Source organism: Testudinibacter crocodili (genome assembly GCF_006228025.1).
Taxonomy (GTDB): domain Bacteria; phylum Pseudomonadota; class Gammaproteobacteria; order Enterobacterales; family Pasteurellaceae; genus Chelonobacter.
This window is the reverse complement of sequence record NZ_VDHF01000004.1, coordinates 1-57671: the sequence shown is the minus strand read 5'-3', so window position 1 is coordinate 57671 and position 57671 is coordinate 1. Positions and strand designations below refer to the sequence as shown.

Below are 57671 nucleotides of genomic sequence, written 5' to 3'. Positions count from 1 at the left end.
TACGCGAAGATCCGGTGCCGACCACATCACCGACATACGCCAGCGGAAAGCCTTTTTGTTTTAACTTTTCAATCTGTTTGATTGGGCCGATAACCCCGGCTTCGTCAGGCTGAATGCCCTCACGTTCATTTTTTAACATCGACAGCGCATGCAACGGAATATCCGGACGTGACCAAGCATCTTGCGCCGGTGACAGATCATCGGTGTTGGTTTCGCCAGTCACTTTAAACACGGTCACGGTGATTTTTTCGGCTAATTTCGGGCGTGAAAGATACCATTCGGCGTCCGCCCAAGAGTGCAAAACTTGTTTGGCGTAATCATTGCCTGCATTGGCTTTTTCCACCACATCATGGAAATTATCAAACATCAGCAAGGTGGAAGAAAGTGCGGTCGCCGCCAACGGCGCCAGTTTTTGATTATCCAGCGCTTTCAGCAACGGCTCGATATTGTAGCCGCCTTGCATAGTACCAAGCAACTCGACCGCTCTTTGCGCCGAAATCAGCGGTGAACTAACATCACCACTCACCAATGCTGATAGAAATGAAGCCTTAACATACGCCGCTTCGTCTACTCCCGCCGGCACCCTGTTTTCAAATAAATCGACTAAAAAAGCCTCTTCCCCTGCCACTGGTTTTTTCAGCAGCTCCACCAACTGCGCAGTCTGTTCTGCATCTAGCGGCTTGGCAACCACACCTTGCTGTAAGCGTTGTTCAACATGGGCTCGATAATCGGCTAAGAAATCTGACATCATTACACCTCGTCATTATGATAGTGAGTAAGTAGAGTAAGTTATGGCTCAACAACAGATCTTCGCTAAATCTATTGTTATTAAATTGTTACATATTACACCCTCTATAGTGCGACGCTACCACTTTATTTAAATTATTTGGGCTAGATCAAGGATTTTTTGCGATTTAAATCATAAAAGTGCGGTTTGCCCTCTATTTTACGATGATTCGTGCAATTTCAGCTCACTAAAAACACAAAAGCGAACCACTTGGCTCGCTTTTAGTCAGCTCATTGTGCGAGATATTTCACTAGCGCTGCAACAGATAAGTCCTTAATAAACTGAAATCATTTGCCATTTCATCAGACAACAACGGCAGTTTGTTGTGTTTGTCCAACGCTTGCGGCAACGGCAGCTCTAATCCAAGAATACGATCGACGCTCTCTTTAAATTTCGCCGGGTGGGCGGTGCAAAGGAAGATGCCGGTTTCGCCCGCTTGCAAATCTGCACTCAAGGTATCGTAAGCAATCGCACCGTGCGGTTCACACAAATAACCCTTGGCTTGCATTGCCTGAAGTGCGGTTTCAGTTGCCGTATCACTGCGAGAATCGCTGTGTAACTCGCTTAAAGACCAACCGTTACGCTTAAAGATCTCCTCCACTCGTGGCCAGTTGTTCGGGCGGCTCACATCCATCGCATTGGATAAAGTCGCTACGGTGGCGTTCGGCTGCCATTGCCCGCTGCTTAAGTAGCGTGGTACGGTGTCGTTGGCATTGGTCGAGGCGATAAAGCGCTTAATCGGCAAGCCTAACCATTTGGCGATCAAGCCTGCGGTTAAGTTGCCAAAATTACCACTCGGCACTGAAACCACCACATTATTACGCTGCGCTTGAGGCAACTGCGCCACCGCTTCAAAGTAGTAGCAGACTTGCGCCAGTAAGCGGCTGATATTGATCGAATTTGCCGAATTTAAACCAATCGCATCACGCAGTTCTTGATCGTCAAAGGCGTGTTTCACCAACGCCTGACAGTCGTCAAAATCGCCATTAATCGCTACGGTGCGGATGTTGCCCCCCAAAGTACAGAACAATTTTTCTTGTAGCGGGCTGATTTTGCCTTTCGGATATAAAATCACCACGTCGATATTATCTAAACCGTAAAACGCATGCGCTACCGCTGCACCGGTGTCACCGGAAGTGGCGGTTAAGATCGTGATTTTGCCTTCGCCACGGATTGCCGCCAAGGTGCGTGCCATAAAACGCCCACCGAAATCTTTAAAGGCAAGTGTTGGTCCGTGGAACAGTTCCAACGCATAAATATTGTCTTCCACCTTGACCAACGGTGCAGGGAATGTGAACGCGTCGCTGATAATTTGGTTCAATACCGCACTTGGTAACTCTTCGCCGATCAGTGCCGATAAAATCGCTTGGCTGCGTTCGACAAGCGGCAGCTCCAGCAAGGCTTCAACATTGTCCAACTGTGGAATCACTTCCGGGAAAAACAACCCTTGGTTTTTACCCAATCCTTGACGCACTGCCTGGGCAAAATTCACTTGCTGTTCTGGGTGTTTGATGTTGTATAAATTCATTAAAAATCCTTTAATTGTGATTTGTTATTCACTGATTAAACCTAGCCAACGTAGGAGCGAATTATATATCCGCCCGCACCGCACTTTATGTTTTTTCTTTATTAATAAATGCTTATACCGCACTTCGTAAACGGGCGGATATGCCATCCGCCCCTACTCTATTTATAAATTCCGCTCGTGTATAAGTCATAGAATAACATCAGTCTAACAGCCTTGCCCCTTGATTATCAACCTGACAAACGTGAACGAAGCCCTCGTTATTCTGCAAATAGTTGTTTTCTAAATAGGTTGCCACTTTACTCGCAGTCGCCAAATCTGGGGCGATCGCAAAAATCGTCGGGCCGGAGCCGGAAATGCCGGTAGCCAAAGCACCCAGATCACGGCAGCCCTGTTTCACATTATCATAATTCGGCAGCAACTGCTCACGATACGGCTCGGCAATCACATCTTTCATCATCAACGCCGCTAAATTGGCTTGTTGGGTATGGCAAGCGTGCACAAAACTGCCCAGATAACGACCATGATCGATCACATCTTGGCGGCTGTAGCTTTTCGGTAAAATCGCACGGGCTTCGGCAGTGGAGACTTCAATTCCCGGATATGCTAGCACCCAATACCATTGATCGAAAAACGGCAAAGTTTGGCTGATATTGCCCAAAGATTGTACCATCAGTTGCACGCCGCCCAAAAAGCACGGCGCCACGTTGTCATAGTGAATCGAGCCGGAAATCCGCCCTTCCAGTTCGCCCATCATCTCCAACAGTTCCATTTTGGAAAACGGCTCTTGATGGAATTTATTCAACGCCACCAACGCCGCCACGATCGAACAGGCGCTCGATCCTAAGCCTGAGCCGATCGGCATATTTTTTTCTAGCGTTAAACGCAGTGACCGCACTTTGCTGTTGCGTAGTTTTAACCGTTCGCTAAACAATACATAAGCTTGATAAACAATGTTTTTTTGCGGCTCCTTCGGCAGCTTGCGCACAAAATAACCGGCACTTTCTAACTCGAACCCCTGCGGAATGGTTTCAATCTGCACCACATCCCCCAGCAGCGAACCGTCAATCGGTGAAATCGCTGCACCTAAGGTATCAAAACCGACGCTGATATTGGCACTGGACGCCGGAGCGTAAACTCTTAACAACTCTGACATTAATTGCCCCCTCCATTTTGCAATGTGCGCAAAATATCGGCGAAAATTCCGGCAGCGGTCACATCATTGCCGGCGCCATAACCACGCAATAACAGCGGAATCGGATTGTAATAACGAGTATAAAACGCCAAGGCATTTTCCCCGTTTTTCACTTTATACAATGGATTATCACCATCGACTGCCACAATCGAAACCTTGCATTTGCTATTTTCCAGTTGTCCGACATAGCGCAACACCTGCCCGTTGGCTTTGGCGGCAGCAACACGTTCAGCAAACTCAGCGTCCAGTTGCGGCAGCTCAGCCATAAAGTCCGCTACATTTTTGCCGTCGGCAAAACCCTGCGGCAACACACCTTCCACTTCAACGTCTTTCAGTTCCAACATCAAGCCGTTTTCACGGGCAATAATCAACAACTTGCGTGCTACATCACTGCCCGACAAATCATCACGTGGATCTGGCTCGGTAAAACCTTTTTCTTTGGCAAGTGCGGTGGCTTGCGACAGGCTCAATCCCTCTTCCAGCTTGCCAAAAATAAATGACAATGAACCGGACAGAATCCCGTCAAATTGCAGCACTTCGTCGCCCGCTGCCAACAGTTTTTGCAGATTATCAATCACCGGCAATCCGGCACCGACATTGGTGTCATACATAAATTTGCGCTGATTTTGCGCGGCCACCGCTCTTAAGCGCAGGTAGTAATCCACATCGGAAGTGTTGGCTTTTTTATTTGGTGTCACTACATGGAAACCGGCACTCAGGAAATGAATGTATTGATCTGCAATCTGTTGATTTGAGGTACAATCCACCAACACCGGATTGACAATATTGTTATCTTGCACAAATTTTACCAAACGCTCGACCGAATATTCACCATCGACCCGCGCCAGTTGTTCGCGCCAATTGTTCAGATCTAGCGGCTGCTCACTCAACAGCAGTTGTTTGGAGTTCGCCAGCGCGTAAACCCGAATGGCAATATTCTTTTTTTCCAGATAATCGGTCTGGCGTTGGATTTGATCCACCAACTCGCCACCCACACCGCCGGTGCCGACCACGAACACATCGACTACTTGATGATGGGTGAACAACGCGCGGTGGGTAGCTTTCACCGCCTGCACCGATTTATTTTGCGGTACCACAGTTGAGATTGAACGTTCGGATGATCCCTGCGCAATCGCTACAATATTGATATTAGAACGGGCAAGTGCGGTAAAGAAACGGGCGGCAATGCCTTTTGCGGTTTTCATACCGTCGCCAACCACGGAAACAATCGATAAATTGTCGCTGATCTCCAACGGCTCTAATTGTTTATGCTCTAATTCATAAGCGAACTCTTGTTGTAATGCTTGCTTAGCGATCGCGACCGATTTGCTTAATACACAAAAACTGATGCTGTATTCAGACGAAGATTGAGTAATCAAAATTACCGAAATACCGGCTTTCGACATGGTGGAAAACACCCGCGCAGCCATACCAACCATGCCCTGCATGCCCGGACCGGAAATATTGAACATACTGACATTATCCAGATTGGTAATCCCTTTGACCTGCAAGCTGTCCGATTTAACGTCATTATTGATGTAAGTACCCGGCGCATCCGGATTGGCGGTATTTTTAATCACGCAAGGAATGCTGCAACGCACCAGCGGGCCGATAGTGCGCGGATGGATCACTTTCGCACCGAAATAAGAAAGCTCCATCGCTTCTTGATAAGAAAGGCTGTCCAACAAACGGGCATCACTGACCAGACGTGGATCGCAGGTATAAACTCCGTCCACATCAGTCCAAATCTCACAATAATCCGCATCCAGACACGCTGCCAACACTGCCGCCGAATAATCCGAGCCGTTACGTCCCAGTAATACTAATTCGCCTTGTTCATTACCGGCGGTGAAACCTGCCATTAATACGATATTTTGTTTCGGGATAGACGCGGCATCCACGCGCGGTTTGGATTTGCTGATACTGACCGACGATTCCAAATAAGTGCCTTTCGCCACCAGTTTTTCCACCGGATCGATCTGGCTGACCGAATAGCCTTTTGCCTCAAACCAGGCTTTCATCATCGCAATCGACAGTTTTTCGCCACGGCACAAAATGGTGGCATTCACGCTGTCAGGACAACGTTTGTTGCGCTGAATATCGCTTAATACCTGTTTCAGTTGGGTAAATTCGTTATCAATAATTTGCAGAAGGGTGATTTTGTCGAGTTTGGGATTGGCTTGGTGTAAGCCATCGATAATGCGGTAGAAAATGTGAAGGGCGTCGTTAAAATCCTGTTCAAAATTTTCTCCGGCGACTGCCTTTTCGACCAACGCCACCAGATAATTGGTGATTTTCGCCGGTGCCGACAACACGCCAGCTGCCTGATCCTTCAAATGCGCTTGTTCAATCAACCCGGCAGCCTGTAAAAAGCGTTCCGGATTCGCCAGCGACGTTCCTCCAAATTTAAGCACTCGCATAATCTTCTCCTGATTTTTCTAATATGTTGATTTTAAATACTTTTCTTAAATACTAAAAAACCCGCACTGGTCGGTGCGGGTTACTTTGATTTTGTTATACAACACTAACCCGCCACGGACTTACGCATGGTAATCATAATGGTGGTGATAATGGCTGTGTTGTTTTGCATAATTTGGTTAATTTTTAAAAATTTTTGATGAGATAGAAATACAGAATTTCGTTCGGGTTGTCAATTAAAAATTATAAACAAAGATCAACAGCCCCTAAAATAGCGTTTATATTTCTAAAAGTAAATCTGCCGGAATACCTAATCCATAATGCAATTTTTTAATCATGGTTAAACTCAGGCGGCGTTTACCACTTAACACTTCCGACACTTTTGATGGTGACCCCAAATACGCCACCATATCTTTGGCATTGAGGTCATTTTGTTCCATTTTAAACTTAATAATATCAAGTGCGGTCACATCATTCGTCGGAAAAGGATAATGCTTAGCTTCATAAGCCTCGAGCAGCAACGCCAGCGCATTCAGCTCCAAATCCTGTTCACTTTCGACTTCCGGTTCTAAATCCATTAACTCGGAAAGTCTTACCAACGCTTCGCGATAATCCTGTTCATCAGCAATTAATTTGATACTTTTCATCTTCGCTCCTAAAAATTCTGCTTACTATACTCCGCGTGTGTACCAATCCATTCGATTTTTACAATTCCATTAAGATACCGCACTTTCACCACAAGCCGGTAATGGTTACCTTTAATATTAAAAATAACACGATTATTCGGCAAGAAATCACTGTTACGATAAGCATTTTTGATCTCTTGTGGGGTTTTCCAAGCCGCTTGTTTTACCTGCTGCAACCACGTTTTTATCGCTTTTTCACTGTTGGCATGTTTCTTGCAAAATGACAGCAATAGCTCTGTTCCAACCACAATCATTGATGCTCCTTAAGAGTAAAACCAGCATAACATATTTCCCATTTTGGGAATATTATTTTCTACTTTTATATTTTTGTCAGTTACCACTGATTTTCTCTTCGCTTCTGATCGCAAAATCAATATTCATTCTGCCAACCACTCTTACTTAGACAGCCTCACCATTCCACGCTAGAATAACCGCACTTTTCGTTCACTTAACTAAAATTATCAATGTCCATTCAACAAAATCTGGCTGAGATTCATCAGCAAATCACTCACGATTGTCAACAAGCTGACCGCACGTTGGGATCGGTAAAACTGTTGGCGGTTAGCAAAACCAAACCATTTTCTGCAATTGCTGAAGCAGTTGCTGCCGGGCAAACTGCGTTTGGTGAAAATTATGTTCAGGAAGGCGTGGAAAAAATCCAGTATTTTCAATCACAACGAGTTCAGTTGGAGTGGCATTTTATCGGGCCATTGCAATCGAATAAAAGCCGTTTGGTGGCAGAACATTTCGATTGGATTGAAACCGTCGATCGGCTGAAAATTGCTGAACGCCTCAGTCAGCAACGTCCGACCGCACTTGCGCCGTTAAATGTGCTGATTCAAATCAATATCAGCGACGAAACCACTAAATCCGGCATTATGCCACACAACTTACTGCCGCTTGCAACACAAATTGCTGCGCTGCCGAATTTGCGCCTGCGTGGTCTGATGGCAATCCCGCAAGATAGTGACGATCTAAGCGTGCAGCAACAGGCTTTCAGCCGCATGCAACAGCTATTTCAGCAACTGCAACTTGCCCTGCCTGAACAGCAAATTGACACGCTATCATTAGGCATGAGCGGTGATATGGCGATGGCGATCAAGTGCGGTTCCACCCAAGTGCGGATCGGCACAGCGATTTTCGGCGCAAGAAGCTAACTCTCTGCGCCAAATCAATGCTATACTTTGCCCCTTTTTTCAAATAATACATGGGGTCTGTTTATGTTTGGCTACGATCCAACGATTATCACTTTTACCATTTATATCATCGGTATGCTGCTGATTGGGGTGCTGGCATACCGCTACACCAGCAACTTATCCGACTACATTCTCGGCGGCCGTAGTCTAGGCGGTTTTGTCACCGGTATGTCAGCCGGCGCATCGGATATGTCCGGCTGGTTGTTAATGGGGCTGCCCGGCGCGGTGTATGCTGCCGGATTGGTGGAGGCTTGGATTGCGATCGGTTTAACCATCGGCGCTTATTTAAATTGGTATTTCGTTGCCGGGCGCTTGCGGGTGTTTACCGAAAGCCACGATAATGCGTTGACGTTGCCGGAGTATTTTCAAGCCCGTTTCAGCTCAAAACAGGGCAATGGCAGCCACAAAATGTTAAAAATCATTGCTGCCAGCATCATCCTGTTTTTCTTCACGATTTATTGTTCCTCAGGCGTGGTCGCCGGAGCACGCTTGTTTGAAAATCTGTTCGGCACACCTTACCAAACCGCACTTTGGTACGGCGCTCTCGCCACGATTATCTACACCTTTATTGGCGGCTTTTTAGCGGTCAGCTGGACTGACACCGTGCAGGCAACCTTAATGGTCTTGGCTCTGATTATCACGCCAGTGATGGTGCTGTTTGCGATTGGTGGCATCGACGACTTTTCACGGGTATTGGAAGCAGCAGGCAATGATCTCGGCAAAAATTTCACCGATATGTGGACCGGCACATCGCTGATCGGTCTATTAAGTTTATCCGCTTGGGGCTTGGGCTATTTCGGACAACCACACATTCTGGCACGTTTTATGGCGGCAGAAAATGTGCGTTCTCTCACCAGCGCACGACGCATCGGTATCTCATGGATGATTTTCTGCTTGTTAGGCGCTGTCGGAGTTGGTTTTTTCGGGATTGCCTATTTCTACGCCCATCCAGACTTGGCAACAGCGGTCAACAACAATCGGGAACAAATCTTTATCGAACTGGCACGCCATCTGTTTAATCCGTGGATTGCCGGGGTGCTGCTGTCCGCAATTTTAGCTGCCGTGATGAGCACCTTAAGCTGCCAGCTGTTGATATCCTCCAGTGCGATCACCGAGGATTTTTACCGTGGCTTTATTCGCCCCAAAGCCAGTGACAAAGAGCTGGTGTGGTTAGGACGCTTGATGGTGTTGGTCATTGCGGTGATTGCGATTGCAATCGCCCAGAATCCGGAAAGTCAGGTGCTGAAACTGGTGGAACATGCCTGGGCAGGCTTCGGCTGCTCGTTTGGGCCACTGGTGCTGTTTTCGCTCTTTTGGCAACGCACTAACGCCAACGGTGCAATGGCGGGAATGATGACCGGGGCATTGGTGGTCAGTTTCTGGAATAAACTCATTCCAGACAGCGGAATTTATGAAATGATCCCCGGTTTCATCCTGTCTTCACTAGCTATCGTGCTGGTTTCACTGCTGACTAAACAGCCGCAAAGCGATATTCTGGAAAATTATCAGACTGCCGATCGCCAATATAAAGCGAATCTTTAACGGCAATTTGAACGAGAAAATACCGCACTTTGACTTTACGCCAGTGCGGTATTTTACCACTGCGTTTTAATCAAGCGTTCAGCCGCTGCAAAAGTGCGGTATACAGATTAACCCCGGTCAGCAGTTGCTGTTCATCAAAATCGAATTCAGCTTGGTGATGTCCGGCGGTGCGGTCGGCGCCAACAATAAAATAAATCGCTTTGCCGCCGTGTTGCTGCACCCGTCGTCCGAGAATAGTCGCGTCTTCACTGCCGTTAAAGCTGTAAGTCGGGGCAACTTCCGCCACGCCGGTCTGTTTTTGCGCCAGCTCGCTGATTAATTCAACCAATTCAGCATCATTGTCCAAATCCACCGCTTCGCCCATAATTTCAGTTTCATAGTCCAGATCAAAACTGACGGCAATGCCTTTGGCGATTTGCAACACTTGATCCACCATATATTGATTGATCTCGGCATTTTCACCGCGTACCTCCAACTGCACTTCCGCAGTGGTCGGAATCACATTACGCCCTTCGCCCGCTTTCAGCACCCCGACATTGATTCGCGTCATGCCATCGCCATGACGCGAAATGCCGTGCAGTTGTGTCACCGCATGCGCCGCCGCCAGCAAGGCATTGCGTCCCAAGTGCGGTGCCGCACCGGCATGTGCCGGTTTGCCTTGATAGCGAATATCAATTTTGGTGGTGCAAAGAAATTTTTTCGGATTGGCAATAATCGTGCCGGAATCGGCACAGAAGCTGAGGTGAGAAGCCGCAAAATAATCGGCGTCATCGATAATACCGCTGGCGGCAATCGCCGCCGCACCACGCACACCCTCTTCTGCCGGTTGAAACACCAGTTTGATTTTTCCGTTTAATTGCGCTTGGTTATCAGCAATCCATTGCGCCACCCCCAAGCCGATCGCCATGTGTCCGTCATGCCCACAGGCGTGCATAAAACCATCGTTTTGCGAACGAAAGCCCAATTTATTCGGCAAATGCGCTTCAAGTGCGGTTTCCTGCACATTGACACAATCAATATCAAAACGCAACGCCACCGTGTTGCCCGCTCTGCCTGAATCAAAAATCGCGACGCAGCCGGTATAACCGTCCATTTTATCCAACCAGTTTTGATCGGCACCGCGTGCAATCGCTTGTTTCAAACCAACATCGACAATCGCTTGCTGCCGTCCACGTACAAATTCAGGATTGATAATTTGCTTGCCCAACCGCACTTCAAAGCCCATATCAGACAAGTATTGTGCCAATTTAGCGGTAGTCAAAAATTCACACCAACCGGTTTCCGGAAATTGGTGGAACTCGCGTCGCCATGCAATTAATTGTTGTGGATTCATAGTCATCTTTCCTCCTATTACAACATAAACAGCGCCAAGAATAGTACCGCCAGCACCATGCCTGGGGCAGTACGTTTAATCATATCCACCGGATTGGCCATCGCCAAACCGGCACACACAATGGTTACTCCGGCAATCGGCGAAGCCGTGCGACCGATAGCGCCGGCGATGGCAGCTGCCATGCCTAAATTGACATGGGTATAACCCAGCTCAACCGCATGCGGTGTCACCGCCGTATTGAAAGCGATTGCCGCCGCATCGCCAGAACCGGTGATGATGCCCATCAAAAACGGCCCAATGGTCGCCCCCCAACGCACGAATTCATTCGAAGATTTCAAAAATTCAATTGCCGAGTCAATCGCCCCAGTCGATTTCAGCCCAGCGACAAACACACTGGCGGCAATGATAATTCCCAACACGTTGGCATAGGAATTACCCATGCCGTTGAAAAATTCATTGGTGATTTTCACCGGCGAAGCACGAGTGACCATGATCGCATAAATCGCCCCGATCAACATCGCCTCCGGCACCGTCATTTTGGTCCATGCCAGCCAAGAGATTTGTTGCAATTCAGTGCCACCGATCACCAACAACACCACCGGAATCAACGGCGCCAGCGCATACAAAAAATTCACCTTGCTGAAATGTTGCTCTGCGTTTTGGTTTTCTGCCAAATATTCATCACGGAATTTTTTGTGATAATCGCCCAAAGCCACGGCTAAAATCGTCAATACCACCGCACCGATTGCGCCAGCAATAATCGTGTAAGGCGCATGGCTCAGGTTCACTTGAGTCACCGTCAAACCCGACATTTCACTGATCATCGCCGAGTGAGAAGAACCGGGACTCATCATCGAACCGAACGTTCCTGCCAAAATTGCCGCACCGGCAGTTGCCGGACGAACGCCGGCGGATTTCAGTACCGGTATCAAGGTTGCACCCACCGCCGCCGCACAACCTGCCGCCGACGGAATGGCGATATTAATAAAAAAAGTCAGAATTGTAGCAATCGGAATCAGGAAAAACTTCAAACCGCTCAGCGGTTTGGTTAGCAAATGTACCAAATGCATGTCGCATTCGGTATATTTCATCACATAGGCAAAGCCCATACTGGAACAGATCGCCATAATCAACCCGGCGCTGGTCATGCTTTTGGCAAACGCCTCCAACGCCCCCATTGGATTCAGGGTGAGTACCGCCATCACTAAACCGACACCCAGCAACACCGTGCGGGTTTCATACTTTTTAATCAGCAGATAAACGGTCACGACAATGCCTAATAGTGCAATGCCCATCTTTAATTCATTCATTGATAACCTCCGGATAACTGAATTTATTCATAATTGAAAGTGGAATTGACCGAAATGGTTTCCAGATCCATTTTTCCGCTGAAACGCAGAATATCATCAAAGCCTAATGCGGTTGCTTTATGGTCACGAATTTGTAACGCCGTTCCCTCCGGCATGGCATATACTACTGCCTGCGGGTTGACCAGCAAAAACTCATTTAACCGCTCTTCGCGACTTTCGCCGTTATGCCCCTGCATTTTGCCGGAGATAAAGTGCGGGTTAATCTGTGCCGGAAACAGGTTCAAAGCTTCAAATGACGGCGGATACACAATCGGCATATCGTTGGTGGTCATAATCGACGCCCCAGCAACATTCGCCCCAGCGCTCCAGCCGAAATACGGCGTACCACACTTGACTTTCGTGCGAATCGGTTCTAATAAAGCATGCTGATATAGTTGATTTAACAAACAAAAGGTATTACCGCCGCCAATCGCAATCGCATCGGCTTGTTCAATAATTTCAGTTGGATCTTGGGATTGATGGACGGAAAGGATATTCATTTCCAACGATTGGAGTGCCTGCTGCACCACTGCCTCATATTGATCATAGCTGCGACTGACCCCGGCATAGGGCACGAACGCCAAGGTTTTACCTTGATAATCCGCCAAAAAACGGCTGATCCAAGGGGTGCAGTGTTCCAGATAGCCTGTATTGCGATATTTGGAACCGCTCATTAACAGCATTTTCTTAACACTCATCGGTACGCTCCTTTTACTGGTAGTAATATTGATATTGAAAACTTTGTAACCTGTTTGATTTTACCCTAATCACTTTTGGCGTATAGTGGGTGAGATCATACTTTTCGCAAAGAATAGGTAAACATTACGTCTTATTACTGTTTTTTTAAGGAGAAATCGTTATGTCTGTTAATATGCAAAGAGTCAAAACGCTCATTAATCATCTGGCGGCTATTTCCAGTGAACCTCATCAATTGACACGTTTGGCATTCAGCGCCGAAGACCTGATCGTCCGCGATTATTTGCTTGAAATCTGCCGACAACAACGCTTAAAAGTGCGGATTGATGAAATCGGCAATGTGATTATTCGCCGTGACGGTTTACAAAATGATCTGCCTGCGGTCGCTTTCGGTTCACATATCGACACGGTGGTCAATGCCGGGAAATTCGACGGCCCGCTCGGTACCATTGCCGGTTTGGAAATCCTGCTGCAACTGTGCGAGCAACAACAGCAAACTCGTTATCCATTGGAATTAATCATTTTTACCTGTGAAGAATCCAACCGTTTTAATTATGCTACTTTAGGCAGTAAGGTAATGTGCGGTGTCAGCACGCAAGCGAATTTAACCCATTTGCAAGATAAAAACGGGGTTAGCCTCGCCACCGCACTTCAGCAAATCGGTTTGGATTTTCAGCAAATCGATCAAGCCAAACGCTCCGCCACTGAATTTAAATGTTTTTTTGAATTACATATTGAACAGGGACCACGTCTAGAAAATGAACAAAAAACCATTGGTGTAGTCACCGGTATTGCAGCACCGATTCGCTGCATCGTGAAAATTCAAGGTCAAGCGGATCACTCTGGTGCAACAGCGATGAATTATCGCCATGACGCATTATTAGGCGGCGCCGAATTAGCATTAGAATTGGAGCAAGCTGCGATTCGTGCCGGGTACGCCACCGTCGCCACCGTGGGACAAATACAAACAAAACCGGGTGTAATGAACGTGGTGCCGGGTTATTGCGAATTATTGGTTGATATTCGCGGCACCAATATTACCGCACGGGAAAGCGTATTTTCTGCCTTACAGCAAAAAATCGATAAGGTCAGTCAACAACGCGGCTTACAGATCGAACTGCAACTGATTTCGCGCGATCAGCCAATCATCTTGAATACAGACATGGTTAATACGGTTGAGCAAGCCGCGGCAAGCTTAGGCTATACTTATGAAATCATGCCGAGCGGTGCCGGACACGACGCCATGCACATGGCAACTCTATGTCCGACCGGTATGATTTTTGTGCCGTCACGCCAAGGCATCAGCCACAATCCGTTGGAACACACCGATTGGCAAGATGTGGAGGCTGGCATCAAAGTGCTGCAAGCGGTGGTGCTACAACAGGCAGAGCTGATATGAAATCGCAACAAGGCGATACTCTTGTGCAAGCAATTATTGTATAACAAGCTAATCTGACCTCGATTTTTAATATCAGGAGATACAAATGCGAATGTTAAAATGGATAGCCGGCGGAATCTGCTTATTCAGCGGCTTATTTTCAACAGTACAAGCCAATATGACTACACCAAAACACACGCCACAACAATTGCAACAGCAGCAACAAACTCAGCAGGCGATTTTGTTGGATGTACGCAGTCTTGAGGAGTTTAATGCCGGACACTTGCAAAGTGCGGTTCATATTCCCCACGATCAAATTGCGGCACAAATCAGTCAGATAAGCAGTGATAAACAGCAACCGATTTATGTTTACTGCCGCAGTGGTCGCCGCTCCGAATTGGCAAAAGCCGAATTAGAACAGTTAGGCTATCATAATGTGATCAATCTAGGCGGCTATCAACAGTTGCAAGCCGATGGTTTCAAATAGAAAACCATAGAAAAGCAAAGTGCGGTCCTGCCCTAACCGCACTTTAAAAATAAACAGACCCTACTTTAAACCGATAATCCGCCAACGGTTATGTGATAAACCGTCGATTTTGCCTTGCTTCACTTGGGTAATATAATCGATCATCATATTTTGAATGGTGCCAGCTTCACTGCCTAAAGCCACTTTCGATTCCCATAACACCGGAATAGTTTGTCCTGCAAATATACCGCCTGTTTTGCTGAGTTGCCCAAAACGGTAGGAGTTCATACCGACTTTTAATTGCAGTTCATCCGTCACCGGGCGTCCGTCGGCTAAGGTTAAATCGACAATTTTATGCCCGCTTGGCTGGGTTAAATCAATGTTATAGTTCACCCCACCAAAAATATCGAAGGTCACATATTTGGATTTGCCACGTACAGGATCATAACGATAAGCCGTGTCGCCCGCTTCAATGGTATTAAAATAGTCCGCTGACCACTCCATATACTGCTTCAGCTGTTTGCCGCTCAACGCATACACCGTCACATCACCACCGGCATAACGATAATTAAAGATGATATCTTTTTTCTTAATCGGTCCTTTATCCAAACGTACCGTTTCATGATCGAAGGCAAAGGAAACCACATCGGCTTTGCTGTAATGTAATTCAACGTCGGTAATCAGCGACGATAAACCGGTGTCTTGTGAAAAAGCAACGGATACACCATGATTTTTCTGTTGCAAAACCATGTCATTGGCGGTTTCACCAATCACGAGATTATTCAAACGTCGTAATTCATCGTGATAAGGTTGGTAAATGCTGACGATTTCAGGATCGGCAGCCAGTTCTTTCACCGGCACCGTTGTTGCCGCTTTTGACAACAGTTTAACCTGCTGTTTTTCATCAATATCAAAGGTTAAATCCACTTCAGAAACCACTGTGCCGTAACGATGCGGCTCGGTGATTAACACATTATTGATGGTTTCACTGGGTATATTTTGGTGCATATGCCCAGCAATAATCACATCAATCCCCTCAACCGCATTGACCAGATCCCTAACGCCGGTTGCGGCAATGTTGTTTTCATTCTCAATCCCCATATGGGCAACCACAATAATCGCATCGACATGCTGCGCTTTTAACGCCGCAATTTGCTGTTTGGTTTCCTCAATCGGTGAGCTGAATTTCATCGCTTTTAAATGCCCGGTGTCGTTTTCAAAGATCGCCGACATCGGCGTGGTTAAACCGATAATGCCCAGTTTCACTCCGCTTTTTTCGATAATCGTGGTGGGTGCTAAATAGCGCTCGCCGGATTGATGATAGAAATTAGCGGTAATTTTTTGTGCGTTGATATCTTGCAAAATGGCATCTAATGCTGGCATGCCAAAATTAAACTCATGATTTCCCAAGACAAAAATATCATAACCCATCGCATTTAATACTTTGGGAATCGGATTGTCTTGGTAGTATTGCGGGGTTTTGGCAAACACTTCCACTTGGTTATCCTGAATTGCATCGCCAACATCAATCAAAATTACATTATCATGCTGCTGCTTCACGCTCTTCACATAGCTGGCAATCTGGGCATAAGATCCCGAACGATCTTCAACATCCGCCCCATAGCTCCACGGCACCACTCGTCCATGCACATCAGACGTTCCCAGCAATTTAATATTAACCTCTTTGGCAGCTACACTGCTAGCTACCGACAATATCAATAAACTGCCCATTATTTTTCGCATCATAGACTCCTTTGTTGTTATAGCTTTTTACTGCCTATTTATAGCGTATATCGGCAAGTAAACCAGACCGCACTTTGATCCGCTAATAGCCTTGTAAATACGCTGTTTCCGCCAGTTTCACACCGAGCAGCGCCAAACTGAAACGCTGTTCATCGCACACCGACCAAAACTGAATGCCGTTTTCTAATGCTTGCACATCACTGATATGCAGTTGATCTTGTTCTTGATACTGTTCACCATTTATCACCGGCGTGACAATCTGTGCCTCATGCCACACAAGCAATTCATTCGCTTGCCATACCGCTTGCCACTGCTCCACATCGGTTTGGTAATCGGAAAGTGCGGTCACTTGTTGTGCTAAACCATAGAAAACCGCACTTTGTAATTGGTGAATCACCAATTGAATGTCACTGTTTGGCAGAATTTTTTGAAACTGTTGCAGCAAGCGCTCGCTGCTGTGCCGTTTGAACGGTGCCGCATCAAACGCCAACCGCACTTCGCCTTCGTCTAACGGGATCCCGTTCAATAAACGTGCCGTTTGTCCCGCCAATGTTTTCACCTGCTCACTGTTGACATAAGACGCTGGCAACATCGAGCTCACCAGCAAACGGTTAATTTCGCCGCCCAGCAAGATTTCACCGCAGGTCAGCAGCAGTTGGCTAATTTGCGGATCGGCAAGAGAAACGATATTGCGGTTGCGCAATTCGCTCAGCAGTGGATCATTAAAACCCGGTACGATTAACGGCACATCTTGCAACGCCGCACATACGCCATTGAGATCGATCACCACACAACCGCTATCCGCCGCTTGCGCCAGATAACCAGCGTGCTTAGTTTCTCCGGCAAAAAACAAATATTGCTTATCCGACCAATCAAGCTCTTCGATATTTTGCTGTTCCACCGCACGGTTATTAAAGCGCAAGCCCTGCTCTTCGCCGAACGGATAAATTTCGGCAACAATTATTTTCTCGACAGGTAACTCGCTTTGCTCCAATAAATCCGCGATCTTCTCCGCCAACTCGAACTCTGCGGCAATGACAATATTCAGTTTTGTTTGCATCTTTTCCCCTATTTTTTAAAACAGTGCTACAATAATTTTTGGCTATTCTACGGAATTTCCGGCAATAAGTCTGTAAAAGAATCAGGAGATACTCCATGACACCGGCAATTAATTACCTGAAAAAACAAAAAATTTCGCATACTATTCACAGTTACCAACACGACCCACACAACACCGATTTCGGGCAAGAAGCGGCAGAAAAATTGGGCTTACCCCTTGAACAAACCTACAAAACCCTGTTAGTCGCAATAAATGGAGATCAGAAAAAACTGGCGGTGATGGTGCTGCCGGTGTCGCATTTGTTAAGCCTGAAAAAAGCAGCCAAAGCGCTGAAAGTGAAAAAGGTAGAGATGGCAGAAATCGATGCCGCACAAAAATCATCCGGCTATCTGGTCGGCGGCATTAGCCCGATCGGACAGAAGAAAGCTTTGCCCACCTTTATTGATCAAAGTGCGGTTGAATGGGACGTGATTTACGTCTCCGGCGGCAAACGCGGTTTGGATATTGCCTTGACCGCACAGGATTTGGCATTGGCAACGAAAGGCGAATTTGCCGATTTGAGAGATGAATAATGTTTAATAAATGCGCTCACGTACCACTTTATTTGGATAATCACTGAAAATTTGGCTGATAATTTGGCGATTTTTAACATTATCTTGGCGAATTGGATTTTTCATTTTTCCGAAACGAAAAACCGTTGTCGGATTGGATAAGCGATCTAAACGATAGAATAGAGTAATTTCACGTTGATAAACACCACGTTTGCGATAACGCAGATCCTTACGCAAAGCTATGGTCAATGGGAAATAAGTCAGCGCATTGGCAATATTGGTACGAGAATGCTCGGATAATAATGCGTAAAAAATAAACTTTATCAAATTATTACTGAAATTAATGGTAAGCATCGAGCAATTCCCACGCCTTTAGGTCACCATTACTCAAACGTTCTGCAACTTGCTGTAGTAGAGCTTCAGGGGCGAATTCAATACAAGCCTCACCTTGTTTATCTTCTGCAATCTGCTCGTCGAGCATTGCCAGCTCTTCGCTCGTCCAATGTTCATCTTCTTTATGGATAATAAAATCAGTATTCACAATAACAATCGGCATAGCTTACTCCTTTGCTCAATTTGTTTATATTTTAATCACTACACTTGATTAAATCAATCAAACTGATTTATAGCCGAAAAAGACTAACGACTCCGCTCCAACGTCTTCGCCAGTTCGGTTGCCAGCATTTGTTGGGTATGTTCGGCGAGATCACGGCGTTCTTTTGCTGTAGCATCAATCGCTTCAAAAAAACGGAGTTCAATCACACCGCACTTTTGTGCCGCCAGATCTTTTAGGGATTGCACCAAGCTGATATCGCCGTAATACGCCATGGTAGGATTGACACCGCCGTCTTTCGCCGGATAGAAACACAGTACTGGCCAAATCTTAGCTTCGGCGTCAATCGCCGCCTGAAAGAAACTGCTTTTGAACGGCAGCACCTGCTCGCCGATAGTTGATGTGCCTTCCGGAAACAGGGTAATTTGCGCACCGTTGCGAAGTGCGGTCGCAACACCGTCTACCTTGCCCTGCGTGCCGTTGCCACGTTGACGCGACACAAACACCGTGTTGGCTTGCGCTGCCAGATAGCCGATAATCGGCCATTTGCGCACATCATCTTTGGCGATAAACTGCCCCGGCAACACGGCGTTAATCGCAAAAATATCCAACCAAGAAACGTGATTCGAAATAAACATCGAGCCTTTGACTTGTGACAAGTGCGGTACGTTATGGGCATTGACCTGAATGTTAAACACCCGCAAAATATTTTGCGACCAGCGTTGAATTCGCGCTAATTTTTGTTGCGGCGTACACCAACGAAACAACACTAACATTTGAAACACACCGCTTAACAGATAGTACATTATCCATGATAAGCGCCAAAAAACTCGCAACGTTTGCATAATCCGCCTTATTTTAACTGTGCCGATCAACGACAGAAATGCTTTAAATAACGTTCGTCCAGGCGGGTGATCGGCATCATAATCAACACGTCCGCCGAGTTGAAAGCCGGATCCCAAGCCGGTTCGCCGCAAATATAAGCACCGGCACGCAGATAGCCTTTAATCAGCGCCGGTGTGGAAACCTCTAAATCCTGTTGCAATTTATCCAATTGCACCGGCACATGCGGAAACACCCGATATTCCAACGGCGATAGATATTTTTTCTCCAATTTGCGGTACAGGCTTGCTGCGCTGTGTCCGCCGTCACTCATGCTGATACTGCCACAGCCGATCATATACGACAGATTCTCCAAGTGCATGAATTTAATCAATCCGGTCCACAACAGCAACACGACACCGCCATTGCGGTAGTCTTTATGCACACAAGCACGCCCCAATTCGACAGTACGATCCAAAATATGTTCAATACGACTGAGATCAAATTCACCGGCACTGTACCAACCACCGACTTTGCGTGCGCCTTCAATGGTCAACAGACGATAGCAACCAACAATGCGTCCATTGTCTTCGTCACGGACAATTAAATGCTGGCAATGTTCATCATATTTATCAATATCCAAACCGTTTATACTCTGAATTTTCGCCCCCATTTCGTTGGCAAAAATCTCATAGCGCAAGCGTTGCGCCTCTTCAATTTCGGCTTGAGTGGATGCCAGCGTCACCACTAAGCGCTGGTTGTCAACCACACTGTGTTGTTCGATATGATGTTGCAACACAAGTTCTCCTTAACCTAAAACTCACATTATCACGACTAATTTAGGGCGTTATCATATCATTCTTGCGTATTTCGTAAAACATTTATTGGTGAACGGCGGTAAAGCAGCAACGACGGCAGCAATGCCAGCAAAATGGCAAAAATAAAATTAAACACAATAAACAGGTATTCCTCTTCACCCAAACGCACCGGCAATACAAAGCCACTTTGTTGGCTCAAATGCTGTGAGATGAGCTGTGCAGCAATATAACCGATCACCGTGCCGAGCAGCATTGCAATAGCTATCATCACGATCAAGGCAAACCAAACCAGCAAGAAGATCTTGGCGCGTGGTGCACCGAAAATCCGCCACGCTGCCACCTGTTTTTGTCGATTTTGCAAATACAGTACAATGATCATCAAAAGTGCGGTTGCGACCAACACTTGCGTGACGATAGACACCCACAGCAGCACTTCTTTGCTATCGCCTAATACGCCATACACCCGCACCAGCACTTCCGCCGGAAATACGGCTTGGGTGGCCTCGGTTTTATATTGGCTGCGCAGTTGATAAGCACCGGCAAAACTTTGCGGCTTAATCACCACCGCCGACATGCCCAGCTCTTCAATCGCATGGCTGTGATCATGGTCGTGGTCGTGATCATGCTCATCGACATAGCCCGGCGGTCCGTCATGCTCGTGAGCGTGACGGTCATGGTCATGGTCATGGTCATGATGTTGATGTATGTCCCAAACGCTGGTAATCGGCACCAATAAGGCTTTATCCCAAACACTGCCCTCCTCCGGCAAAATGCCGACTACATGATACTCCACGTCATCATGGGCATGATGGTTGCTTTCACCCAACTGTCCATGCATCGGGCTGAAACTGTCACCGAGCGCTAAACCGCTCTTGGCACCTACCACCGCTTCATAATCTTTTTCGAATGTCCGTCCAGCAGTAAGTTGCCGTTCACCGCCGTCAAGCACAAGTGCGGTATTGGTGCCGACAATCGGCATACCTTGATAGTAGTCGCCGAATGCCAACGGTGCTGCCCAATCAACCAGAGGATTGGCTTCAATCTCCTTAAAAACGGCGGTATCCAACAGGTTTAACAGCGACGGTTGTAAAAACACGGTACTTAGCACCAACTGCACTTCGCTGCCTGGCGCACCGATCACCAAATCAAAGCGATCCGCCGCTTGCGCACTGCCTTCACGCAATGCACGCTCCTGCAAACTGACGGTGATACTCAATGCAGTTGACAACGCAATCAGAAAAATAATCAGCAGGCTGCCGAATTTGCTCTTTTTAAAGTCAAGTAATAACAGTTTTAGCATTAACATGGTTGCGCTCCTGTTTGCTGATCCGACATGATAACGCCGTTTTGCAGCAACAGTCGGCGTTGCAGCTGTTCGGATAAGAAACGATCATGGGTCGCCACCAGCAAGGTACACTTCTCTTTTTCACTGATTTCCAATAATAAACGGGCAATATTGCGGCTGTTTTCCGCATCCAGACTGGCGGTCGGTTCATCGGCGATAATCACCTGCGGTTGCGCCAACAGCGCTCGCGCAATCGCCACTCGCTGCATTTCACCGCGCGATAATTTGGCGACATCACTGTGCCGCCGTGGCATGTTCAGCTGTTCCAGCAAAGATTCCGCCCGCTGTTTCAGCGCATCGGATATGCGCCAGTGACGAAAAGCCAACGGCAGCAGCACATTTTCCAGTGCGGTCAAGCCGTTGGTCAGATAAAAATCCTGCATCACCATGCCGACATGTTGAAAACGCCATGTATCGCAAGCGGTGGCTGAAAGTGCGGTCAGCTCTTGTTGCCGCCATTTCACAGAACCGGCTGTCGGTTTTAATAATCCACTGATGATATTTAAAAATGTGCTTTTTCCACAGCCGGAAGGTCCCATCACCGCAATCTGTTGTGCGGCGGGAATGGATAAGTGCGGTATTGCCAAAATCGGTTCTGGCAATGCCGCAATGTTGACGGTCAAATCCTTGATCTCTAACATTTGATCTCCTGTCAAACTAAAAAGCCTGTTTTATAATTTCTTGAATCTGGCATTGGTAATGCGTAACAAGCTGACAAAGCCGGTTTCCGGATCCGTCCACGAGCCGTATTCCAATTTTCCAGTCACTTTAATCATGGCGTTATTTTGTACAAACGGTTGTTTTTTATCCAAATACACCACCACAATATCCGAAGGCCAATCGGCATCGGAGGAGCAGAACGGGCATAGTGCCATCGGTGCTTTGGTCAGCACAAAAAACTGTGCGTCGGCTTTCAGCGGCGGTGCCATAAAACCGTTCATTTCAACCGTCTGCAGTGATAGACCTTTGACTTTTTCGGAAAACTCCATGCCCAACACCGAAATTTTGCCGTATAACTCATCAAAGGTTAGCGAGGGCGCCGCCAAAGCTGGCAGAGTCAATAACACCAAGCAAACACCTGCCAATCGCTGCTGTAAACGACGTAATGAAAACAGCGGGGTCGCCCCCGCTTGGTTGGATTGTAAAATGTTGTTCACCATTCAAATTCCATTATTTTTGCGCATGATTAATCGCTAAACTGTCCACTATCACCTTGAAAATATCTGAGTTTTCCATATAACCTTTGATCGCTTCGGACCCCGGTCCTTGCGCCTGAATCACGATATCATCAATCGCATGTACGCCGGTCGATTCGCTTTTCGGCAGGATACCGGTACGCAATACCGCCCCCGGAATATTTTTATAGGCTTCGTTGGCAACGTATTCGTCTTTTTCGTTTTTCAACGCCGGAACGAATTGACCGTCGAGCTTCGGACGGAAAGTTTCGTAATAATCCGGATAGTTGTTGAAGAACACCGCCAGACGTTTGCTGACATCCAATTTGTCCGGATAGCCATCGCCGTTTTTGTCTTCATAATTCGGGTAACCCGCCGCCGCATACACGCCGACTTTTTCACGCATTTCATCGCCCGGTTTGTCGTCGTCAACTGTACCGATCAGTGAGATCCCATGGGTATGATCACCGGTGACGATGATAAGGGTGTCAGGGTGGGTTTCGGCGAATTTTTTCGCAATATCAATTGATTGGTCAAACATAATCGTACTCATGATCGCGCGCTCCCAATCCAACGGGTGCGAGGCTTTGTCGATTAATGACGATTCGACCACCAGCACAAAACCGTCCGGATTTTGTGACAGCACATCAAGTGCGGTTTGGGTCATAGTAGTCAAGTCCGGTTGATCAGGGAATTTTTTGCTCACGCCGTTATCGGTCAGGAAACGACGATCCAGCACGGTGTCCAGATTACCGGTGTGGAACAAGCCTAACAATTGTTTGGTGTCTTGCGGAATAGAGGTCAATTCGGTATTGCTGGTGACCAGTTTATAACCGTCATTTTTGAACATTTCGACATAGTTCAACTCGTCTTTACGTTTTGAACCCGGCACGCTTTGCGGCAGGAAGTAAGCCGAGCCTCCGCCTAAAATCACATCCGGTTTCACATCATGGAACATCCCGGTGATTTTATCTTTGTCCGCACGACGACGGGTGTGGGAAACCACTGCTGCTGGGGTCGCATCTTGGATTTCAGAATCCGTTACCACACCCACGCTTTTGTTAGTTTTGCGTTTAATCACTTCACCCAAGGTTTCTTGTTTAGGGTGGTTTAAATTGTCTGCTGAACGGCTGACATATACGCCCAACGCATTAATCGCCGATTTATGCCCTGTCATGTAAGCACTCATAGTGTTGGCACTGTCGGCGGTGATCGCATCGGTACTGGAGGTGCCGATAAAACCGGTAATCGGTAAGGTATCCATCGCCAATAAACTGTTGGCTTTTCCTTCAGTCACACCTTTGGACAAAATCCGTGCGCCGGTGCGGTGCGCCACCGATAAGCCGTCACCCAAGAAGAAGATCACATTTTTCGCTTTTGCGATATCCGGAGTTTGATAAACCTGCCAATTGACCGCACTTTGCTGTTCTCCGGCTTTGGCTTCCACTTTATAATCGCCAGCTTGTTTGATGCTGACATTACGCAGCCACAATGCAGACACATCTTTGCCGTCTTCTTTTTCGATAAATTCAACGTCGCTGCTGCCCAATACCTCTTTAAAATCATTACCGTTAATTAAAATGCTGACCTGATCCGGGTTGACGATTTCATCAAACTCTACTTTGAAATCGAATTTGCCGTCCGCCATCATGGTGGCGCGATCAATCGGATAGATGGTCTGTGCCACCGCACTTAACGGCAGAGCTGCCAGCACAAAAGGTAATAAATAGCATCGCTTCATGGTTGTCTCCTAATGTTTATAAAAATAGGCACTCAATAGTTGAGGCATGCCTACTATACAAAAGAAATGTGACAGAAATATGACAACGGCAAGCAAGGCAACCCTAAAAACACGACGTAGAGTACAAGGTTTTAAACCGCACTTTGTGCTTTGAATTTGTTTCTAAATGAAAGTGCGGTATGGTTGGTTTTTATTCCCCATCTGTAGTGCCTGAGCGTTTGCGTGAAGATTTCAAGCTCAATTTGTCGTGTCTGAGCGCAGCGAGTTTACAAATTGAGCGTAGAAATTAGCAAAGGCGAAGAATAGCACTACAATTGGGGCGTGTTTCTTTGGCTACTTTCTTTGCACGAGCAAAGAAAGTATGCTCGCCATCGGCGAAACCCGATTCGGATTTCACACTGCTGAGCTTTATGTTAAGATGCTGCCTTTACGATAACGCCCCCAACACAAGACCAGCTCAAGATGCGAGATTTCCATTCCTCCTCCGGCACTCATGCTAATGTTATTGCCTTTGCTTTTTTATTAATGGCATTTTTGACCGGGATCGGTTCAGCATTCCAACTGCCGGTATTAAGCCTGTTTTTATCGCAGGAAGTGCAGGCAAGCCCGATGGCGGTCGGCTTCTTTTACTCCTTTAATGCCGTGGTCGGCATCATTATCGGACAACTACTCGGTAACTACTCTGATCGCCTGCCGGATCGGCGCAAACTCATTTTGATCTGCTGTTTTATGGCGGCTGCCGGCTATTTTATCTTTGCCTTCAGCCGCAATTACTATATCCTGATCACCTTTGCCGTCGTGCTGTTTGGCTTAGGTTCGGCGTCTAACCCACAGATTTTTGCTTTTGCGCGCGAATACGCCGACAGCAGCCGCAAAGAGGCGGTAATGTTTTCCACCATTATGCGCACGCAAATTTCATTGGCATGGATTGTCGGACCGCCATTGGCGTTTTCTTTAGTGGTTGGCATGGGCTTTGAAGTGCTGTTTTCAATTGGCGCATTGACTTTTATCGGCAGCGGACTGCTCGCCCTGTTGCTGCTGCCTAAATTACCACGGCAAACAAGCGTTCATTCCACGACAACAAAAACACAAGCACCGCAACAAAACCGCCGCTCGACACTGTATTTGTTCCTCGCCACGATGCTGATATTTTGCTGCAACAGCATTTATTTAATCAATATGCCGCTATATGTGATCAAGGAATTACAACTGGAAGAGAAACTGGCAGGTATTTTAATGGGTACCGCCGCCGGATTAGAGATTCCGATTATGCTGATCGCCGGTTACCTGACCCGTTATGTCAGCAAAAAAAGTTTGCTGCTGTTTGCCATTGGCTGCGGATTGGTGTTTTATCTCGGCTTGTTGCGAATTGAAAATCCATGGGGCTTAATCGCATTACAACTGTTTAATGCCGTGCTGATCGGAATCACCGCCACCATCGGCATGCTCTATTTTCAAGATTTGATGCCACAGCAAATGGGTGCCGCAACCACACTATTTACCAATGCCGCCAAAAGCAGTTGGGTGATCGCCGGTCCAATCGCCGGCGCAATAGCCTCAATTTGGAACTATCAATCAGTATTCTATTTCTGTCTGCTATTCATTGTGCTGGCGTTTTGCTGCATGTGGCGAGTCAAAACATGTTAAAACCTGTTTCATCGGCTACCAATACCACTGCTAATGCCGAAATCAAAGGGCATCTTATTGTGCTGTTCACCATTTTGGTGTGGGGTATGACCTATGTTGCCACCAAGGTATTATTGCAAGATTTCCGACCGTTAGAAATTCTGCTGATCCGCTTTGTCATCGGCTTTACCGCACTTTGCCTGATCTATCCGCGCAAACTGCCTTTTGTCGGCTGGCAGCAAGAAGCCTATTTTGCCGCTGCCGGGCTTAGTGGCATAACCTTGTATTTTTTATTGGAAAACATCGCTCTGCTCTACACCCAAGTCAGCAATGTCGGGATTATTATTGCCGTGGCGCCACTGCTGACCGCGCTGTTAAATATGCTGTTTTTAAACGGCAAGAAACCGGATATTCACTTTTTTAGCGGCTTTTTGCTGGCGATGCTCGGCATTGCCTTGATCAGCCTGAAAAGCAATGAAGAGTTGCAAATTAATCCGTTAGGGGATTTTCTGGCATTGCTGGCGGCGCTGGTTTGGGCAATCTACTCGACCCTAATGAAAAAAATCAGTGAATTCGGCTACCGCACTTTGCAAACCACCCGTCGCGCTTTTCTTTACGGCTTGCTGTTTATGCTGCCACTGACCTGTTTGATGCCGTTTAAGTTGGATTTTAGTCTTATCTTAAAACCACAAAATCTGTTTAATCTGCTGTTTCTCGGCTTTGGTGCTTCGGCAATCTGTTTTGTCAGTTGGAATTATGCGGTCAAGGTGCTCGGCACGGTGAAAACCAGCCTGTATATCTATCTGGCGCCGGTGGTAACGGTGATCAGCGCCGTCTGGATTTTGGACGAACAGTTAAGCTATTTTTCCATTGCCGGGATTGCGTTGATCTTATTGGGGTTGGCAATCTCGGAAAAAAAAGCGGAGAAAAAGGCAGACAAAAAACCAAAGAAAAAAGCAAGCGACGTTAAATCAACATAAGCGCCACTTGCCTAAAATACTGTTAATCGAAGCTGGTATTAAAAAACCGTTTCCGCCACATCACGAATATCTTTTCCTTTGAGATAATAGTAGATAAATTCACAAATATTTTGGCAGCGGTCACCAATCCGTTCGATCGCCCGCGCGGTCAAAATTGCGGTCAACAGGCTATCGACACTTTCAGGGCGGTTTTTCATACCTTCTTTGGCATCTAGGGTGATCTCTTTGTAACGCTCATCGATTTTGATATCGCGCGCATAAACGCTTTTGGCTTCGTCCAAACTCATACTGGAAAAAGCACGCAATGTGTCGTGCAGCATCGCAATCGCATCTTGTGCCATCACATCAATTTTATCCAACAAGGTTTTTTCAATCGTAATATCATCGTGAAGTGCGGTCTGACTCATTTTATCCACCGAATCACCGATCCGTTCCAATTCCGCAGCGACTTTTAAAATGGTGATGATAAAGCGCAAGTCATCAGCGAGCGGCTGACGACGGGCAATCAAGGTTACACAAGCCTCATCAACCGCTACTTCCAGCGCATTGACCTGTTCGTCTGCTGCGACCACATCGCGTGCACTGATCTCCTCACTGCCTCGGATCACTTTTAAGGCATCGTGCAATTGGTTTTGTACTAAGCTTCCCATGGTCAACAACAACGATAGTAAGTGGTTGAGATCCTTATCATATTGTCTGACGATATGCTGTTTTTCATTAAGTGTCATGCTGTTCTCCTTTTAAACGATATTGCTGTCACCGAGACGGTTAACCGAAACGTCCAGTGATGTAATCTACGGTTCTGCTGTCCCTTGGTCGATTAAACATTATCTCTGTTTCACCGTGTTCGATAATATCACCCAAATACATAAACACTGTATAATCCGAACAACGTGCCGCCTGCTGCATATTGTGGGTGACGATCACCACCGTGTAATCTTTCTTTAGCTCCAAAATCAAATCTTCGATCATGCCGGTCGAAATCGGATCCAACGCCGAGCAAGGTTCGTCCAACAGTAGCACTTCCGGTTTTATCGCAATACCACGCGCAATGCAAAGCCGCTGCTGTTGTCCGCCCGACAAGCTATAACCGCTCTTATGCAGTTTGTCTTTGGTTTCGTTCCAAAGTGCGGCTTTGCTCAGCGCCCACTCTACCCGCTCGTCCATTTCAGGCTTCGACAATTTTTCGAATAAGCGTACTCCGAAGGCAATATTATCATAAATCGACATCGGAAACGGGGTCGGCTTTTGGAACACCATGCCGACTTTGGCACGCAGCAGCGAAATATCTTTTTTGCTGCCGATAATATCTTCGCCATCCAATAAAATTTGCCCCTCTGCCCGTTGCTCCGGATATAAGGCGTACATTTTGTTAAACGTTCGCAGCAAGGTGGATTTGCCACACCCGGACGGTCCGATAAACGCCGTTACTTTATTGGCTTCAATATCCAAATTGATATTTTTTAGTGCATGAAAATCGCTATAGTAGAAGTTTAAGTCTTTGACCTCGAGAATTTTTTTACCCGGTTCGCTCTTATTTAAATTCATAATTCCCATCGCTTATTCCTTATTTCTTTTCTCTATTTTTAAAGACAACACGCGCCAGCACGTTCAGCAGCAACACCGCAAAGGTGATGATCAACACCCCGGTCCACGCCAGCTCTTGCCAGTTGGTGAACGGGCTGGAGGCAAATTTATAGATTGTCATCGGCAAACTCGCCATCGGTTTACTCATATCCAAACTCCAGAATTGGTTGGAAAGTGCGGTAAACATCAAAGGCGCGGTTTCACCGGCAATCCGGGCAACACTCAACAGCACACCGGTGATGACGCCAGCAGTTGAAGCACGCAAGGTGATCGACAGGATCATTTTCCATTTCGGTGTTCCCAAAGCATAAGCCGCTTCACGTAAACCGTTCGGGATCAAATTCAACATATTTTCGGTGGTACGAATCACAATCGGCACCTGCAACAGCGCCAACGCCACCACGCCCGCCCAACCGGAAAAATTACCGAACGGCGCTACCAGCAGTACATATACGAATAGTCCGATCACAATCGACGGCGCCGACAGTAAAATATCGTTAACAAACCGCATCACTTCCGCCAACAATGATTTTTTACCGTATTCAGAAAGATAAATCCCAACCAAAATCCCCAACGGCGTACCGATAAAAGTAGCAAACACCACCATCATCAAGCTACCCATAATCGCATTCGCCAGACCGCCGACTTCGGCATTCGGCGCTGGTGTCATTTCAAGAAAAGTCGCGATCGATAGCCCTGCCATTCCTTTTTGCAAGGTGGTAAACAAAATCCAGACCAACCAGATTAAGCCGAACACCATTGCCAACATCGCAATCCCAATTGCAATGTTGTTGATAATCCGGCGTTTGTTTTGTAACCGCACTTTGACTTTTTCATACTGATTATTTGTGATGCCCATTATTTGGCTCCCTCATTTTTAGATAAGCGACGCACCAATAATTTGGAGATAATCAACACGACTAAGGTAATCGCAAACAGGATTAAGCCCAACTCCATCAACGCCGAAATGTGCATATCCGATTCCGCTTCGGCAAATTCATTGGCAATAGCAGAGGTGATACTGTTACTCGGCATATACAGCGACAAACTGTCGAGCTGATAGGCATTACCGATCACAAAAGTGACCGCCATCGTTTCGCCCAAGGCACGCCCCAAACCCAGCATAATCGCACCGACTACACCGCTTTTGGTATAAGGCAACACAATGCGCCACACCACTTCCCAAGTGGTGCAACCGACCCCGTAAGCCGACTCTTTCATCAGTGCCGGGGTCTGTTCAAATACATCACGCATAACCGAAGCAATATAAGGAATGATCATAATCGCCAGAATAATCCCGGCAGCGAGAATCCCGATGCCGAAGCTCGGGCCGGAGAACAGCGAACCGATAATCGGAAAGCCCGACACCACTTCGCCCAGCGGACGCTGAAAATATTTAGCAAACAGCGGTGCAAAAATAAAGAAGCCCCACATGCCATAAACAATACTCGGCACTGCCGCCAACAATTCGATTGCCGTTCCCAACGGACGACGCAGCCACATCGGCGCCAATTCGGTCAGGAAGAAAGCAATGCCGAAACTGGCCGGTACCGCAATAATCAAAGCAATTAATGAGGTGACTAAAGTACCGTAAATCGGCACCAACGCCCCATATTGATCCATCGGCGGATTCCACTCTTTTGACCACAAGAAAGAGAAACCGAACTCTTTGATTGCAGGCAGGGAAGAAATAATCAGCGAAAGAATGATCCCGCCCAGAATCAACAACGTCAGATAAGTGGAAAATCTGACCAGTGATTCAAAAAAAATATCACCTTTCTTACCGGGTGATATTACCGTTGCGGATTTATTTGACATATAACGTCCTTTATAAGTCCATTTTTAGACAATAGAACGGTGTGCGCTAACACACCGTTCCATTAACACCATTTAGTAAAGCGCTTTGCCGTCTTTGCCAACAATATTGGCTTTCCAAGCCGATTTGATCGTGTCAACTACTGAGGTCGGCAACACCGCATAATCTAACGCAAGGGCTTCATCACCGCCTTTGTCTAACGCCCATTCGAAGAATTTCAAGGTTTCAACCGCTCTTTCAGCACTACCCGGCTGTTTTTCTAGCAAAATAAACGTGGTTGAAGTGATTGGCCACGCATTTGCGCCTTTTTGTTGAGTCAAGTCTTGTGCGAAAGAGTGACTCCAGTCGGCACCAGCAGCAGCATTGCTAAAGCTGTCTGAACTCGGTCTGACCACTTCACCGTCGGCAGATACTAAGCTGGCATACGGCAAATTGTTTTGTTTGGCATAGGCGTATTCGACATAACCGATTGCACCATCAAGTTGTTGTATTGACGCGGAAACCCCTTCGTTACCCTTGCCACCAAAAGAACCCGGCGCCCACTGTACCGTTGAACCGGCACCGACTTTCTCTTTCCATTCAGCACTGACTTTTGACAGATAGCTGGTGAACACAAACGTTGTTCCCGAGCCATCGGCACGGCGAATCACGGCGATATCTTTATTCGGCAAATTCAAATTAGGGTTCAGTTTTTTGATGGCTTCATCATTCCATTTTTTAACTTTGCCCAAATAAATATTGGCAACAGTTTCTCCGTCTAACACCAGCTCTCCGCTCTTAACATCGTCCAAATGCACCGCCAAAACCACCCCGCCGATCACCGTAGGGAATTGGAACAGGTTTTCTTTCGCCAACTCATCATCTTTCATCGGCGCATCAGTCGCCCCGAAATCAACGGTTTTGGCAATAATTTGTTTTTTACCGCCGGAAGAACCGATACTTTGATAGTTAACGCGGTTTTTAGTCTCTTTTTGGTAAGTGTCCGCCCATTTGGCATAAACCGGAGCCGGGAAAGAAGCACCAGCGCCGGTAATGTCAACCGCACTTGCAACTCCGGCAGACAAAACCATCGCAGAACCCATCAGAGTGAACAGCGAAGTACGAACCAATTTATTTTTAATAGCTTTCATAATGTCTCCTTAAATAAAATTTGAAATCTTTGTCGGCAAAACCAGTTGAACAGACCGTTTTCTGATATGCCCATCCCACAACTTGTGCACAAATATAGATCAAAAATTTGCTCGATCAAGCTGTTTTTTTCACCTAAAAAGTGACAAAATAAATAGCTATGAAACTATTATTAATTTATTATCATTATGAAATATAATATTTTTTTATTTTTGTCATATAACTGTCATAAAACAAAAAAGTTCAACTGCTTATTTTTCGAACAACAAACAAGCTATTTGGAATCCTTTCCTGATTTTCACGCCTTCACTTTGTTATTCTTCAAAAAATGACGCTCAAAGATAAAAAATGATAATCCTTTTGTTTGACGCTATTTTTTGCTAATATAGCAAACCTATTTTGGGGCTGATTCTGGATTCGACGGGATTGGCGAAGCCCAAGGTGCATGTCGAGGTGCGGTAGGCCTCGTAAACAAACCGCAAAACAATAGTCGCAAACGACGAAAACTACGCTTTAGCAGCTTAATAACCTGCTCTTAGCCTTCTCTCCCCAGCTTCCGCTCGTAAGGCGGGGATCAAGAGGAGTCAAACCCAAACGAGATCGCGTGGACGCCTCCGCTTGAGGATCGAAACGTTAAATTGAATCAAGCTAGCTTATCTGTCGCGTGTCTGTCCGCAGTGGGTAAGTGAAATTAAAGACTGACTAAACATGTAGGACTGAAGGTAGAGTAATTTCGGACAGGGGTTCAAATCCCCTCAGCTCCACCAAAAAACATATCGTTACTGTTCGTAACTTATCGGAAAGCCTAGAGAATACAAGCCTCTAGGCTTTTTTCTTGTTCGTAGCTTACCGTTTCTTTTCGTCTTAAATCTAGAATTTTAGTAATACGTTTAGTAATATGCCGATCGTGTTACTAAAAACCGTATTACTAAAAATGCCCGGGGGCTTGATATGGCAAGGACTGTTAAGATTTTAATGAATACACAAGTTGATAAAGCAAAACCATCAGAAAAGCCTTATCATCTTGCTGATGGTGGTGGATTGTATTTATTGGTAAAACCCAAAGCAACTATGTTTCCTGCTTTTTTAGAAACACAGTTGCTACTTGTACAATCTTAATCGTGGATTTTAACCTTTGTCAGCACTCTGAGGCAGATATCAAATGCGCCCTTGCGAATTCTTCGTAGCGCTCTTGTAAATTTTCCAATTTAGTAATAATTGACGGTTTCATTGGATTCCCTTGTTTGAAGAGATTAGGGTCTGTTGATGTTTATTTATAATTTGAGCTATAGACTCTTTTTCGCCGACACGACTCAAAAGTGCGGTATCACGACTACTTTTACGATCGAATCACTAACGCACCCGTGACACTACTGCCGACAGTTTGAACATATCTGGAACCTAACAACCGAAATACGACACAAATAATCCCAATACCGCTAAAAATATAGAGTACGCTATCAATTAATTCACGCAACAAATACTTTCCGATAGTTAATTTTTGTAACGTATTCTCGTCAACTACCCTGATACCGAATAACTTTTTGCCAACTGATTGGGAAAAATATGCCATAAAGAAAAATTGAATTGAAAAATAGATGACCAATGCGTTGATGCCAATTTCTGAATCTGGAAAAATTTGGTTTAAACCGATCACTATAACAATGTAAATTAGAAAATTTGTTGTCACTGCCAATAATCGCTTAATACCTTTAGCAACATAGTGGTAATAATCTGCTTCCGCCATACGGTTTGTAACTGTTGTTGAAGCTGTGTTAGCGGCAATATCTGAAACACCTGAAACAGTTGTTGAAACAGCCGCTGAAGGCATCGACAAAGCAGAAGATCCAGAAAATTTGCCACCTAAAGACAACTCTTTCGGATCTTTTTTGCTTTTTGTACTTTTTTTGGGATTTTCAACTAGCATTCTTTTACCAAAATAATGGCTAACCTTGTTCCGACAATGCCGCCAGTTGATCCGCTTGATATTCGGTGATAATCGGTTGAATCAATTCTTCCATTTTGCCGTTCATCACTTCGTCCAGACGGTATAGCGTGAGGTTGATGCGGTGATCGGTCACCCGCCCTTGCGGATAGTTGTAAGTGCGAATTTTGTCAGAACGATCGCCGCTGCCGAGCAAATCACGTCGCGTGCTGGAGACTTCTGCTGCACGGCGCTCTTCTTCGGCTTTCACAATCCGAGCCGCCAACACCGACATCGCTTTGGCTTTGTTTTTATGTTGTGAACGTTCGTCCTGACATTCAACCACAATCCCGGTCGGTAAATGGGTGATCCGCACCGCAGAATCGGTGGTGTTAACATGCTGTCCGCCAGCACCTGAAGAGCGGTAGGTATCGATTTTTAGATCAGACGGATTGATTTCCGGCAGCTCTGATTCTGGCAGTTCTGGCATCACGGCGACGGTACAAGCCGATGTGTGAATCCGCCCTTGCGATTCAGTTTTCGGTACACGTTGCACCCGATGACCGCCGGACTCGAATTTCAATTGTCCGTACACACCATCGCCGCTGACTTTCATGATCATCTCTTTATAACCGCCCTGCTCGCTTTCGTTGGCGCTGATCACTTCGACCCGCCAGCGCTTCATCTCGGCATAACGGCTGTACATTCGAAACAGATCACCACTGAAAATACCGGCCTCATCACCGCCAGTTCCGGCACGAATCTCCAGAAAACAGTTGTATTCGTCATTTGGATCTTTGGGCAACAATAATACTTGCAGTTGCTGTTCCAGTTGCTCAATTTCACTTCTGGATTCATCGATCTCTTCCAACGCCATTTCGCGCATGCTCGGATCATCCAGCAGCGTTTGTGCTTCTTCCAGGTTAAGTTGCAAGCGGCGCCACTTCTCAAAACACTGCACCACATCTTCCAATTGGGCGTACTCTTTTGAATAGGCGCGAAATTTATCTTGATCGTTAATCACGCTCGGATCGCCAAGCAACGCTTGTAACTCTTCGTAGCGCTCTTGTAAATTTTCCAATTTAGTAATAATTGACGGTTTCACTGGATTCCCTTGTTTGAAGCTATCGGTATAAGAATAAAAAATTTTGGCTATTTTAGCTGAAATTTATGCGTAATGTTGCTGAAAATACGCTAATTTTGCGATCAGCTGCTAATTTTCGCGATCTTCGGCAACGGCGTCAATGCCAAGTGCGGTTGAAAATTGCTGCAACCCTTGACTATCGCCGGATTTTACCAATTTTTGGATCGCCTGTGTTGGCGCATGTAGCAGACGGTTGGTCAATTTGTAGCTCAACTCCTGTAACACCATCTCTTGATCTTGCCCTTGTTGCAGTGCAGACAAGGCTTTGCCCAGCAACTCCTGACGAGTTTGCTCCGCCTGCTCACGGTATTTTCGGATTAAGTTGGACGACTGATATAGTTTCAGCCACTGGAAAAAAGCAGTGCTTTCTTGCTGAATAATCTGTTCTGCTTGTTCGGACGCTTTTTGCCGTTGTGCCAGATTATGCCGGATAATGTGTTGCAGATCGTCCACGCTGTAGTGGTAGACTGAATCAATTTCCGAAACCTGCTGTTCCACATCGCGCGGTACGGCAATATCAATGATCAACATCGAGCGGTTTTTGCGCTGTTTCTGTGCGGCTTTTACCATCGCAGCAGAAATCAATGGGGTATCGCTGGCGGTAGAAGTGATCACAATATCTGCCCGATTCAAACCTTGCTGCAACTGATCTAACAATAGCAGCTCCATTGCGCCAACTCGCTCACTCAATTCCTGCGCGCGGCTCAACGTGCGGTTGGCGATAATAATTTTCTCTGCCCCTTGCTGAAACAGATAACGGCTGACCAATTCAATGGTTTCCCCGGCACCAACCAATAAAATCGTCAAGGGTTGCAACGAATCGAAAATTTGCTTGGCAAGGCTGGTGGCGGCGTATGCTACCGAGACCGCACTGCCGCCGATATCAGTTTCGCTACGCACTCGTTTGGCGGTGGCAAAGGTTTTTTGAAACAGCCGTGAAAATTCAGCGCTTAGATTTTGCTGATACAAGCTTTCGCTGGCTTGGTATGCCTGTTTGACTTGCCCCAAAATTTGCGGCTCGCCCAAAATCAATGAATCCAAGCCGCACGCGACTCGCATTAAGTGTTGGGTGGCAGCAGAATTTTGTGATAAATACAGGTTGTCTCTCACTTGTTCTGCCGATAAACCGTGAAAATCGACGAACCACTGCACGATGTGTTCAATCCAACGGCTATTTTGTTCATCCGCTTCAAGTGGCGAAATGCGGCGATTGTGCAGGTAAAGCTCGGTACGATTGCAGGTTGAAAGAATCACCGCACTTTCTGCCAGTTCACTTTGCTGGATTTGCTGCAACGCAGAAAGCCGCTTTTCATCACTGAAAGCGACTTTTTCCCGCAACTCAACCGGTGCGGTTTTGTGGTTAATGCCGAGCGCCAAAATTGCCATAGCTGTTATTATTGTTAAACGGACTACCTAATTTGCGGTAGTCTTTGGTAAATCTTTGAGATAAAACAAAATCGTCGCCACTGTACCTCAAGGTAAGGACGACGATAAACCAACCTGCATTCTAATAAATTGTCACGAGTTGAGCAAACCGAATCCAACGTTATTTTGATTCAGCCCCGATTTTTCGCCTATTATTGTAATCAGCAACCATTATTTAGCGACTCACTCTAGCTGCCAACCGCCACCAATCGCTTTGTATAAATTCAACAAATTTTGCCCTGCTGCTAAACGTGCATTTAACAGATTCTGTTGATAATCCAATGCCGTTAATCGCGTTTGCAAGGCAACATCGAGGGTTTTATCGCCGTACTGAAACAGTTTTTGCGTATCTTGTGCCTGTTTTGTGGCTTTTTGAACTGCGCTGTTTAGCTGACGAATTTGTTGAATCAGGGAAAATTGTGCCTGATAGCTGCTGTCAACTTCCGCCAATGCCTGTAAAATTGACTGGTCATATTGCAAAAGTGCGGTCTGCAAGCGGGCATCCGCCGCCTGAATATTAGCAGCAATCCGTCCTGCGGTGAAAATCGGCAGCTGTACACCAATACTGCCCAAGCTGCCCAAGCCTTTTAACGGCGGTAAATCGCCGTCCAGTTCAATGCGTCCGGTTTGCCATAAAAACTGGATATCAAAACGTGGCAGCAAATCAGCCTTGGCGCTTGCCAATTTGGCGGCATAGGCTTGTACTGCGGCGGCATTAGCACGAATATCCGGACGTTGCACCAACAAACTGCCCGGTTGTTGTCCTTGTGGCGGCTGCGGCAAATGTTGCAACAAATTGGCTTGTAGCATCTGTTTGGTATTCAGTTTAAAACCTTGCGGCACTTGCCCTGTCAGCAAGGCTATACTGCGCTGATAAGCGTCAAACTGCGCCTGCAAACCTGTCTGTTGCGCTTGCAACGCCTCGATTTTAACCGCAATTTCGTTCAATTCATAAGCAGTAACCTGTCCTGCTGCAAAACGCCCTTTTAGATAGCCTTGCAGCTGCTGCAATGTTTGCAAAGTGCGGTTTAGGATCTGCTGCTGCTGCAACACCGCTTGTGCGCGTAAATAGTGATCACCAATATCGCTTGCCACCAACATTTGCGTGCCGTAAACCCGCTCTTGCGCCCCCAGTTCAGCATATTTAGCCGCATCGGCGTCACTGCGTTTTTGCCCGAAAATATCCGGTTCCCAAGAGGCAACCACGCCCCCGATAATTACATGTCCTTTAGCTGATAGATCATTATTACCCACCACTTGGCGTGCCGCTGACGACAGATTATTATCAATTTCCAGCCGCTGCCCACCCAAACTGCCACTAGCCCCCACTTGTGGCGCCAGTTCTGCACCGGCTAAACTAGAAATCGCTCTTGCTTCCTGCAAACGACGTTGTGCGATGGCCAAATCAAAATTTTGTCGCAGCGCTTGTTCAATCAAAGCGCTTAATTGCGGATCACGCCACTGTTGCCACCAACGGCTGATTTGCTGGCTGCCTTGTGCCGCTGCCGTCTGTTGGTATTGTTGTGGCAAATCGATTTTCGAATCCAGCGCCACTTCAGTGTGACTACAAGCTGTTAATAACAACGAAAGTGCGGTTAACATCCAATAACGCTTTTGCATAATCTGAGTCCTTGTTATTTGGTGCGGTTAATTCTGTTTTGCCAACATCGAACGGAAACGACCGATCGCAATGCCAATAAAAATTGCGCCTAAAATCATCATAATCACAATTCGATGCCAAATGGTTTCCCAGCCTGCGCCACGAAACAGCACATCTTGGCTGATCGCCACAAATTGGGTCAAAGGCGAAAGCTGCATAATATGTTGCACTATTTGCGGCATATTCTCGATCGGTGACGGTCCGCCGGACAGCAGGTACAGCACAATATACACCGGTAAACACAACAGACTGAATTGCGGCATGGTCGGTGCCTGCGTCGCCAAAAACAGCCCCATTCCCGCCATCGAAAACAGGTAGATCCATTCACTCAAAGCAAACAACCATAACGAACCATTTATCGGCGCACCAATCCATTTGTGCACCACAAAATACAACGACAACATTGCGGCAACCAAAATCACCAAACTATTTGCTAATATTTTCGAAAACGCGATTTCACTGGCGCTGACCGGCATGACTAACAAATGTTCAATCGTACCGTGTTCTCGTTCACGAATCACTGCTGCACCGACCAAAATCAGCGCCAATAAACTGGAATTGCCGATAATTTGGGTCATCGGCATAAACCATTCGGTCAGCAGATTACTGTTAAACAACACATTAATCACCGGTTCCAGCGGCAATGACTGCTGCCCGTGTGCTTGGGTCAAAAATTGATTGACTTGGCGATTGATAATCTGCCCCAGATAATTCACGCCCACGCCCGCTTGTGTCATCGCAGTGGCGTCGACCAGCAACTGCAATTGCGGACGTTTGCCTGCCAGTAAATTTTCAGTGAAATCCGCTGGAATCGTTAACACAAAAATATACTCACCGTTATCCATCGATGAATCAATCTGGTTCGGTTCAATCTCCACGACCTGCTTAAAATAAGGCGGCAGAATCGCATCACGAATTTGGTAGGAAAGTGCGGTATGATCTTGGTCTAACACTGCAACCGAAGCGTTTTTGACTTCGGTGGTGATCCCCTTGCCAATCGAATAGATCGTAAAAGTGAACATCACCACCACCAAACCAATTAACGTGATATCCCCAAACAGGCTACGCAGCTCTTTTAACGACAGGTAATAGACATTTTTAAGCCACTGATAACTGTTTCGCAACATATCTCTAGCCATCTTATTTCTCCTGCTTTTTCAGTAACAGCCCAGCAAGGCTCAGATATAGCACAAAAAACAGCAGCAACATTGCATAAAACGGTAAGAAATCGGCAAATCCCAAGCCTTTGGTGAACGCTCCCAAACTGATTAAGTTATACCAACTGGTTGGAAAACCCCAACCAATATAGTAGCCGGCGCCGCTCAGTGTTGACATCGGGTAAAGCAAGCCTGAAAAATTCAACGCCGGAACCATACTGATGATTGCGGTGGCAAAAATTGCAGCTACTTGCGACTGCACAAAAGTCGAAATCAGCAATCCGAACGCCGTTGATGCCAAAATCAACCCCAGTGCACCCAAGCTCATTGCCCAAAAAGAGCCTTTTAGCGGCACACCAATCAGTGTGGTGGTCAGCAACACCAACAAAAGATAGCTCAGCATTGACAGCGCTACATACGGCAGTTGTTTGCCCAATAAATACTGCCGAACCGATGCCGGTGAGGCATAAAGATTGGTAATCGAGCCAATCTCCTTTTCGCGCACCACCCCAAGTGCGGTCATCATGCCCGGAATCATCATCAAGGTCAGCATAATCAGCCCCGGCGAGATCGCATTCACACTTTTGAAGGCTTGATTGTAGATAAACCGCACTTCCAGCTCCATTGGGCTATCGAACGTTATTCCCTGTTGCCGATACAGCTGCTGTACATATTCAGCAATAATTCCTTGGCTATAGCCGACGATATTTTCGCCATTAAACGGCATTGAACCATCAACATACAATCCTACTTGCGGTATTTTCTGCTGCAACCAATCGCGTCCAAAATTTGGTGGAATCTCTATCACCAAACGGGCACGCCCACTGTTTAAGCGATTGGAAATACTCTGCCGATCGGGCAACATTTCCACCAACTCGAAATAATCCGACGCTGAAAATTGTGTGATCAACTCTCGACTCTGATAACTTTTATCTTGATCCAACACTGCCAATTTTAAGTTGCTGACATCAAACGAAATGCCCCAACTGCCTGCCAACAATAGCGTCACAGGCCCAAAAATCGCAAATAGTAAACGGATTCGATCGCGCAGCAGCTCTTTGCCTTCGCGCACCGCAAACGTCCAAATGATGTTGAACCAATAACCCCAACCAAACGATAGATCCAACGGCGGCTGATCTTGTGATGCGGTGTTGGCTGATAGCTCTGTTGGATTCGTCTGCAACGCCTGCTGCGGCTGCTGTTCTTCTAAATACAAGATAAAGGCTTGTTCCAATGTCGCCGCCTTTTTCTGTTGCTGCAACGCTTGCGGTGTGCCGATGGCTAAAACTTTGCCGCGATCCATAAACGAAATCCGATCACAGCGCTGCGCTTCATTCATAAAGTGGGTGGAAACGAAGATCGTGATCCGTTCTTGACGTGACAGTTTCAGCAAATATTGCCAAAACATATCGCGCGCTGCCGGGTCAACCCCAGAAGTGGGTTCGTCCAAAATCAGCACTTGCGGATGGTGCAAGCATGCTGCCGCCAACTGCAACCGCTGTCGTACGCCAAGCGAAAGTGCGGTCGGTAGACTGTCTGCCACCTGCTCCAGCTCGAATTGCTGCAGTGCCGAAGCGACTGCCGCTTCGCCCTGCCGCCCTTCCAATTGATATAGCTTGGCATGCAGCACCAAGTTTTGTCGCACACTCAGCTCTTCATACAGTGAAAACGCCTGCGACATATAACCGACTTGTTTGCGAGTCTGCATATCATTGGCATTCACACTTTTGCCCAATAATTCGGCGCTGCCGGAACTGGAGTCCAATAAGCCGGTCAGCATTTTCATGGTGGTACTTTTACCACAGCCGTTTGAGCCGAGAAAGCCAAAGATTTCACCACGTGCAATACTGAAGCTGACATTATCCACCGCAGTGAAATCGCCGAACTTTTTGCTGAGCCCATGCGCTTCAATCGCTGGCGGCGAATCGGGATCCGGCTCAAAGTGCGGTATTTGTGAATCGTCCCACTGTGTTTGTTTGTCTGGTGGCAGCAATTTGATATAGGCTTGCTCCAGATTTTGACAACCGCTCTGCTGCAACACTGTTCGAGTCGGCGCATGCACCAGCAATTTGCCGTCATCCATTGCCAGCAGATAATCAAACTGTTCTGCTTCATCGATATAAGCAGTTGCCACCAACACCGTCATTCCCTCAATCTCAGCACGCAAATCTGCAACCAATTGCCAAAATTGACGGCGTGACAGCGGATCCACACCAGTGGTCGGTTCGTCTAAGATTAGCAATTCTGGATTATGCACCAAAGCGCAACACAAGCTGAGTTTTTGTTTCATGCCACCGGATAATTTTCCGGCAGCACGATCGGCGAACGGTGTCAGCCCGGTAGCATCTAACAAACGCTGAATCCGTTGCTTACGCTGCTGCGAATTTAAGCCGAACAGTCGGGCGTGAAAGTCGATATTTTCGTTAATTGAGAGGGTTGGATAGAGATTTTTGCCCAAACCTTGTGGCATAAAAGCAATTTTGCTGGAGAGTGTTTGACGATCAGATTTATTGGCTTGATCAAGCCCAAGCACTTGCACCGTGCCTTGCTGAATCATTTTGACACCGGCAATCAGCGACAACAACGTCGATTTGCCGACACCGTCTGGTCCGATCAACCCTGCTGTCACGCCTTGTGGCAAGGTTAGCGACACATTGTCCAGCGCCACGATTTTATCGTAATGGTGACAAAGTTGTTGCAACGTAAGTGCATTTGCCACTGAAGGTCCTGAATCTGCCTGCCTCACGCTATTCTCCGTCTATATCTTAATATGGCGGTTACTGCGGCAATTTGACTTGCAATTCCGCTGGCCATTGTCCGTTTCGTTCAATTAAAACATAGCCAACACCAGTCATGCCGCCTTTCAAATAGGCACCATATTGTTGTGCAACCACAGTCGGAATCTGTAGTTTGATTTTAAACACCAACTTTTCACGCTCTTCTGCGGTTTCAACATATTTGGGCGTGAATTGCGATTCGGCAGAAATATAGGTAACCGTTGCCGGCCAAACCAGATCCAAGCCATCCAACACAATCCGCGCTTCACTGTTCAATGGGATTTTATTGACCGTTGGTCCCGGAAAAAACAGGTTCATGCTGATATCTTCCAGATTCAGCAGGCTGACCACTTTTCCGCCAGCAGGAATCACATTGCCGACTTCCGCCAATTTATATTCCACTCGTCCGGCTTGTGGCGCCCGCACTGCCATATCCTGATCCACCGAATCGGCTTGCGTCACCTGTGCACGAGCTTGTTGCACCGCTGCTTGCGCTTCGCCTTTTGCCGCTTGTGCCGCTTGTAATGCCGCTATTGCAGCAGCACGCTGCGCTTGGCGTTTTTCCAATTCTGAACTGGAAATCAAATTATCACGTCGCATTTTTTGTGCATTGGCTAAATCCATTTCTGCCACGTTCAGCTGTTGCTGTTGAGCTTCGATCTGCGCTTGCGCCCTCTGAACCGCTAGCTCGGCTTGCCGTTGTTGCGCCTGTGCTGCCGCCACTTGCGATTGCGCTATTGTGGAAGACAACTCCGCCAGCAACGCACCTTTTTCAACCTGCTGTCCCTCTTCAACCACAATTGACTCAACCCGACCCGCATATAAACTGGCAACGTCCATCCTTGCCAGTTCCAAGCGCCCGTTAACCGAAACCATACCACTATCGTCTTGCGCTTGCTGCTGCTTAACAAACCAATACGCTGCTGCGCCCAAAAGTGCGGTCAACACGATCAAGAGAATTATTATTTTTTTCATCACAGTACCCCATATTGCAATCACGTTTTTGCGAGTAGTACAGAATATGAGACAAATAGTAACTAGCGTTACTAAGTTGTTCAAAACTTACTTTAACAAATAACTAGCCGTGATAGCAAGGCAAAGCGCCGATCAAAAGTGCGGTAATTTAGCGAGAATGATAATAAAGTGAGGAAATTTGGGTGGACTCCCTCTCAGCTGAATCTCGGCACACGGAAATTTGACTTGGGCTGCTTTCTTCCGAATCTGACCCGGTGAACCAAATACCATTGCGAGGAACCAAGAGGGAATCCATTGGATTGGCGGTGAAACCGTCAAGTGCGGTGCATTGTCCTATAATTAGCGTTGCAATGCAAGTTTAAGCGCAGCAGTTTAGGGGGAAAGCTGCTTATTTATCATGCACTCAGTTGTTTTTTGCCGATGATTTTGCTATAACTTTTTACCATCTAATTCAAAGCAAGAGGTATCGCGATGTCAAATGTTCTCAACCAACTGATTGATTTACTCACCCTTGAAACCATTGACGATCACTATTTTCGGGGGCAAAGCGTCGATCTCGGCTTGCGCCAAGTGTTCGGCGGGCAAGTAATCGCACAAGCTCTTGCCGCCGGCATTAATGTTGCTCCAACAGATCGGCTCCTACACTCATGCCATGCTTATTTTTTACGCGGCGGTGATGCGCAGCACCCGATCTTATACGATGTGGAGACCCTACGCGAAGGACGCAGCTTTACCGCACTTCGAATTAAAGCGATTCAACACAATGAGCCGATTTGCCATGTTACGGCTTCTTTTCAACGCGCCGAACCCGGTTTTGATCACCAAAGCCCAATGCCGGAAGTTGAAGCGCCCGATCAACTGATCAACGAACTGGAAGCGGTACGTGCCGTTGCGCAATATTTACCACCGTCAATCAAAGAGACGCTGATTGCCGACCGTCCATTTGATGTGCGGGCAAAATATTTGAATAATCCGTTCCAAGGGCGTGAGTTTCCGGCGCAGCAATATGCCTGGTTTAAAGCGAACGGGAAGGTGCCGGAAGATTTAAAAATCAATCAATGTCTGTTGGCCTATTTTTCCGATTTCCATTGTTTGCTGACCGCACTTCACCCACACAAAAAAGGCTTTTTGGAAAAAGGCATGAAAGTCGCCACCATCGACCATGCGATTTGGTTTCACCGTCCATTTGACTTGAATCACTGGTTGCTGCATGCGGTGGAAAGTAATAATGCCTATGCGGCACGCGGTTTGGCACGAGGACAGATTTTTGATCAAGACGGGAAGCTGATTGCCACCACTCAGCAAGAGGGGCTGATTCGTTTTACTGCTGATTAAAGGAAGATAAAAGTGCGGTGACAAAATAAAAAGAGAAGTCGAGTTGGTCGATAAGCCGGGTTCTGTCGTGGACAATCATTCCTCTAGGCGTTGGTTTGCACCAACGCTCAAGCAACCTACCCGAACTCTGAGCGGGCACACCCATTGAGTTCCTATTTGGTCTTGCTACGAGTGGAGTTTACCCTGCAACGAACCGTTACCGGTCGCCCGGTGCGCTCTTACCGCACCCTTTCACCCTTACCTGTGCTTCAAAAAAGCCATCGGCGGTTTGCTCTCTGTTGCACTTGTCGTAGGCTCACGCCTCCCGGACGTTATCCGGCACTCTGCCCTATGTAGCCCGGACTTTCCTCTCGTCTACTTGTCCTCTAGGTTATTTTGCGACTGTGACGCCGCAACAACGGTTGAGAGCTTCAATAAACCAGCGATTGCCTGACCAACTCGGCGCGCAGTATACCCAAATTTTACCGCCGAAGATAGCCTTTTACACCGGACTTGCTAAATTATGCTGTTCGGATAGAATGAGCCCATCATGCTAATAACCCTCTCCACATAAGGTTTTTATGAACTATATTCAGATTGGACAAGAAACATTATCGATTGCAGAACATGCTCTTAACCGTCTCAGCTTACGCTTGGACAATCAATTTTCACAAGTAGTCGAGGCGATTTTGCAATGTCAAGGGCGTTTAGTGGTGGCTGGTATCGGCAAATCCGGTTTAATCGGTAAAAAAATGGTGGCAACCTTTGCTTCCACCGGCACGCCGAGTTTTTTTCTGCACCCGACCGAAGCTTTTCACGGCGATCTCGGTATGTTGAAGCCAATCGACATTGTGATTTTAATTTCCTACAGTGGCGAAACCGATGATGTCAATAAATTGATTCCCAGCCTGAAAAATTTCGGCAACCGGATTATTGCCATGACCGGCAATCCTGAATCCACTTTGGCAAAACACGCTGACTATATTTTGGATATTGCAGTTGAGCGCGAAGCCTGTCCGAACAATCTAGCACCGACGACTTCGGCACTGGTGACCTTAGCACTGGGCGATGCGATTGCGATTGCACTAATCAAAGCCCGCGATTTCCAACCGATGGATTTCGCTCGTTTTCATCCGGGCGGCAGTTTAGGGCGCCGATTACTCAGCCGAGTGCGTGATATGATGCAAACTAGCTTGCCGATAGTCAGCCCAGAAACCGCTTTTGCCGACTGTGTCGCCAAAATGACCGAGGGCCGCATGGGAATTGCAATCGTGATGCAAGACGAAAATTTGAAAGGCATCATTACCGATGGTGATATCCGTCGTGCATTTACCGCCAAAGGGATCAAATGTGTTCGCCTACAAGCCAAAGATATCATGTCGTCTAATCCAAAAACAATCCAAGCCGACGCTTATCTAAATCAAGCAGAAGAGTATATGCGGCAACATAAAATTCATTCGCTGATCGTGTTGGAGCAACAGAAAGTGGTCGGGTTGTTTGAATTCTCTCACTAAGCAGGAAAAAGATGAACAAGAAACTTACAAAGATCAAATTAGTGATCACCGATATCGACGGTGTGTTGACCGATGGCAGCTTATATTACGATGCCGATGGCGAGGCTTTGAAATCTTTCCATGTGCGTGACGGCTTGGGCATTCGTATGTTGATCGAATCGGGCATTCAAGTGGCGGTGCTATCAGGGCGTGATTCGGCAATTTTACGCAAACGGATTGCCGATCTAAAAATCGATCTGTTTTTGCTCGGTAAACTAGAAAAAGAGAGCGCCTGTTTTGAATTGATGCAACGAGCCGGTGTCAGCGCCGAACAAACTGCTTATATCGGCGATGACAGCGTCGACTTACCCGCCTTTGCCGTTTGCGGCTTCTCCGCTGCCGTTGCCGATGCACCGGATTACGTTAAACAAGCTGCTGACCGCACTTTAAGCCTTGCCGGCGGCAAAGGGGCTTTTCGCGAACTGTCCGACCTGATTTTAGCAGTGCAGGGCAAAGATGAGATCTATCGCAGCGCACAGGGCTTTCTCGCTGCAGCAAAAAAAATGGCGCAGTAGGGACTGTTGATTACCCCGCTTTAAAATGCGCTAGCCCAAATTGGTACAGCGCGTTTTTTTTATAACCGTAAAGCTCGGCAACAATCGCAGCGGCTTTTTTCAACGGCAGTTCTTGGCTAATCAGCTCTAACGCTTTGATTGCCTCGGTAGAAAATTTACTTTCCTCAACCGCACTTTGCCCTTCGACAATCAGCACCATTTCGCCTTTGGTACGGTTGTCATCTTGTTGTAGCCATATCAATAAATTTTCAATGCTATCGCCGTGAATACTTTCCCAAGTCTTGGTCAGTTCACGTGCCAACACCACATAACGCGTGCTACCCAACACGCTTTGCATATCCTGCAGGCTGTCCAGAATCCGGTGGGTCGATTCATAAAAAATCAAGGTGCGTGGCTCGGCTTTCAGCAATTCGAATTTATCACGCCTAGCTTTGCTTTTCGCCGGTAAAAATCCTTCAAAGCAGAAACGATCCGAAGCGATTCCGGCGGCACAAAGTGCGGTTATTGCGGCACAAGCACCGGGAATCGGCACGACTTTAATCCCAACTTGTCGGCATTGGCGTACTAAATGAAAGCCCGGATCGCTGATCAAGGGCGTTCCGGCATCAGAAATCAATGCAATATTTTCGCCCTGCTGCAATCGTTCGACCAGGCTATTGGCTTTTTGCTGTTCATTATGATCATGCAGCGCCAACAGCGGTTTTTTGATGCCGTAATGGCTCAACAATATCCCACTGTGACGGGTATCTTCCGCTGCAATCCGATCAACTGTCGCTAAAATTGTCAGCGCCCGCTGGCTGATATCCTGCAAATTCCCGATAGGGGTGGCAACGATATATAAAATTCCTGCTTGATTATCCATAAATTATTACGTCTTTGATTGATTTTAGTGTTTGAGATAAGTAAGATCGAGTTTGTTATTCTAACGAATTTGGAGCTGCTATGTCTAAGACTAATCTGCCTAAAGCCAATGTTGTGGCCATTTTGCTACAAAGTTGCAACATTAAATCCCTGTTAATGCCGTTTTTGATGGTGCTATTCCTTGCCGCTTGCGGTACTGATATTTTTTCCGGTTCCGGTGGTAGTCTGCTGCAACGTGACGCCAATGCCAGCTCTGAGTTTTACTTAAACCGCGCGGAACAAGCCACCAATAATACTGAAAAGACCAACTATCAGCTCTTGGCAGCACGGGTTCTGTTGACTGAAAACAAAATGAGTCAAGCGGAAAGTTTGCTCGCTTCTTTGCAAAAATTGGATAAAGAGCAAACATTGGATAAAAATTTGCTTATGGCACAAATTTATGCCAACAAACGCGCCAACAACAATGCCAACACAACCTTACAAACGATTCCTCTCAATCAGCTGAGCAATTCACAAAAAGCACGCTACTATATCACCCAAGCTAAAATTGCCGACAATCAAAACAATTTGACCGATGCGTTACGATCGCTAGTGCTCGCCGACCAGGTGATCAGCGACACCGAACGCAAACAGCAAAATATCAATAATATCTGGAAATTGCTGCGTGCTGGCAACGCCACTACCCTGCGCAATATTGCGCCGGAAAGCGGTGATATTGCCTTGAACGGCTGGCTATCGTTGATTAATGCTTATAACAGCAATATTGCCCAACCGGAAAATCTGCGTAATGCAATTCAAAGCTGGCGCAGTGCTTACCCGAACCACAGCGCTGCCTACTTGCTGCCGACTGAAATTCAGGATGCGCTGAATTATCAACAAGTAAGCTTAAGCAATATCGCTCTGTTACTGCCGACCAGTGGCAACGCTCAATTGATCGGTAACACGATTAAAAAAGGCTTTGATGATGCGCGTGGACAAAGTGCGGTGACAATCACCACTTACGACACCATGACTACCCCTATGGCTGATATTATCGCCCAAGCAAAAGCCAACGGAATACAAGCCATTGTCGGGCCTTTGATCAAAAATCAGGTTGATAACCTGCTGGCAGGTGACACCAGCGGCTTGCAAGTTTTGGCGCTCAATTCTACCGCCAATGCACAGCCTATCGCCAACGTCTGCTATTACGGACTGTCGCCTGAAGCGGAAGCCCGTTCAGCAGCTGACCGTATCTGGAATGACGGTATCCGTAATCCGTTGGTGATTGTGCCACAAAATGATTTGGGACAACGCACCGCGTCTGCATTCAACTTGCGTTGGCAGCAACTTGCGGCAACTGATGCTTCAACTCAGTTCTATCATTCAGCTAATGATATTTTAGCGGCATTGCAAAGCGGCTTAGGCAATTCACAAAGTGAACAGCGCAGTGAAACTATTGCAGCAATTACCGGCGCTAATGTACAAACCAATAGTTACACCCGTGAAGATATTCAAGCGTTGTATATTGTTGCCGACAGCAACGATTTGCTCGATATTAAAAATATGATCAATAATTCTGCCTATGGTCGCAATTTGAAACTATATGCGACTTCACGTAGTAATTCGCCAAATAATGGTCCTGATTACCGTCTGACAATGGAAGGATTGAAATTCAGTGAAATTCCTTTCCTGAGCGATACACAAAACAGCCAATATAACCAAGTCGCCAATACGTTGGGTGGCGATTATTCGCTGATCCGTTTATATGCAATGGGCTCAGATGCTTGGTTATTAATTAATAAATTCAATGAATTACGCCAAATTCCAGGATATACGATTAATGGTTTAACCGGCAAGTTAAGTGCTGGTAACGGCTGTAATATTGATCGTGATATGGCGTGGCTTGAATACCAAGGCGGAGTGATTCGCATATTAAATTAATTGCAACCATTCAAAATATGCTGAGTGGCAATAAACCGGTTAGAAAAAGTGCGGTATCCAATACCCGACAGCAAGGGGCGCGATTTGAACATCAGGCGCGCCGCTTTTTGCAGCAACAAGGATTGAAGTTTATCGCCGCTAATCAATTCTTCTCCTGTGGTGAATTAGATTTAATTATGCAGGACGGAGACTTTATGGTTTTTGTCGAAGTGCGTCAACGCAGTGATAGCCGCTTTGGTGATGCTTGGGAAAGTATTTCTGCCCAAAAACAACAGCGTTGGATTAAGGCAGCTGAGACCTGGTTGAACCAACAACATAAAAGTTTGGAAACCTGCGCCTGCCGCTTTGATTTGATCACTTTTGATCAACATAAAGATCAACCCGAACCGCACCTTCATTGGTTTAAACATTTTATTGAATTTAATCATTAACAACCGATATGAATGATAACAATTTATTAGACAAAGTTAAAAACACTTTCACCGAAAGCATTCAAACCCAAATTTCAGCAACCGAAAGCCTGTCAGAGAGTATCGTGCAAGCCTCTGAAATGCTGGTCGGCTGCTTGCTTGACGGGCATAAAATCATTGTCTGCGGCAATGGGCGCTCAAATGCCAATGCACAATTTCTGGTAACCAATTTGCTGCACCGCTACCACTTAGAACGCCCCAGCTTACCGGCAATATTAATCGGTTTAGACGGCGCCCTCGGTGCCTCAATTATAGCCGACAACAATCCGGCACAAATCTTCTTGCGCCAATTTGAATGTGTCGCACAACCCGGTGATGTACTGATTCTGCTTTCGCCACAAGGTCGTGAAGAGGCGGTATTGAATTTGATTCATGCCGCTAACAGCAAAGAGCTGCCGATTATCACGCTGACAGGCAGACAAAATGACCATATCCGCGGTGCTTTGGGTGAAGATGACTTAGATATTTCAATTCCGGCGCAAAAAGAAGCTAGAATTATTGAAAATCACCTACTTGTGATCAATATTTTATGTGACTTGATTGAACATCGCCTGTTTTCCCATTAATATGAAACACCAAATTCAGATAAACTCTAATTTCAGGAGCGTCTATGTTACGTACTATGCCATGCACGACAACCGCCTCAAAACTTATTAAACTCAGTTTTCTTTTGCTTGCTACCTTAGGTCTGCAAGCTTGTATCACCACCGCCGTGGTCGGCACGGCTGCCGTTGCCACCAAAGTCGCAACCGATCCACGCACTGCGGGTACCCAAATTGATGATGAAACCCTGGAGGTTCGAGTCTCTTCCGCTTTAAACAAAGATCCTGAAATTAAAGAAGATGCCCGTATCAATATTATCTCTTATAACACTAAAGTACTATTAATCGGACAAGTACCAAATGAATCCCTGCGCGAGACAGCTAAAAATCTTGCCAGCGGGGTCAATGGGGTAACAGATATCTATAATGAGATTCGTGTTGGTGAAAAAATCGGCTTTAGACAAATCAGCACCGACAGTTGGATCACCACTAGAATCAAATCCAAACTGTTGCTGAACTCTGCGGTTAAATCTACTGATGTGAAAGTGATCACCGAAAACGGCGAAGTATTCCTGATGGGAAATGTGACTCAGGCGCAAGCCAATGCCGCCGCTGAAGATGCTCGCTATGTCGGCGGAGTAACCAAAGTCATCAAGGTATTCTCTTATATTAATTAATCAAGAATCCTCAATGGGATTCTGACCAGCAAGGATATCGTTTTGCAAGTAATCAAACAGTACGCCTTAAATCAGTTTGCGGCTGCCGACTATAAAAAAATCAGCAGCACGTTGTTACTCTGCGCTGTGTTAAGCGCCTGTAGCGTCAGTGAACCGGAAAAAACTATCGTTTATGTCGATCAACACTCACAGCTTTGGCAGCAGCAACTGCAATATTTAAATCAGATCAAAACCTACCGTAGCAGCGGTCAACTGGGCTATATTAGCCCAGAAGAGCGGTTTTCCACCCGTTTCGACTGGCAATTTGTGGACGATCAGCACTATCAACTGCACCTCTCTTCCGCCTTGAGCGCTACTACTATGACTTTTCGCATGACCCCACAAGGCTTGGTGGTCACGGATAATAAAGGTAACCGACGCTCAGCAGATAATCCACAAGCGCTGCTGCAAGAGATAGTCGGCATGGAATTTCCAATCGAACTGTTCAGCTACTGGCTAAAAGGTCAACCACAAGGCAGCAACCAGTATAAAGTCGGGCAAGATTATGTGTTGGCAGAGTTAAATTACACGATCAACGGACAACAATGGCAGGCAAAATATACCGATTACTACTTGCAGCAACAACCGCCGTTACCGAAAGATATTCTGATTTCCGCTGAACGACAACAATTGAAAATTCGGGTTGACGAGTGGAAATTTTAAGTCGGATGGATCAATCTTATCACTTCAACAGCGCAGCTCTAAGTGAAAATGCGCTACAACGGCGTTATCCTTGTCCAGCTAAACTCAATTTGTTTTTATACATTAATCGCCAACGTAGCGACGGGTACCATGAGCTGCAAACCCTATTTCAATTTCTGGATTACGGCGACTGGCTCACAGTTCATGTAAGAAACGATACACAAATTAATCTCACACCGCACTTGGAGGGTGTTTCTCCCGAACACAACTTGGTTTACCGTGCCGCAAAGCTACTGCAACAACATAGCGGCTGCCAGTTAGGTGCTGATCTGTATTTAGATAAAGTATTACCGATGGGCGGCGGTGTCGGCGGCGGTTCATCGAATGCGGCAACCGCACTTATGGTACTGAACCAACTTTGGCAGCTCAATCTGGATTTGGATAGCTTAGCAAAGCTGGGACTCACTCTCGGTGCTGATGTTCCGATTTTTATTTATGGCAATGCCGCTTTTGCTGAAGGGGTTGGCGAAGAATTAACGGCTTGTTATCCCGAAGAAAAATGGTATTTAGTGGCTAAACCCAATGTCAGTATCGCTACCGCCGAAATTTTTGGCGATCCCACACTGCCACGCCATACCCCTAAAAAATCGCTAACGACACTATTAAAACAAGAATTTTCCAATGATTGTGAAAAAATTGTCAGGGATCACTATCCTGAGGTTGAACATTTGCTAAACTGGTTGCTACAATATGCACCTGCACGGCTAACAGGAACCGGCGCCTGTGTTTTCGCCGAATTTGACAATAAAATAGCCGCACAACAAGTATGTGAACAATTACCCAATACTATAAATGCTTTTGTTGCACGAGGAATGAACCGCTCCCCGCTGCATATTTTGCTCGGAAAAACCAGATAAAGTCTGATATAACGCACTAACGAGATAAGATTTTACAGTAAATTTCACAGATTGCAGCGCAATCATAATTTTCAATATCCAACTTGGGGTTAAAACATGCCTGACATGAAGCTTTTTGCCGGAAACGCCACACCGGCTTTGGCCAAAAAAATTTCCGAACGCCTATATACTTCTCTCGGTAAAGCGACCGTCGGTCGTTTCAGCGACGGTGAAATCAACGTTCAGATCAATGAAAATGTACGGGGAAGTGATGTATTTATCATTCAGTCCACCTGTGCGCCAACCAATGACAACCTAATGGAATTGATTGTAATGGTTGATGCCTTACGACGCGCCTCTGCTGGTCGTATCACAGCGGTTATTCCTTATTTCGGTTATGCTCGCCAAGATCGCCGCGTCCGCTCTGCCCGTGTGCCGATCACGGCCAAAGTGGTTGCCGACTTTCTTTCCAGCGTCGGAATTGACCGCGTGCTAACCTGCGACTTGCACGCCGAACAGATTCAAGGCTTCTTCGATGTACCAGTTGATAACGTTTTCGGCTCACCAGTTTTAATCAACGATATCGTCAAAAAAACCGACTTGACCAATCCAATCGTAGTTTCACCAGATATCGGTGGCGTTGTGCGTGCCAGAGCGGTTGCCAAATTGTTGAATGACACCGATATGGCGATTATCGACAAACGCCGCCCACGCGCCAATGTATCGCAAGTCATGCACATCATCGGTGAAGTGGCTGGTCGGGATTGTATTCTGGTTGATGACATGATCGATACCGGCGGCACGTTATGCAAAGCTGCCGATGCACTGAAAGAGCGCGGTGCGCGCCGTGTTTATGCCTACGCAACTCACCCGATTTTCTCCGGCAATGCAGCACAAAATATTGCCAGCGGCGCAATCGATGAGATCGTCGTCACCGACACCATCCCACTTGCCCCTGAAATCGAAGCATTGAACAAAGTGCGGATCTTAACCCTGTCCGGTATGTTGGCAGAAGCTATCCGCCGAATCAACAATGAAGAGTCTATTTCAGCCATGTTTGACTAAATTACTTTATTTCGACAAATAACTGCGCCGTAAAAGTGGAAAACTTCAACCATAGCGGCGCAGTTTTTTTACGGATAAATATTGGGGCATAGTAGACAAAAAATGCGGGATAGTGTGGAAAGAGTTGGTGCCCCCAACAGGACTTGAACCTGTGACCAATCGATTATGAGTCGACTGCTCTGACCGACTGAGCTATGGGGGCAAAATGCGGTATGGATAAAGAGCTGAGATTATAGAGGAATCGTTAGGCTAAGTCTAGATACTCAACATTGGTTGACTAAAAAACAAGCTTGATTCACCAACAAAAAAGTGCGGTCGACGTAAACTTTTCAACCGCACTTTTATCAATTTAAATAAATTGTTGTCGTTATTCGTCCAAAAAGCTCTTCAGGTTTTCTGAGCGACTTGGGTGGCGTAATTTACGCAGTGCTTTGGCTTCGATTTGACGAATTCGTTCACGGGTTACATCAAATTGTTTACCCACCTCTTCCAAGGTATGATCGGTATTCATATCGATCCCGAAACGCATCCGCAACACTTTGGCTTCACGCGGGGTTAGCCCATCTAACACTTCTTGCGTCGCCATTTTCAGGCTTTCGGCAGTAGCGGAATCCAACGGTAGCTCCAAGGTGCTGTCTTCGATAAAATCACCTAAATGCGAATCGTCGTCGTCACCAATTGGCGTTTCCATCGAAATCGGTTCTTTGGCGATTTTCAGCACTTTACGGATTTTATCTTCCGGCATATTCATCCGTTCCGCCAACTCTTCTGGTGTGGCATCACGCCCCATTTCCTGCAGCATTTGACGCGAAATACGATTTAATTTATTAATGGTTTCAATCATATGCACCGGAATCCGGATAGTACGCGCCTGATCAGCAATCGAACGAGTGATCGCCTGACGGATCCACCAAGTTGCATAAGTGGAGAATTTGTAACCGCGACGATATTCAAATTTATCCACCGCTTTCATCAAGCCGATATTGCCTTCTTGAATCAGATCCAAGAATTGTAAACCACGATTAGTATATTTTTTGGCGATCGAAATCACCAAACGCAAGTTTGCTTCCACCATCTCTTTTTTGGCACGACGCGCCTTCAGTTCGCCTTGCGAAATCCGTTCACCGATTTCACGAATTTGTGCAACCGATAAGCTACTGTCTTTTTCAATCACTTCAAACTTACTAATAATGGTACGAATTTCAGGCTCGTAGCTTTGTAATTTTTCCGACCATGGTTTGCCCGCATTTAACGCTTTAACTAACCAAGTATCGCTAGTCTCATGCCCAATAAAGCCTTTTGGAAAGTAACTGCTCGGCACTTTGCTGTATTCATTGACCAAGCGACGCAACAACCGCTCTTCGGTACGGATACGCTTCAACATACCGCGCATCAACAGCACCAAACTATCAAATTGTTTCGGCACTAAGCGGAATTGTTGGAATACATCGGAAAGCACCGCAATATGCTCTTTGGCTTTTTTACTGGTGCGCCCATGTTTTCTGATCACTTCCAAGGTTACGCTATACTGCTCTTTCAACTCTGTAAATTTTTGACGGGCAAATTCCGGATCAATACTATTATCAGAATCATCGCTATCTGCTGAATTTCCGTCTTCACTCTCTTCTTCTTCATCATCCAGATCTGCAGCAGTGGTTTCACTTTCGCCGTCTTCCTCATCAAAATTTTCTGACAGTTCCACCGCCTCTTCGGTCACAATATCATTCAAATCTACAAAACCGGTGATGAGATCGGTCAAACGAATAGTACCGGCTTCAACTTGATCATACTGCTCCAGTAATGAGGTGATCGCTTCCGGATATTCGGCGACCGCACTTTGTACTTCGTTGATCCCTTCTTCAATGCGTTTGGCAATATCAATTTCGCCTTCACGGGTCAACAACTCTACGCTGCCCATTTCACGCATATACATCCGCACTGGATCAGTGGTGCGACCTAATTCAGCCTCTACACTCGACAATACTTGTGTGGCTTCTTCTACCGCATCTTCATCGGCGATATTTTCATTCAACATCAAGTCATCAGCATCCGGCGCTGTTTCCAGCACTTGGATTCCCATGTCGTTGATCATTTGAATAATATCTTCAATCTGCTCGGCATCCACCAACTCTTCTGGCAGGTGATCGTTCACCTCAGCAAAAGTTAAATAGCCTTGCTCTTTTCCTTGGGCAATCAGCAGTTTTAATTGAGATTTAGAGGTTTGCTCCATAAATTTGATATCCGCACTTATTGATAATTGAGGTTAAAAGGCAAATTACAGCTGTGGATTATACCATAGCTGCCGATTCCAACCCAACGGATTCTTACCGAATGGATTTATTTGCCTGTAATAATTCCGCTAACTCTTTCTTCTCTTCCAAACTCAAGCGTTGATTTCGATCTTTGGCGATTAGCAATTCCATTCGTTTTTCAATTAATCGGTTATACAGATAATCTAAATTATCCATAAACGTCTTTTCCACGTTGTCATCGTCGATAAGATGGTCCCAAACCGCCAACATTTCAAGGGGCTTCTCGTTTTCTTTTCCGCGCCAATGCTCCAGAATCTGCCCTGTGGTCAAGCCGACTCGGCTTTGACACAAGGCTGCCAGACTATAAAACAACTGAAAGCCGGGATCGTCCAAATCGCGCAACGGCTCAATATCTGGAATGGCTTCCACCAAACGTGGATTTTGCAGCAGTAACGCAATCAGCAGTCGCATTGGAGTTTGTTTAATTTTAGGCTGTGCCGTAACCGCACTTTCGCTAGATTGTGTGGTCTCGGCAATCAGTTTTTGCAGCTGGTTCGGATCAAGAATCCCCAGTTTGCTGCCCAAAATTTCCACCAAATAGGTGCGCAACAACTTGCCCGGAATTTTTTGAATCAACGGCTCACTGAGTGCCGCTAATTTTGCCTTGCCTTCTTTGCTGCTTAAATCCACTTGTTGCAGCAACTGCTCAAATAGAAATTCATTCAGGTTTTTAGCTTGTGCCACAAATGCTAAAAATGCCGTTTTACCCACTTGGCGAATATGAGAGTCCGGATCTTCGCCATCAGGCAAAAAAACAAATTTTAGTTGCCTTCCATCGTGTAAGTGCGGTAACGCATTTTCCAAAGCACGCCATGCCGCATCTCGCCCGGCACGATCGCCATCGTAGCAGCAAATAATCTGTTCACAGCTGCGAAACAGTTGTTGAATCTGTTCTGAAGTGGTGGCGGTGCCCAATGCAGCAACGGCATTATTTACGCCAAATTGCGCCAAGGCAACCACATCCATGTAGCCTTCAACCACCAGCAAGAAATCGGGTTCAGCATTGTCTTGCAGCGCTTCGTACAATCCGTACAGTTCATTGCCTTTGTGGTAGATTGCGGTTTCCGGTGAATTTAAATACTTCGGCTTTTCATCGCCCAGCACCCGACCACCAAACGCAATCACTCGTCCTCGCCGATCACGAATCGGGAACATCAACCGGTGCCGAAACCGATCATAAATATTACCACGATCATTTTTCGACACCATACCGCTGTCCAGCAACTGCTGCTGCATTTCTCGGCTTTGCCCGAAACGTTGCAGCACACTGTCCATGCGATTCGGCACAAAGCCGATTTGATAGCGCGTAATCACTTCCGGCGATAAACCGCGCTTTGCCACATAGGTCTGTGCCGGAATATCATTTGTCAGATTTTGTTGATAAAAATTGGCAATATCTTGCATCAATTGATGCAAATCGCGCTTACTTTGATAACTTAAACTCGCCCCTTTTTCTGAATCAAATTTTCGTTGCTCGCGTGGCACATCCAAGCCGTGCATTGCCGCCAACTCTTCCACAGCTTCCACAAATTCCAGTTTGTCATACTCCATTAAAAACCCAATCGCATTGCCATGCGCACCACAACCGAAGCAATGATAGAACTGTTTATTTTGACTGACAGTAAAAGAGGGGGTTTTCTCGTGATGAAAAGGACAGCAAGCCTGGTAATCACGACCGGCTTTTTTCAATTTGACGCGTCCATTAATCAATTCGACAATGTCAGTGCGCGCCAAGAGATCATCGATAAATGTTCTTGGAATAGGACCTTTCATCAGTGCAATTGCTCCGCTTCAGGTTATTTTAAATGACGCAATAAAAAGAGAAAATTTTATATAATAAAACCGTGAAGCACTGGGCATCACGGTTTTATTGAATTCTAACAGTTTACCGCCAAAACGGTAGTGCTGTTTAAATTAATATAAACGGGTATGACGGGCGTTTTCACGAGCCAATTTTTTTGCATGGCGTTTTTGTGCGGACGCTTTTTCACGTTTACGAATAGTAGTTGGTTTTTCGTAGAACTCACGGCTGCGAACTTCGGCTAAGATACCGGCTTTTTCGCATGAACGTTTGAAACGACGTAATGCTACGTCAAAGGATTCGTTTTCACGTACTTTAATTACAGGCATGTGCCATTCACCTCAAAGGAACTTTGTTATTTTAACTTAATTGCCGCACTTAAGACGACAGGACGATATAAAGGTTTGCAATTCTAATGCAAAACATAGCCTAAAGTCAAAGCAAAGTTTAGAGTCTGTTGATCTTTGTTTATAATTTGAGCTATAG

The 57671-nt window shown here is 46.4% G+C and carries 53 protein-coding genes, 1 tRNA gene and 3 other RNA genes (1 of these 57 running past the window's edge); 19 read left to right on the top strand and 38 right to left on the bottom strand.

Translation table 11 applies throughout. The annotated features are described in order from the left end of the window. From acnB to FHQ23_RS00410, 6 genes are all read right to left on the bottom strand, one after another. A protein-coding gene (gene acnB, locus FHQ23_RS00435; RefSeq protein WP_139612542.1) for a bifunctional aconitate hydratase 2/2-methylisocitrate dehydratase crosses the window boundary here: on the bottom strand, positions 1 to 748 show its beginning. It extends 1859 nt beyond the left edge of the window; the window shows 748 of its 2607 coding nt (coding positions 1-748); it begins with the start codon at positions 746 to 748; the stop codon falls past the left edge of the window. Between the two features lie 289 nt (positions 749 to 1037). Further along, a complete protein-coding gene (gene thrC, locus FHQ23_RS00430; protein WP_139612541.1) occupies positions 1038 to 2315 on the bottom strand; it encodes a threonine synthase in 1278 nt (425 codons plus the stop codon). Between the two features lie 199 nt (positions 2316 to 2514). Further along, a complete protein-coding gene (gene thrB / locus FHQ23_RS00425; RefSeq protein WP_139612553.1) occupies positions 2515 to 3459 on the bottom strand; it encodes a homoserine kinase in 945 nt (314 codons plus the stop codon). 8 nt (positions 3460 to 3467) lie between these two features. Next, positions 3468 to 5927: a bifunctional aspartate kinase/homoserine dehydrogenase I gene (gene thrA / locus FHQ23_RS00420; protein ID WP_139612540.1), complete on the bottom strand. Its 2460-nt coding sequence runs from the start codon at positions 5925 to 5927 to the stop codon at positions 3468 to 3470. Positions 5928 to 6203: 276 nt separating this feature from the next. Next, positions 6204 to 6572, bottom strand: coding sequence for a helix-turn-helix domain-containing protein (locus FHQ23_RS00415; RefSeq protein WP_132967118.1), 369 nt, complete (start codon positions 6570 to 6572; stop codon positions 6204 to 6206). Between the two features lie 8 nt (positions 6573 to 6580). Next, complete coding sequence (locus FHQ23_RS00410) at positions 6581 to 6865, bottom strand: type II toxin-antitoxin system HigB family toxin (RefSeq protein ID WP_132967116.1); 285 nt, start codon at positions 6863 to 6865, stop codon at positions 6581 to 6583. Positions 6866 to 7075: 210 nt separating this feature from the next. Between FHQ23_RS00410 and FHQ23_RS00405 the strand changes: the two genes are divergently transcribed. After that, positions 7076 to 7768, top strand: a complete 693-nt coding sequence (locus tag FHQ23_RS00405) for a YggS family pyridoxal phosphate-dependent enzyme (RefSeq protein WP_139612539.1) — start codon at positions 7076 to 7078, stop codon at positions 7766 to 7768. A 63-nt stretch (positions 7769 to 7831) separates the two neighbouring features. After that, a complete protein-coding gene (gene putP, locus FHQ23_RS00400) occupies positions 7832 to 9349 on the top strand; it encodes a sodium/proline symporter PutP (RefSeq protein WP_139612538.1) in 1518 nt (505 codons plus the stop codon). Between the two features lie 70 nt (positions 9350 to 9419). Here the strand turns inward: putP and FHQ23_RS00395 are convergent, their stop codons facing one another. Genes FHQ23_RS00395 through pepE form a run of 3 tightly spaced genes read right to left on the bottom strand, consistent with a single transcriptional unit; the run spans position 9420 to position 12729 of the window. After that, positions 9420 to 10688 (bottom strand): M20 family metallo-hydrolase, encoded by a 1269-nt coding sequence (locus FHQ23_RS00395; RefSeq protein ID WP_139612537.1) that lies wholly within the window; start codon positions 10686 to 10688, stop codon positions 9420 to 9422. A gap of 11 nt (positions 10689 to 10699) precedes the next feature. Further along, positions 10700 to 11992 carry a C4-dicarboxylate transporter DcuC gene (dcuC, locus tag FHQ23_RS00390; RefSeq protein ID WP_139612536.1) on the bottom strand — a complete coding sequence of 431 codons (1293 nt, stop codon included), beginning with the start codon at positions 11990 to 11992 and terminating at the stop codon, positions 10700 to 10702. Positions 11993 to 12015: 23 nt separating this feature from the next. Next, entirely contained in the window at positions 12016 to 12729 is a 714-nt protein-coding gene (pepE, locus tag FHQ23_RS00385) for a dipeptidase PepE (RefSeq protein ID WP_267963577.1), read from the bottom strand. A gap of 161 nt (positions 12730 to 12890) precedes the next feature. Here pepE and FHQ23_RS00380 point away from each other — a divergent pair, with 161 nt between their 5' ends. Both FHQ23_RS00380 and FHQ23_RS00375 read left to right on the top strand, forming a co-directional pair. Next, positions 12891 to 14126, top strand: coding sequence for a Zn-dependent hydrolase (locus tag FHQ23_RS00380; RefSeq protein ID WP_139612535.1), 1236 nt, complete (start codon positions 12891 to 12893; stop codon positions 14124 to 14126). 85 nt (positions 14127 to 14211) lie between these two features. After that, positions 14212 to 14592, top strand: a complete 381-nt coding sequence (locus FHQ23_RS00375) for a rhodanese-like domain-containing protein (protein ID WP_267963576.1) — start codon at positions 14212 to 14214, stop codon at positions 14590 to 14592. Positions 14593 to 14652: 60 nt separating this feature from the next. Here FHQ23_RS00375 and FHQ23_RS00370 read toward each other — a convergent pair whose 3' ends face one another. Beyond that, positions 14653 to 16314 carry a bifunctional metallophosphatase/5'-nucleotidase gene (locus FHQ23_RS00370; RefSeq protein WP_139612534.1) on the bottom strand — a complete coding sequence of 554 codons (1662 nt, stop codon included), beginning with the start codon at positions 16312 to 16314 and terminating at the stop codon, positions 14653 to 14655. Between the two features lie 82 nt (positions 16315 to 16396). Further along, on the bottom strand, positions 16397 to 17374 hold the full coding sequence (locus tag FHQ23_RS00365; protein ID WP_139612533.1) for an oxidoreductase: 978 nt from the start codon (positions 17372 to 17374) through the stop codon (positions 16397 to 16399). A gap of 95 nt (positions 17375 to 17469) precedes the next feature. Here FHQ23_RS00365 and ybaK point away from each other — a divergent pair, with 95 nt between their 5' ends. After that, the gene (gene ybaK / locus FHQ23_RS00360) at positions 17470 to 17946 is read left to right on the top strand and encodes a Cys-tRNA(Pro) deacylase (RefSeq protein WP_139612532.1); all 477 of its coding nucleotides are present in this window, start codon (positions 17470 to 17472) and stop codon (positions 17944 to 17946) included. Positions 17947 to 17949: 3 nt separating this feature from the next. Here ybaK and FHQ23_RS00355 read toward each other — a convergent pair whose 3' ends face one another. From FHQ23_RS00355 to FHQ23_RS00320, 8 genes are all read right to left on the bottom strand, one after another. Then, positions 17950 to 18279 carry a hypothetical protein gene (locus FHQ23_RS00355; protein ID WP_139612531.1) on the bottom strand — a complete coding sequence of 110 codons (330 nt, stop codon included), beginning with the start codon at positions 18277 to 18279 and terminating at the stop codon, positions 17950 to 17952. After that, a complete protein-coding gene (locus tag FHQ23_RS00350; RefSeq protein WP_139612530.1) occupies positions 18266 to 18481 on the bottom strand; it encodes a hypothetical protein in 216 nt (71 codons plus the stop codon). Before FHQ23_RS00350 ends, FHQ23_RS00355 begins: the two co-directional genes overlap by 14 nt. An 83-nt stretch (positions 18482 to 18564) precedes the next feature. Beyond that, the gene (locus FHQ23_RS00345; protein ID WP_267963575.1) at positions 18565 to 19254 is read right to left on the bottom strand and encodes a lysophospholipid acyltransferase family protein; all 690 of its coding nucleotides are present in this window, start codon (positions 19252 to 19254) and stop codon (positions 18565 to 18567) included. A 95-nt stretch (positions 19255 to 19349) separates the two neighbouring features. Continuing rightward, positions 19350 to 20099, bottom strand: coding sequence for a GNAT family N-acetyltransferase (locus tag FHQ23_RS00340; protein WP_139612528.1), 750 nt, complete (start codon positions 20097 to 20099; stop codon positions 19350 to 19352). Positions 20100 to 20155: 56 nt separating this feature from the next. After that, the gene (locus FHQ23_RS00335; protein WP_139612527.1) at positions 20156 to 21424 is read right to left on the bottom strand and encodes an FtsX-like permease family protein; all 1269 of its coding nucleotides are present in this window, start codon (positions 21422 to 21424) and stop codon (positions 20156 to 20158) included. Further along, the gene (locus FHQ23_RS00330) at positions 21418 to 22104 is read right to left on the bottom strand and encodes an ABC transporter ATP-binding protein (protein WP_139612526.1); all 687 of its coding nucleotides are present in this window, start codon (positions 22102 to 22104) and stop codon (positions 21418 to 21420) included. Before FHQ23_RS00330 ends, FHQ23_RS00335 begins: the two co-directional genes overlap by 7 nt. A 30-nt stretch (positions 22105 to 22134) precedes the next feature. Beyond that, positions 22135 to 22623 (bottom strand): hypothetical protein, encoded by a 489-nt coding sequence (locus tag FHQ23_RS00325; protein WP_267963574.1) that lies wholly within the window; start codon positions 22621 to 22623, stop codon positions 22135 to 22137. A 10-nt stretch (positions 22624 to 22633) separates the two neighbouring features. Next, positions 22634 to 24379, bottom strand: a complete 1746-nt coding sequence (locus FHQ23_RS00320; RefSeq protein WP_139612525.1) for an alkaline phosphatase — start codon at positions 24377 to 24379, stop codon at positions 22634 to 22636. A gap of 462 nt (positions 24380 to 24841) precedes the next feature. On the opposite strand from FHQ23_RS00320, the gene FHQ23_RS00315 reads away from it, so the two are divergent. Both FHQ23_RS00315 and FHQ23_RS00310 read left to right on the top strand, forming a co-directional pair. Then, a complete protein-coding gene (locus tag FHQ23_RS00315) occupies positions 24842 to 26026 on the top strand; it encodes an MFS transporter (protein ID WP_139612524.1) in 1185 nt (394 codons plus the stop codon). Continuing rightward, positions 26020 to 26985: a DMT family transporter gene (locus tag FHQ23_RS00310; protein WP_139612523.1), complete on the top strand. Its 966-nt coding sequence runs from the start codon at positions 26020 to 26022 to the stop codon at positions 26983 to 26985. The genes FHQ23_RS00315 and FHQ23_RS00310 overlap by 7 nt, the downstream gene beginning before the upstream one ends. 38 nt (positions 26986 to 27023) lie before the next feature. Here FHQ23_RS00310 and phoU read toward each other — a convergent pair whose 3' ends face one another. From phoU to pstS, 5 genes are all read right to left on the bottom strand, one after another. Beyond that, complete coding sequence (gene phoU, locus FHQ23_RS00305) at positions 27024 to 27713, bottom strand: phosphate signaling complex protein PhoU (RefSeq protein WP_139612522.1); 690 nt, start codon at positions 27711 to 27713, stop codon at positions 27024 to 27026. 40 nt (positions 27714 to 27753) lie between these two features. Continuing rightward, positions 27754 to 28533, bottom strand: coding sequence for a phosphate ABC transporter ATP-binding protein PstB (gene pstB, locus FHQ23_RS00300; RefSeq protein ID WP_139612549.1), 780 nt, complete (start codon positions 28531 to 28533; stop codon positions 27754 to 27756). Between the two features lie 19 nt (positions 28534 to 28552). Further along, on the bottom strand, positions 28553 to 29431 hold the full coding sequence (pstA, locus tag FHQ23_RS00295; protein WP_139612521.1) for a phosphate ABC transporter permease PstA: 879 nt from the start codon (positions 29429 to 29431) through the stop codon (positions 28553 to 28555). Further along, positions 29431 to 30390 carry a phosphate ABC transporter permease PstC gene (gene pstC / locus FHQ23_RS00290; protein ID WP_139612217.1) on the bottom strand — a complete coding sequence of 320 codons (960 nt, stop codon included), beginning with the start codon at positions 30388 to 30390 and terminating at the stop codon, positions 29431 to 29433. Before pstC ends, pstA begins: the two co-directional genes overlap by 1 nt. Before the next feature lie 72 nt (positions 30391 to 30462). Further along, positions 30463 to 31518 (bottom strand): phosphate ABC transporter substrate-binding protein PstS, encoded by a 1056-nt coding sequence (pstS, locus tag FHQ23_RS00285; RefSeq protein ID WP_139612520.1) that lies wholly within the window; start codon positions 31516 to 31518, stop codon positions 30463 to 30465. Between the two features lie 399 nt (positions 31519 to 31917). Here pstS and ssrA point away from each other — a divergent pair. Together ssrA and FHQ23_RS00275 are read left to right on the top strand one after the other, a co-directional pair. After that, positions 31918 to 32283, top strand: a transfer-messenger RNA (tmRNA) gene (gene ssrA, locus FHQ23_RS00280). A gap of 184 nt (positions 32284 to 32467) precedes the next feature. Continuing rightward, the gene (locus FHQ23_RS00275) at positions 32468 to 32635 is read left to right on the top strand and encodes a hypothetical protein (protein ID WP_442805434.1); all 168 of its coding nucleotides are present in this window, start codon (positions 32468 to 32470) and stop codon (positions 32633 to 32635) included. Positions 32636 to 32855: 220 nt separating this feature from the next. On the opposite strand, the gene FHQ23_RS00270 is transcribed toward FHQ23_RS00275, so the two are convergent. The 8 genes from FHQ23_RS00270 to ffs form a co-directional block, all read right to left on the bottom strand. Further along, a complete protein-coding gene (locus tag FHQ23_RS00270) occupies positions 32856 to 33443 on the bottom strand; it encodes an RDD family protein (protein ID WP_139612519.1) in 588 nt (195 codons plus the stop codon). A gap of 19 nt (positions 33444 to 33462) precedes the next feature. Further along, the gene (gene prfA / locus FHQ23_RS00265; RefSeq protein ID WP_139612518.1) at positions 33463 to 34545 is read right to left on the bottom strand and encodes a peptide chain release factor 1; all 1083 of its coding nucleotides are present in this window, start codon (positions 34543 to 34545) and stop codon (positions 33463 to 33465) included. Between the two features lie 108 nt (positions 34546 to 34653). Beyond that, positions 34654 to 35970, bottom strand: coding sequence for a glutamyl-tRNA reductase (hemA, locus tag FHQ23_RS00260; protein ID WP_139612517.1), 1317 nt, complete (start codon positions 35968 to 35970; stop codon positions 34654 to 34656). A 222-nt stretch (positions 35971 to 36192) separates the two neighbouring features. Beyond that, positions 36193 to 37629, bottom strand: a complete 1437-nt coding sequence (locus FHQ23_RS00255; RefSeq protein WP_139612516.1) for an efflux transporter outer membrane subunit — start codon at positions 37627 to 37629, stop codon at positions 36193 to 36195. A gap of 27 nt (positions 37630 to 37656) precedes the next feature. After that, entirely contained in the window at positions 37657 to 38808 is a 1152-nt protein-coding gene (locus tag FHQ23_RS00250; protein ID WP_267963573.1) for an ABC-2 transporter permease, read from the bottom strand. A 1-nt stretch (position 38809) separates the two neighbouring features. After that, positions 38810 to 41545, bottom strand: a complete 2736-nt coding sequence (gene rbbA / locus FHQ23_RS00245) for a ribosome-associated ATPase/putative transporter RbbA (protein ID WP_139612515.1) — start codon at positions 41543 to 41545, stop codon at positions 38810 to 38812. Positions 41546 to 41603: 58 nt separating this feature from the next. After that, positions 41604 to 42578, bottom strand: a complete 975-nt coding sequence (locus tag FHQ23_RS00240) for an HlyD family secretion protein (protein WP_139612514.1) — start codon at positions 42576 to 42578, stop codon at positions 41604 to 41606. 188 nt (positions 42579 to 42766) lie between these two features. Then, an RNA gene (gene ffs / locus FHQ23_RS00235) (signal recognition particle sRNA small type) lies at positions 42767 to 42864 on the bottom strand. A 185-nt stretch (positions 42865 to 43049) separates the two neighbouring features. Between ffs and tesB the strand changes: the two genes are divergently transcribed. Continuing rightward, positions 43050 to 43913 (top strand): acyl-CoA thioesterase II, encoded by an 864-nt coding sequence (tesB, locus tag FHQ23_RS00230; RefSeq protein ID WP_139612513.1) that lies wholly within the window; start codon positions 43050 to 43052, stop codon positions 43911 to 43913. A gap of 35 nt (positions 43914 to 43948) precedes the next feature. Here the strand turns inward: tesB and rnpB are convergent. Next, an RNA gene (gene rnpB, locus FHQ23_RS00225) (RNase P RNA component class A) lies at positions 43949 to 44354 on the bottom strand. Between the two features lie 119 nt (positions 44355 to 44473). Here rnpB and FHQ23_RS00220 point away from each other — a divergent pair. Next, the gene (locus FHQ23_RS00220) at positions 44474 to 45406 is read left to right on the top strand and encodes a KpsF/GutQ family sugar-phosphate isomerase (protein WP_139612512.1); all 933 of its coding nucleotides are present in this window, start codon (positions 44474 to 44476) and stop codon (positions 45404 to 45406) included. Positions 45407 to 45417: 11 nt separating this feature from the next. Further along, positions 45418 to 45960 (top strand): KdsC family phosphatase, encoded by a 543-nt coding sequence (locus FHQ23_RS00215; RefSeq protein WP_139612511.1) that lies wholly within the window; start codon positions 45418 to 45420, stop codon positions 45958 to 45960. Positions 45961 to 45970: 10 nt separating this feature from the next. Here FHQ23_RS00215 and rsmI read toward each other — a convergent pair whose 3' ends face one another. After that, positions 45971 to 46822: a 16S rRNA (cytidine(1402)-2'-O)-methyltransferase gene (gene rsmI, locus FHQ23_RS00210; protein WP_139612510.1), complete on the bottom strand. Its 852-nt coding sequence runs from the start codon at positions 46820 to 46822 to the stop codon at positions 45971 to 45973. Positions 46823 to 46935: 113 nt separating this feature from the next. Between rsmI and FHQ23_RS00205 the strand changes: the two genes are divergently transcribed. The 7 genes from FHQ23_RS00205 (at position 46936) to FHQ23_RS00175 (ending at position 53072) form a co-directional block, all read left to right on the top strand. Further along, positions 46936 to 48741, top strand: coding sequence for a penicillin-binding protein activator (locus tag FHQ23_RS00205; protein ID WP_139612547.1), 1806 nt, complete (start codon positions 46936 to 46938; stop codon positions 48739 to 48741). 17 nt (positions 48742 to 48758) lie between these two features. Then, positions 48759 to 49172, top strand: a complete 414-nt coding sequence (locus FHQ23_RS00200; RefSeq protein ID WP_139612509.1) for a YraN family protein — start codon at positions 48759 to 48761, stop codon at positions 49170 to 49172. An 8-nt stretch (positions 49173 to 49180) separates the two neighbouring features. Further along, the gene (locus FHQ23_RS00195) at positions 49181 to 49777 is read left to right on the top strand and encodes a D-sedoheptulose-7-phosphate isomerase (protein WP_139612508.1); all 597 of its coding nucleotides are present in this window, start codon (positions 49181 to 49183) and stop codon (positions 49775 to 49777) included. A 56-nt stretch (positions 49778 to 49833) separates the two neighbouring features. Then, entirely contained in the window at positions 49834 to 50430 is a 597-nt protein-coding gene (dolP, locus tag FHQ23_RS00190) for a division/outer membrane stress-associated lipid-binding lipoprotein (RefSeq protein WP_267963579.1), read from the top strand. Positions 50431 to 50472: 42 nt separating this feature from the next. Beyond that, on the top strand, positions 50473 to 51132 hold the full coding sequence (gene lolB / locus FHQ23_RS00185) for a lipoprotein insertase outer membrane protein LolB (RefSeq protein ID WP_176552219.1): 660 nt from the start codon (positions 50473 to 50475) through the stop codon (positions 51130 to 51132). Between the two features lie 5 nt (positions 51133 to 51137). Beyond that, the gene (ispE, locus tag FHQ23_RS00180) at positions 51138 to 52028 is read left to right on the top strand and encodes a 4-(cytidine 5'-diphospho)-2-C-methyl-D-erythritol kinase (RefSeq protein WP_139612505.1); all 891 of its coding nucleotides are present in this window, start codon (positions 51138 to 51140) and stop codon (positions 52026 to 52028) included. Positions 52029 to 52124: 96 nt separating this feature from the next. Then, complete coding sequence (locus FHQ23_RS00175; RefSeq protein WP_132964239.1) at positions 52125 to 53072, top strand: ribose-phosphate pyrophosphokinase; 948 nt, start codon at positions 52125 to 52127, stop codon at positions 53070 to 53072. Positions 53073 to 53197: 125 nt separating this feature from the next. Here FHQ23_RS00175 and FHQ23_RS00170 read toward each other — a convergent pair. The 4 genes from FHQ23_RS00170 to rpsU all read right to left on the bottom strand — a co-directional run bounded on the left by FHQ23_RS00170 (position 53198) and on the right by rpsU (position 57514). After that, positions 53198 to 53274, bottom strand: a tRNA-Ile gene (locus FHQ23_RS00170). 165 nt (positions 53275 to 53439) lie between these two features. After that, on the bottom strand, positions 53440 to 55302 hold the full coding sequence (gene rpoD / locus FHQ23_RS00165) for an RNA polymerase sigma factor RpoD (RefSeq protein ID WP_139612504.1): 1863 nt from the start codon (positions 55300 to 55302) through the stop codon (positions 53440 to 53442). 94 nt (positions 55303 to 55396) lie between these two features. Then, positions 55397 to 57157 (bottom strand): DNA primase, encoded by a 1761-nt coding sequence (dnaG, locus tag FHQ23_RS00160; protein ID WP_139612503.1) that lies wholly within the window; start codon positions 57155 to 57157, stop codon positions 55397 to 55399. Positions 57158 to 57298: 141 nt separating this feature from the next. After that, on the bottom strand, positions 57299 to 57514 hold the full coding sequence (rpsU, locus tag FHQ23_RS00155; RefSeq protein ID WP_034614227.1) for a 30S ribosomal protein S21: 216 nt from the start codon (positions 57512 to 57514) through the stop codon (positions 57299 to 57301). Positions 57515 to 57671 lie beyond the last annotated feature (157 nt).

Bases quoted from the DNA above. Each gene is read 5' to 3' on its own strand.
- thrC (WP_139612541.1), bottom strand. From the start codon at position 2,315: ATGAATTTATACAACATCAAACACCCAGAACAGCAAGTGAATTTTGCC.
- thrA (WP_139612540.1), bottom strand. From the start codon at position 5,927: ATGCGAGTGCTTAAATTTGGAGGAACGTCGCTGGCGAATCCGGAACGC.
- FHQ23_RS00415 (WP_132967118.1), bottom strand. From the start codon at position 6,572: ATGAAAAGTATCAAATTAATTGCTGATGAACAGGATTATCGCGAAGCG.
- FHQ23_RS00410 (WP_132967116.1), bottom strand. From the start codon at position 6,865: ATGATTGTGGTTGGAACAGAGCTATTGCTGTCATTTTGCAAGAAACAT.
- FHQ23_RS00405 (WP_139612539.1), top strand. From the start codon at position 7,076: ATGTCCATTCAACAAAATCTGGCTGAGATTCATCAGCAAATCACTCAC.
- putP (WP_139612538.1), top strand. From the start codon at position 7,832: ATGTTTGGCTACGATCCAACGATTATCACTTTTACCATTTATATCATC.
- FHQ23_RS00395 (WP_139612537.1), bottom strand. From the start codon at position 10,688: ATGACTATGAATCCACAACAATTAATTGCATGGCGACGCGAGTTCCAC.
- dcuC (WP_139612536.1), bottom strand. From the start codon at position 11,992: ATGAATGAATTAAAGATGGGCATTGCACTATTAGGCATTGTCGTGACC.
- pepE (WP_267963577.1), bottom strand. From the start codon at position 12,729: ATGAGTGTTAAGAAAATGCTGTTAATGAGCGGTTCCAAATATCGCAAT.
- FHQ23_RS00380 (WP_139612535.1), top strand. From the start codon at position 12,891: ATGTCTGTTAATATGCAAAGAGTCAAAACGCTCATTAATCATCTGGCG.
- FHQ23_RS00375 (WP_267963576.1), top strand. From the start codon at position 14,212: ATGCGAATGTTAAAATGGATAGCCGGCGGAATCTGCTTATTCAGCGGC.
- FHQ23_RS00370 (WP_139612534.1), bottom strand. From the start codon at position 16,314: ATGCGAAAAATAATGGGCAGTTTATTGATATTGTCGGTAGCTAGCAGT.
- FHQ23_RS00365 (WP_139612533.1), bottom strand. From the start codon at position 17,374: ATGCAAACAAAACTGAATATTGTCATTGCCGCAGAGTTCGAGTTGGCG.
- ybaK (WP_139612532.1), top strand. From the start codon at position 17,470: ATGACACCGGCAATTAATTACCTGAAAAAACAAAAAATTTCGCATACT.
- FHQ23_RS00355 (WP_139612531.1), bottom strand. From the start codon at position 18,279: ATGCTTACCATTAATTTCAGTAATAATTTGATAAAGTTTATTTTTTAC.
- FHQ23_RS00350 (WP_139612530.1), bottom strand. From the start codon at position 18,481: ATGCCGATTGTTATTGTGAATACTGATTTTATTATCCATAAAGAAGAT.
- FHQ23_RS00345 (WP_267963575.1), bottom strand. From the start codon at position 19,254: ATGTTAGTGTTGTTTCGTTGGTGTACGCCGCAACAAAAATTAGCGCGA.
- FHQ23_RS00335 (WP_139612527.1), bottom strand. From the start codon at position 21,424: ATGTTAATGCTAAAACTGTTATTACTTGACTTTAAAAAGAGCAAATTC.
- FHQ23_RS00330 (WP_139612526.1), bottom strand. From the start codon at position 22,104: ATGTTAGAGATCAAGGATTTGACCGTCAACATTGCGGCATTGCCAGAA.
- FHQ23_RS00325 (WP_267963574.1), bottom strand. From the start codon at position 22,623: ATGGTGAACAACATTTTACAATCCAACCAAGCGGGGGCGACCCCGCTG.
- FHQ23_RS00320 (WP_139612525.1), bottom strand. From the start codon at position 24,379: ATGAAGCGATGCTATTTATTACCTTTTGTGCTGGCAGCTCTGCCGTTA.
- FHQ23_RS00315 (WP_139612524.1), top strand. From the start codon at position 24,842: ATGCGAGATTTCCATTCCTCCTCCGGCACTCATGCTAATGTTATTGCC.
- FHQ23_RS00310 (WP_139612523.1), top strand. From the start codon at position 26,020: ATGTTAAAACCTGTTTCATCGGCTACCAATACCACTGCTAATGCCGAA.
- phoU (WP_139612522.1), bottom strand. From the start codon at position 27,713: ATGACACTTAATGAAAAACAGCATATCGTCAGACAATATGATAAGGAT.
- pstB (WP_139612549.1), bottom strand. From the start codon at position 28,533: ATGAATTTAAATAAGAGCGAACCGGGTAAAAAAATTCTCGAGGTCAAA.
- pstA (WP_139612521.1), bottom strand. From the start codon at position 29,431: ATGGGCATCACAAATAATCAGTATGAAAAAGTCAAAGTGCGGTTACAA.
- pstC (WP_139612217.1), bottom strand. From the start codon at position 30,390: ATGTCAAATAAATCCGCAACGGTAATATCACCCGGTAAGAAAGGTGAT.
- pstS (WP_139612520.1), bottom strand. From the start codon at position 31,518: ATGAAAGCTATTAAAAATAAATTGGTTCGTACTTCGCTGTTCACTCTG.
- FHQ23_RS00275 (WP_442805434.1), top strand. From the start codon at position 32,468: ATGGCAAGGACTGTTAAGATTTTAATGAATACACAAGTTGATAAAGCA.
- FHQ23_RS00270 (WP_139612519.1), bottom strand. From the start codon at position 33,443: ATGCTAGTTGAAAATCCCAAAAAAAGTACAAAAAGCAAAAAAGATCCG.
- hemA (WP_139612517.1), bottom strand. From the start codon at position 35,970: ATGGCAATTTTGGCGCTCGGCATTAACCACAAAACCGCACCGGTTGAG.
- FHQ23_RS00255 (WP_139612516.1), bottom strand. From the start codon at position 37,629: ATGCAAAAGCGTTATTGGATGTTAACCGCACTTTCGTTGTTATTAACA.
- FHQ23_RS00250 (WP_267963573.1), bottom strand. From the start codon at position 38,808: ATGGCTAGAGATATGTTGCGAAACAGTTATCAGTGGCTTAAAAATGTC.
- FHQ23_RS00240 (WP_139612514.1), bottom strand. From the start codon at position 42,578: ATGAAAAAAATAATAATTCTCTTGATCGTGTTGACCGCACTTTTGGGC.
- tesB (WP_139612513.1), top strand. From the start codon at position 43,050: ATGTCAAATGTTCTCAACCAACTGATTGATTTACTCACCCTTGAAACC.
- FHQ23_RS00220 (WP_139612512.1), top strand. From the start codon at position 44,474: ATGAACTATATTCAGATTGGACAAGAAACATTATCGATTGCAGAACAT.
- FHQ23_RS00215 (WP_139612511.1), top strand. From the start codon at position 45,418: ATGAACAAGAAACTTACAAAGATCAAATTAGTGATCACCGATATCGAC.
- rsmI (WP_139612510.1), bottom strand. From the start codon at position 46,822: ATGGATAATCAAGCAGGAATTTTATATATCGTTGCCACCCCTATCGGG.
- FHQ23_RS00200 (WP_139612509.1), top strand. From the start codon at position 48,759: ATGCTGAGTGGCAATAAACCGGTTAGAAAAAGTGCGGTATCCAATACC.
- FHQ23_RS00195 (WP_139612508.1), top strand. From the start codon at position 49,181: ATGAATGATAACAATTTATTAGACAAAGTTAAAAACACTTTCACCGAA.
- dolP (WP_267963579.1), top strand. From the start codon at position 49,834: ATGCCATGCACGACAACCGCCTCAAAACTTATTAAACTCAGTTTTCTT.
- ispE (WP_139612505.1), top strand. From the start codon at position 51,138: ATGGATCAATCTTATCACTTCAACAGCGCAGCTCTAAGTGAAAATGCG.
- FHQ23_RS00175 (WP_132964239.1), top strand. From the start codon at position 52,125: ATGCCTGACATGAAGCTTTTTGCCGGAAACGCCACACCGGCTTTGGCC.
- rpoD (WP_139612504.1), bottom strand. From the start codon at position 55,302: ATGGAGCAAACCTCTAAATCTCAATTAAAACTGCTGATTGCCCAAGGA.
- dnaG (WP_139612503.1), bottom strand. From the start codon at position 57,157: ATGAAAGGTCCTATTCCAAGAACATTTATCGATGATCTCTTGGCGCGC.
- rpsU (WP_034614227.1), bottom strand. From the start codon at position 57,514: ATGCCTGTAATTAAAGTACGTGAAAACGAATCCTTTGACGTAGCATTA.